General features: G+C 63.0%; 61 protein-coding genes (2 of these 61 only partly in view). 30 read left to right on the forward strand and 31 right to left on the reverse strand.

Features of this window, described 5'->3' with window-relative positions; all coding sequences use genetic code 11:
• Nucleotides 1-1646, forward strand: the 3' portion of a protein-coding gene (locus ACWA1U_RS03015) for a DEAD/DEAH box helicase family protein (RefSeq protein ID WP_463723871.1). 1813 nt of this gene lie to the left of the window's left edge; only the last 1646 of its 3459 coding nucleotides appear in the window; the start codon falls outside the window, past its left edge; the stop codon is at nt 1644-1646.
• A gap of 77 nt (nt 1647-1723) precedes the next feature.
• On the opposite strand, the gene ACWA1U_RS03020 is transcribed toward ACWA1U_RS03015, so the two are convergent.
• Nucleotides 1724-2248, reverse strand: a complete 525-nt coding sequence (locus ACWA1U_RS03020; RefSeq protein ID WP_463723872.1) for a CGNR zinc finger domain-containing protein — start codon at nt 2246-2248, stop codon at nt 1724-1726.
• Between the two features lie 26 nt (nt 2249-2274).
• Between ACWA1U_RS03020 and ACWA1U_RS03025 the strand changes: the two genes are divergently transcribed.
• The 9 genes from ACWA1U_RS03025 (at nt 2275) to ACWA1U_RS03065 (ending at nt 9162) form a co-directional block, all read left to right on the forward strand.
• Nucleotides 2275-2514, forward strand: coding sequence for a hypothetical protein (locus ACWA1U_RS03025; RefSeq protein WP_463723873.1), 240 nt, complete (start codon nt 2275-2277; stop codon nt 2512-2514).
• Nucleotides 2515-2560: 46 nt separating this feature from the next.
• The gene (locus tag ACWA1U_RS03030) at nt 2561-3619 is read left to right on the forward strand and encodes a LolA family protein (RefSeq protein WP_463723874.1); all 1059 of its coding nucleotides are present in this window, start codon (nt 2561-2563) and stop codon (nt 3617-3619) included.
• A complete protein-coding gene (locus tag ACWA1U_RS03035; RefSeq protein ID WP_463723875.1) occupies nt 3616-4578 on the forward strand; it encodes an ABC transporter ATP-binding protein in 963 nt (320 codons plus the stop codon). The genes ACWA1U_RS03030 and ACWA1U_RS03035 overlap by 4 nt, the downstream gene beginning before the upstream one ends.
• Nucleotides 4568-5434 carry an ABC transporter permease gene (locus ACWA1U_RS03040; protein ID WP_463723876.1) on the forward strand — a complete coding sequence of 289 codons (867 nt, stop codon included), beginning with the start codon at nt 4568-4570 and terminating at the stop codon, nt 5432-5434. The genes ACWA1U_RS03035 and ACWA1U_RS03040 overlap by 11 nt, the downstream gene beginning before the upstream one ends.
• A gap of 31 nt (nt 5435-5465) precedes the next feature.
• Nucleotides 5466-5672, forward strand: coding sequence for a hypothetical protein (locus ACWA1U_RS03045; RefSeq protein WP_463723877.1), 207 nt, complete (start codon nt 5466-5468; stop codon nt 5670-5672).
• A gap of 78 nt (nt 5673-5750) precedes the next feature.
• Entirely contained in the window at nt 5751-6539 is a 789-nt protein-coding gene (locus ACWA1U_RS03050; RefSeq protein WP_463723878.1) for a hypothetical protein, read from the forward strand.
• A gap of 229 nt (nt 6540-6768) precedes the next feature.
• Entirely contained in the window at nt 6769-7263 is a 495-nt protein-coding gene (locus ACWA1U_RS03055) for a nucleoside deaminase (protein ID WP_463723879.1), read from the forward strand.
• Nucleotides 7264-7273: 10 nt separating this feature from the next.
• Complete coding sequence (locus tag ACWA1U_RS03060) at nt 7274-8773, forward strand: NCS2 family permease (RefSeq protein ID WP_463723880.1); 1500 nt, start codon at nt 7274-7276, stop codon at nt 8771-8773.
• Nucleotides 8774-8874: 101 nt separating this feature from the next.
• Nucleotides 8875-9162, forward strand: coding sequence for a DUF1905 domain-containing protein (locus ACWA1U_RS03065; RefSeq protein ID WP_463723881.1), 288 nt, complete (start codon nt 8875-8877; stop codon nt 9160-9162).
• 4 nt (nt 9163-9166) lie between these two features.
• Here the strand turns inward: ACWA1U_RS03065 and ACWA1U_RS03070 are convergent, their stop codons facing one another.
• The 5 genes from ACWA1U_RS03070 to ACWA1U_RS03090 all read right to left on the reverse strand — a co-directional run bounded on the left by ACWA1U_RS03070 (nt 9167) and on the right by ACWA1U_RS03090 (nt 12297).
• Nucleotides 9167-9313, reverse strand: coding sequence for a hypothetical protein (locus ACWA1U_RS03070; RefSeq protein WP_463723882.1), 147 nt, complete (start codon nt 9311-9313; stop codon nt 9167-9169).
• A gap of 388 nt (nt 9314-9701) precedes the next feature.
• Nucleotides 9702-10019 carry a DMT family transporter gene (locus ACWA1U_RS03075; RefSeq protein ID WP_463723883.1) on the reverse strand — a complete coding sequence of 106 codons (318 nt, stop codon included), beginning with the start codon at nt 10017-10019 and terminating at the stop codon, nt 9702-9704.
• The gene (locus tag ACWA1U_RS03080; protein WP_463723884.1) at nt 10019-10372 is read right to left on the reverse strand and encodes a DMT family transporter; all 354 of its coding nucleotides are present in this window, start codon (nt 10370-10372) and stop codon (nt 10019-10021) included. The genes ACWA1U_RS03075 and ACWA1U_RS03080 overlap by 1 nt, the downstream gene beginning before the upstream one ends.
• A gap of 126 nt (nt 10373-10498) precedes the next feature.
• The gene (locus tag ACWA1U_RS03085) at nt 10499-11128 is read right to left on the reverse strand and encodes an isochorismatase family protein (protein WP_463723885.1); all 630 of its coding nucleotides are present in this window, start codon (nt 11126-11128) and stop codon (nt 10499-10501) included.
• A 74-nt stretch (nt 11129-11202) separates the two neighbouring features.
• On the reverse strand, nt 11203-12297 hold the full coding sequence (locus ACWA1U_RS03090) for an LLM class flavin-dependent oxidoreductase (RefSeq protein ID WP_463723886.1): 1095 nt from the start codon (nt 12295-12297) through the stop codon (nt 11203-11205).
• An 88-nt stretch (nt 12298-12385) separates the two neighbouring features.
• On the opposite strand from ACWA1U_RS03090, the gene ACWA1U_RS03095 reads away from it, so the two are divergent.
• Complete coding sequence (locus ACWA1U_RS03095) at nt 12386-12982, forward strand: CGNR zinc finger domain-containing protein (RefSeq protein WP_463723887.1); 597 nt, start codon at nt 12386-12388, stop codon at nt 12980-12982.
• 242 nt (nt 12983-13224) lie between these two features.
• Here the strand turns inward: ACWA1U_RS03095 and ACWA1U_RS03100 are convergent, their stop codons facing one another.
• On the reverse strand, nt 13225-13623 hold the full coding sequence (locus tag ACWA1U_RS03100; RefSeq protein ID WP_463724934.1) for a winged helix-turn-helix transcriptional regulator: 399 nt from the start codon (nt 13621-13623) through the stop codon (nt 13225-13227).
• Nucleotides 13624-13729: 106 nt separating this feature from the next.
• Here ACWA1U_RS03100 and ACWA1U_RS03105 point away from each other — a divergent pair, with 106 nt between their 5' ends.
• On the forward strand, nt 13730-14125 hold the full coding sequence (locus ACWA1U_RS03105; protein ID WP_463723888.1) for a nuclear transport factor 2 family protein: 396 nt from the start codon (nt 13730-13732) through the stop codon (nt 14123-14125).
• A gap of 146 nt (nt 14126-14271) precedes the next feature.
• Here the strand turns inward: ACWA1U_RS03105 and ACWA1U_RS03110 are convergent, their stop codons facing one another.
• The 6 genes from ACWA1U_RS03110 to ACWA1U_RS03135 all read right to left on the reverse strand — a co-directional run bounded on the left by ACWA1U_RS03110 (nt 14272) and on the right by ACWA1U_RS03135 (nt 22040).
• On the reverse strand, nt 14272-15753 hold the full coding sequence (locus tag ACWA1U_RS03110; protein WP_463723889.1) for an NAD-dependent succinate-semialdehyde dehydrogenase: 1482 nt from the start codon (nt 15751-15753) through the stop codon (nt 14272-14274).
• A 76-nt stretch (nt 15754-15829) separates the two neighbouring features.
• Nucleotides 15830-17515 carry a thiamine pyrophosphate-dependent enzyme gene (locus tag ACWA1U_RS03115; protein ID WP_463723890.1) on the reverse strand — a complete coding sequence of 562 codons (1686 nt, stop codon included), beginning with the start codon at nt 17513-17515 and terminating at the stop codon, nt 15830-15832.
• Nucleotides 17516-17551: 36 nt separating this feature from the next.
• On the reverse strand, nt 17552-18277 hold the full coding sequence (locus ACWA1U_RS03120; RefSeq protein WP_463723891.1) for a substrate-binding domain-containing protein: 726 nt from the start codon (nt 18275-18277) through the stop codon (nt 17552-17554).
• Nucleotides 18278-18372: 95 nt separating this feature from the next.
• Entirely contained in the window at nt 18373-20523 is a 2151-nt protein-coding gene (locus ACWA1U_RS03125) for a TRAP transporter permease (RefSeq protein ID WP_463723892.1), read from the reverse strand.
• Nucleotides 20520-21035: a hypothetical protein gene (locus ACWA1U_RS03130; protein WP_463723893.1), complete on the reverse strand. Its 516-nt coding sequence runs from the start codon at nt 21033-21035 to the stop codon at nt 20520-20522. Before ACWA1U_RS03130 ends, ACWA1U_RS03125 begins: the two co-directional genes overlap by 4 nt.
• 6 nt (nt 21036-21041) lie before the next feature.
• Nucleotides 21042-22040 carry a TAXI family TRAP transporter solute-binding subunit gene (locus ACWA1U_RS03135; RefSeq protein ID WP_463723894.1) on the reverse strand — a complete coding sequence of 333 codons (999 nt, stop codon included), beginning with the start codon at nt 22038-22040 and terminating at the stop codon, nt 21042-21044.
• Nucleotides 22041-22618: 578 nt separating this feature from the next.
• On the opposite strand from ACWA1U_RS03135, the gene ACWA1U_RS03140 reads away from it, so the two are divergent.
• From ACWA1U_RS03140 to ACWA1U_RS03155, 4 genes are all read left to right on the forward strand, one after another.
• On the forward strand, nt 22619-23509 hold the full coding sequence (locus ACWA1U_RS03140; protein ID WP_463723895.1) for a DUF1932 domain-containing protein: 891 nt from the start codon (nt 22619-22621) through the stop codon (nt 23507-23509).
• 41 nt (nt 23510-23550) lie between these two features.
• Nucleotides 23551-24336 (forward strand): SDR family oxidoreductase, encoded by a 786-nt coding sequence (locus ACWA1U_RS03145; RefSeq protein WP_463723896.1) that lies wholly within the window; start codon nt 23551-23553, stop codon nt 24334-24336.
• Nucleotides 24337-24407: 71 nt separating this feature from the next.
• Complete coding sequence (locus ACWA1U_RS03150) at nt 24408-25343, forward strand: dihydrodipicolinate synthase family protein (RefSeq protein WP_463723897.1); 936 nt, start codon at nt 24408-24410, stop codon at nt 25341-25343.
• A 201-nt stretch (nt 25344-25544) separates the two neighbouring features.
• On the forward strand, nt 25545-26207 hold the full coding sequence (locus ACWA1U_RS03155) for a GntR family transcriptional regulator (RefSeq protein ID WP_463723898.1): 663 nt from the start codon (nt 25545-25547) through the stop codon (nt 26205-26207).
• Between the two features lie 101 nt (nt 26208-26308).
• On the opposite strand, the gene xdhC is transcribed toward ACWA1U_RS03155, so the two are convergent.
• From xdhC to ACWA1U_RS03170, 3 genes are read right to left on the reverse strand one after another with little or no spacing between them, the layout of a single operon-like run.
• On the reverse strand, nt 26309-27106 hold the full coding sequence (xdhC, locus tag ACWA1U_RS03160; RefSeq protein WP_463723899.1) for a xanthine dehydrogenase accessory protein XdhC: 798 nt from the start codon (nt 27104-27106) through the stop codon (nt 26309-26311).
• Nucleotide 27107: 1 nt separating this feature from the next.
• Nucleotides 27108-29519 (reverse strand): xanthine dehydrogenase molybdopterin binding subunit, encoded by a 2412-nt coding sequence (gene xdhB / locus ACWA1U_RS03165; protein WP_463723900.1) that lies wholly within the window; start codon nt 29517-29519, stop codon nt 27108-27110.
• Nucleotides 29516-31036, reverse strand: coding sequence for a xanthine dehydrogenase small subunit (locus ACWA1U_RS03170; RefSeq protein ID WP_463723901.1), 1521 nt, complete (start codon nt 31034-31036; stop codon nt 29516-29518). Before ACWA1U_RS03170 ends, xdhB begins: the two co-directional genes overlap by 4 nt.
• Nucleotides 31037-31329: 293 nt before the next feature.
• On the opposite strand from ACWA1U_RS03170, the gene ACWA1U_RS03175 reads away from it, so the two are divergent.
• The 4 genes from ACWA1U_RS03175 (at nt 31330) to ACWA1U_RS03190 (ending at nt 33240) form a co-directional block, all read left to right on the forward strand.
• Nucleotides 31330-31632 (forward strand): DUF4193 domain-containing protein, encoded by a 303-nt coding sequence (locus tag ACWA1U_RS03175; RefSeq protein WP_463723902.1) that lies wholly within the window; start codon nt 31330-31332, stop codon nt 31630-31632.
• Nucleotides 31633-31748: 116 nt separating this feature from the next.
• Nucleotides 31749-32360 carry a class I SAM-dependent methyltransferase gene (locus tag ACWA1U_RS03180; RefSeq protein WP_463723903.1) on the forward strand — a complete coding sequence of 204 codons (612 nt, stop codon included), beginning with the start codon at nt 31749-31751 and terminating at the stop codon, nt 32358-32360.
• Between the two features lie 11 nt (nt 32361-32371).
• Nucleotides 32372-32785 (forward strand): VOC family protein, encoded by a 414-nt coding sequence (locus tag ACWA1U_RS03185; protein WP_463723904.1) that lies wholly within the window; start codon nt 32372-32374, stop codon nt 32783-32785.
• Entirely contained in the window at nt 32782-33240 is a 459-nt protein-coding gene (locus ACWA1U_RS03190; protein ID WP_463723905.1) for an N-acetyltransferase family protein, read from the forward strand. The genes ACWA1U_RS03185 and ACWA1U_RS03190 overlap by 4 nt, the downstream gene beginning before the upstream one ends.
• 52 nt (nt 33241-33292) lie before the next feature.
• Here the strand turns inward: ACWA1U_RS03190 and ACWA1U_RS03195 are convergent, their stop codons facing one another.
• From ACWA1U_RS03195 to ACWA1U_RS03215, 5 genes are all read right to left on the reverse strand, one after another.
• Nucleotides 33293-33811, reverse strand: coding sequence for a hypothetical protein (locus ACWA1U_RS03195; protein ID WP_463723906.1), 519 nt, complete (start codon nt 33809-33811; stop codon nt 33293-33295).
• A gap of 102 nt (nt 33812-33913) precedes the next feature.
• Nucleotides 33914-34162, reverse strand: coding sequence for a dihydrofolate reductase family protein (locus tag ACWA1U_RS03200; RefSeq protein ID WP_463723907.1), 249 nt, complete (start codon nt 34160-34162; stop codon nt 33914-33916).
• A 17-nt stretch (nt 34163-34179) separates the two neighbouring features.
• Nucleotides 34180-34491 (reverse strand): hypothetical protein, encoded by a 312-nt coding sequence (locus tag ACWA1U_RS03205; protein ID WP_463723908.1) that lies wholly within the window; start codon nt 34489-34491, stop codon nt 34180-34182.
• Nucleotides 34492-34578: 87 nt separating this feature from the next.
• Complete coding sequence (locus tag ACWA1U_RS03210; RefSeq protein ID WP_463723909.1) at nt 34579-35016, reverse strand: VOC family protein; 438 nt, start codon at nt 35014-35016, stop codon at nt 34579-34581.
• A 43-nt stretch (nt 35017-35059) separates the two neighbouring features.
• Nucleotides 35060-35443, reverse strand: coding sequence for a VOC family protein (locus ACWA1U_RS03215; RefSeq protein WP_463723910.1), 384 nt, complete (start codon nt 35441-35443; stop codon nt 35060-35062).
• A 129-nt stretch (nt 35444-35572) separates the two neighbouring features.
• Between ACWA1U_RS03215 and ACWA1U_RS03220 the strand changes: the two genes are divergently transcribed.
• The gene (locus ACWA1U_RS03220) at nt 35573-36196 is read left to right on the forward strand and encodes a maleylpyruvate isomerase family mycothiol-dependent enzyme (RefSeq protein WP_463723911.1); all 624 of its coding nucleotides are present in this window, start codon (nt 35573-35575) and stop codon (nt 36194-36196) included.
• 2 nt (nt 36197-36198) lie between these two features.
• Here ACWA1U_RS03220 and ACWA1U_RS03225 read toward each other — a convergent pair whose 3' ends face one another.
• Entirely contained in the window at nt 36199-36519 is a 321-nt protein-coding gene (locus ACWA1U_RS03225) for a TfoX/Sxy family protein (RefSeq protein WP_463723912.1), read from the reverse strand.
• A gap of 110 nt (nt 36520-36629) precedes the next feature.
• Between ACWA1U_RS03225 and ACWA1U_RS03230 the strand changes: the two genes are divergently transcribed.
• The gene (locus tag ACWA1U_RS03230) at nt 36630-37208 is read left to right on the forward strand and encodes a GNAT family N-acetyltransferase (RefSeq protein WP_463723913.1); all 579 of its coding nucleotides are present in this window, start codon (nt 36630-36632) and stop codon (nt 37206-37208) included.
• Here the strand turns inward: ACWA1U_RS03230 and ACWA1U_RS03235 are convergent.
• Both ACWA1U_RS03235 and ACWA1U_RS03240 read right to left on the reverse strand, forming a co-directional pair.
• Nucleotides 37186-37992, reverse strand: coding sequence for an alpha/beta fold hydrolase (locus tag ACWA1U_RS03235; protein ID WP_463723914.1), 807 nt, complete (start codon nt 37990-37992; stop codon nt 37186-37188). The two genes, ACWA1U_RS03230 and ACWA1U_RS03235, sit on opposite strands and share 23 nt — an antisense overlap.
• 54 nt (nt 37993-38046) lie before the next feature.
• The gene (locus tag ACWA1U_RS03240) at nt 38047-38547 is read right to left on the reverse strand and encodes a DinB family protein (protein ID WP_463723915.1); all 501 of its coding nucleotides are present in this window, start codon (nt 38545-38547) and stop codon (nt 38047-38049) included.
• A 106-nt stretch (nt 38548-38653) separates the two neighbouring features.
• Here ACWA1U_RS03240 and ACWA1U_RS03245 point away from each other — a divergent pair, with 106 nt between their 5' ends.
• Nucleotides 38654-39727 (forward strand): alkene reductase, encoded by a 1074-nt coding sequence (locus ACWA1U_RS03245; protein ID WP_463723916.1) that lies wholly within the window; start codon nt 38654-38656, stop codon nt 39725-39727.
• 81 nt (nt 39728-39808) lie between these two features.
• On the opposite strand, the gene ACWA1U_RS03250 is transcribed toward ACWA1U_RS03245, so the two are convergent.
• From ACWA1U_RS03250 to ACWA1U_RS03265, 4 genes are read right to left on the reverse strand one after another with little or no spacing between them, the layout of a single operon-like run.
• Nucleotides 39809-40621 (reverse strand): bifunctional allantoicase/(S)-ureidoglycine aminohydrolase, encoded by an 813-nt coding sequence (locus tag ACWA1U_RS03250; RefSeq protein WP_463723917.1) that lies wholly within the window; start codon nt 40619-40621, stop codon nt 39809-39811.
• A gap of 9 nt (nt 40622-40630) precedes the next feature.
• Nucleotides 40631-41890, reverse strand: a complete 1260-nt coding sequence (locus ACWA1U_RS03255) for a DUF6986 family protein (RefSeq protein WP_463723918.1) — start codon at nt 41888-41890, stop codon at nt 40631-40633.
• A 1-nt stretch (nt 41891) separates the two neighbouring features.
• Nucleotides 41892-43490 carry a malate synthase A gene (aceB, locus tag ACWA1U_RS03260; protein WP_463723919.1) on the reverse strand — a complete coding sequence of 533 codons (1599 nt, stop codon included), beginning with the start codon at nt 43488-43490 and terminating at the stop codon, nt 41892-41894.
• A 9-nt stretch (nt 43491-43499) separates the two neighbouring features.
• Nucleotides 43500-44918: an NAD-dependent malic enzyme gene (locus ACWA1U_RS03265; protein WP_463723920.1), complete on the reverse strand. Its 1419-nt coding sequence runs from the start codon at nt 44916-44918 to the stop codon at nt 43500-43502.
• A gap of 185 nt (nt 44919-45103) precedes the next feature.
• On the opposite strand from ACWA1U_RS03265, the gene ACWA1U_RS03270 reads away from it, so the two are divergent.
• From ACWA1U_RS03270 to ACWA1U_RS03290, 5 genes are all read left to right on the forward strand, one after another.
• Nucleotides 45104-45865, forward strand: coding sequence for an IclR family transcriptional regulator (locus tag ACWA1U_RS03270; RefSeq protein ID WP_463723921.1), 762 nt, complete (start codon nt 45104-45106; stop codon nt 45863-45865).
• An 86-nt stretch (nt 45866-45951) separates the two neighbouring features.
• Nucleotides 45952-46476, forward strand: coding sequence for a flavin reductase family protein (locus tag ACWA1U_RS03275; protein ID WP_463723922.1), 525 nt, complete (start codon nt 45952-45954; stop codon nt 46474-46476).
• Between the two features lie 258 nt (nt 46477-46734).
• Nucleotides 46735-48120: a Gfo/Idh/MocA family protein gene (locus ACWA1U_RS03280; protein WP_463723923.1), complete on the forward strand. Its 1386-nt coding sequence runs from the start codon at nt 46735-46737 to the stop codon at nt 48118-48120.
• Nucleotides 48121-48140: 20 nt separating this feature from the next.
• Nucleotides 48141-49007, forward strand: a complete 867-nt coding sequence (locus ACWA1U_RS03285) for an NPCBM/NEW2 domain-containing protein (protein ID WP_463723924.1) — start codon at nt 48141-48143, stop codon at nt 49005-49007.
• 105 nt (nt 49008-49112) lie between these two features.
• Nucleotides 49113-49694, forward strand: a complete 582-nt coding sequence (locus ACWA1U_RS03290) for a DinB family protein (RefSeq protein ID WP_463723925.1) — start codon at nt 49113-49115, stop codon at nt 49692-49694.
• Here ACWA1U_RS03290 and ACWA1U_RS03295 read toward each other — a convergent pair whose 3' ends face one another.
• Complete coding sequence (locus tag ACWA1U_RS03295) at nt 49695-50885, reverse strand: ROK family protein (protein ID WP_463723926.1); 1191 nt, start codon at nt 50883-50885, stop codon at nt 49695-49697.
• Nucleotides 50886-50917: 32 nt separating this feature from the next.
• Nucleotides 50918-51283, reverse strand: coding sequence for a VOC family protein (locus ACWA1U_RS03300; RefSeq protein ID WP_463723927.1), 366 nt, complete (start codon nt 51281-51283; stop codon nt 50918-50920).
• Nucleotides 51284-51458: 175 nt separating this feature from the next.
• Between ACWA1U_RS03300 and murJ the strand changes: the two genes are divergently transcribed.
• The gene (murJ, locus tag ACWA1U_RS03305) at nt 51459-52991 is read left to right on the forward strand and encodes a murein biosynthesis integral membrane protein MurJ (protein WP_463723928.1); all 1533 of its coding nucleotides are present in this window, start codon (nt 51459-51461) and stop codon (nt 52989-52991) included.
• Between the two features lie 82 nt (nt 52992-53073).
• Here murJ and ACWA1U_RS03310 read toward each other — a convergent pair whose 3' ends face one another.
• Nucleotides 53074-54186 carry an ATP-grasp domain-containing protein gene (locus ACWA1U_RS03310; protein WP_463723929.1) on the reverse strand — a complete coding sequence of 371 codons (1113 nt, stop codon included), beginning with the start codon at nt 54184-54186 and terminating at the stop codon, nt 53074-53076.
• Nucleotides 54187-54547: 361 nt separating this feature from the next.
• Between ACWA1U_RS03310 and ACWA1U_RS03315 the strand changes: the two genes are divergently transcribed.
• On the forward strand, nt 54548-54986 hold the beginning of the coding sequence (locus ACWA1U_RS03315) for a uracil-xanthine permease family protein (RefSeq protein ID WP_463723930.1). It continues 935 nt past the right edge of the window; 439 of the gene's 1374 nt are visible here — the first part of the coding sequence; it begins with the start codon at nt 54548-54550; its stop codon lies beyond the right edge, outside the window.

Here is a 54986-nt window from a genome sequence, read left to right on the forward strand (position 1 = left end):
AGGAATGGGACGACGACGGCGAGATACCTGACGAAGTGGACCGCGCCGTCGTCAATAAGTGGCTATTCAACGAAGACACGGTCGACAAGGCCCTGCAGGTTTTGATGGAGCGCGGCCACCGTGTCACCGGCGGTGACAGGCTGGGTAAGACCATCATCTTCGCCCGAAACAATTACCACGCCCGCTTCATAGAGAAGCGCTTCAACATCAACTACCCGGGCGAGAAAGGGCAATGCGCGCAGGTCATCACTTACGACGTGAACTACGCGTCCTCCCTCATCGAGTCATTCGGGAAGCCGGGCAGCAAGCCGGACATCGCCATCTCCGTCGACATGCTCGACACAGGCATAGACGTTCCCCAGGTGGTGAACCTGGTGTTCTTCAAAGTTGTCCGCTCGAAGACAAAGTTCTGGCAGATGGTCGGGCGCGGAACCCGCCTCTCCCCCGATTTGTTTGGTCCGGGCGAGCACAAGAAGGACTTCCTGATTTTCGACCTGTGCCGCAACGCCGAGTTCTTTAACGCCGGACTTGAGCTGTCGGAAAATCCGCTTGCCAAGCCATTGGCTCAGCGCACTTTCATCACGAGAGTCCAGCTTCTTCGAGCGTTGCAGGGAGGCGATAACGACGCCGGCTACCTTGCCGACCTGCGGGATGCCCTCCACTCGACAGTGCGGGACCTTCCGCGTGAAAACTTTCGGGTCAAGCCCCGCCTCGAGCATGTAGACCGCTTCGCCCGTCGCGAGCAGTGGGATTCGCTGGAACCCCACGATGCCGAGGTACTTGAATCTCAACTCAGCGACCTTGCAGTAATCTCTACGCCGTCCGATACCGAGGAAGCCAAACGATTCGATCAATTGTTACTCAGCGCGCAACTGGTCCTGCTAACGGAGCCGGGCAAGATCACGCCCCTGCAGCGCAAGATCATGGAAATAGCTTCGGCGCTGCAGGATCAGCCCACAATCCCTGCGATAGCTGCGCAGTTGCATCTCATCGAGGACATCCTCAACCCGTTGTACTGGGAAGGCGCCTCGGTCACTTGGCTGGAGGAAGTACGACGTAAACTCCGGCCGCTCGTTCATCTCATCGAGAAGAAGCGAAGGAAGGTCGTGTACACCAACTTCGAGGACGTCCTTGGTGAGGTCCTCGAAGTCGGTATGCCCGCCGTCGTGGGCCCCGTTGACATTGCCCGGTACAGCGAGAAGGTTCGCGCGTACCTGGCAGACAAGATGGATCACGCGACAATTCAGCGGCTGCGTCGGAACCGCCCCTTGACCGAGCTCGACCTGAAAGAGCTGGAGCGGCTCCTGCTCGAGAGTGGCGCCGGCTCCCGTGAGGATTTGAATCGGGTTTCCGCTGAGGGATTGGGGTACTTTGTTCGCTCACTGGTTGGACTGGAACCCGAAGCAGTCAAGGAAGCGATGGCCGAGTTCATCGCAGGCACCACCCTCACTGCCGCTCAACTCGACTTCGTCAACATGATCGTGCAGCACCTGACCAAGAACGGCGTGATGACCGTCGACCAGCTGTATAAGTCGCCCTTCAACAGCGTCGCGCCCACAGGCCCGGACGACTTGTTCGGCGAGGAAAGAGTAGACGTCCTCGAAGGGGTGCTGCGACACCTCGCGGAGACGACCCGCGCCAGCTGATCCGCCCCGTGAATGCTCCCATAATCGGCTTTTGACGCGATGATAAGGCCATTATCTGCCCACTCAGCGGTGGGCCTTCAGCTCCCCAGAGGCCGGGACCGATGCCGCCGGACAGAAGCCCGGTTGGCACAGCGAACCGAGCAGTAGCGTTGGCGGCCGTTGCGGGTCACATCAGCTACGACGAATCGGCAGGGTTCAGCCTCACACCGGCCAAGGCGATGCATCCCGCGCGTGACCAGATGCAGGGAAGTACCGACACTGATCACCGCCCGCAGCACCGAAGGCAACGCCTGCTCATCGTCGCGGTAATGCAGGTGCCAGCCCTCGCCGTCGTGATCGGTCAGCCGCGGGTACGCCGTTGCGCTGGCCATATGTGAATTCAGCAGCGCGGCACGCTCATCGGGACTCGGCGCGTCAACCACTGTCAGCCACTCGTCGATGACCATGCGGGTCCGTGGGAGATCCTCGGCATGAGTCGGAAAATCCATAGTCATCCCGAATTCGCGTGTGCGTTCAACGAGCGCCGCACGGCTCTCCGGCCAACTATTTGAGAGCGAAGCAGCCATCAGAACGGCGTATTCCCCGTAAGGGTTGAGATGCATAAGAACATTACATCATCGTTGGATGCATGGCTGCTAGCTCTACTTCAACGGACAACTTTAACCCTTCAACCGCTCTAGATCACGAGCACTCCTGGATGGTCAACTCACGGCACCTCACGTCGGAGGGAATCATCCTCTACGTACAGTGCTCGCAGTGCCAGGCGTGGCGCGTGGATCTGACGATCGACGATCATTTCGTCCCCTCCGGCGTGAGCACTGTCGTCCCGGGACTCCCGTCCAACTCTCAGGAACCGGGTGTAGCGTGATGCTGAGGCCTAGCGCACAAGCATTAGCAGGATGAGGCGATTCGCAATGACTCCCACAACGCGAAGCAACTGGCGGCACTGGACCCCGGCTATCGTTGCCGCTGGAGTAATCGGTGCCGGTGCACTGGTTCTGCCACTCACGGCAAACGCCGCCGTGGATCTTCCCGACAAAACGCCCGCAGAGGTTCTCGAATTGGTCCGGAACACGAGCGTTGATACCTTCTCCGGCACCGTCAAACAGACCTCCAACCTCGGCCTGCCGGACCTCGCAGGGTTGGCACCCACAGACAAAGCCAACGACGACGGTGAACCCTCCCCCGCGAGCGCCGCCGTCGAACTTCTCACGGGCTCCTATACAGCCAACATCTTCGTCAGCGGTCCCGACCAGGCACGCGTTCAGATCCTCGATCAGCTTGATGAGCGGAACATCATCCGCAACGGCAGCGAGCTCTGGTACTACAACTCAGACGAAAACGAAGCGTTCCACGCCACCGTCGCAGAACACTCTGTCGAGAAGCCCGGCTCTCCCGACGACGTCGCGGAAATGTTCCTCGACAGAATCGATCCCACCACGGAAGTCACAGTCGGAACGGACCGGATGATCGCCGGGCGCGAGGTATACGACCTCACCCTTACCCCTCGCACCGATGAAACCCTCGTCGGTTCCGTCAACATAGCGGTCGACGGCGAAACCGGGCTCCCGCTTGAAGTCACAGTCACGTCCGCCGCAACTAACGAACCGGCGTTCAGCACCGCCTACACCGACGTCAATTACGACGCACCGGATCCTGAGCTCTTCGTATTCATGCCGCCGGAAGGCGCCACGGTCACCGAGGTTGGCGGCGGCGACAAGGCCAGGCCCCATGCCGCAGATCAGAAGCCGGGGATCGAGCCAACAGTGGTCGGCGAAGGCTGGGACGCAGTCGCCGTCGTTCCCCCGGGAGGCCAGGAACTTCCCGAGATGCTCACGCAGCTCAGTACCCCAGTCGAGGGTGGCAGGCTCCTCGAAACTACCCTCGTGAACGTGCTCATCACTGATGACGGGCGCACCCTTGTGGGCCCGGTGACCACTGAACGCCTTCAGGCCGTTGCCTCCAACCAGTGAGCGTAGACGCTAATCTGGTCATCGAAACGGATGGACTAACCAAGCGGTTAGGCGGCCGGAATGTGGTTAACGGCGTTGACCTGGCTGTCCCGAAGGGTTCAGTGTTCGGATTTCTGGGGCCCAATGGATCCGGGAAAACCACCACCATCCGCATCCTCCTTGGCCTAGCCTCGGCCACATCCGGCGGGGTACGGGTGCTCGACGAGGCGATCCCAGAAGCACTTCCGGACGTCCTCCCCCGCGTTGGCGCGCTCGTGGAAGGACCGGGCTTTTACCCGTTCCTCTCCGGTACAGCCAACCTCCTCCGCTTCGACGCTGCCGACCGCTACGCCAACCCGAAAACGCGACGCGAGCGCGTGAAGCATGCACTGGACCGCGTAGGTCTTTCCCAAGCGGCGGACAAAAAGGTTGGCCGCTATTCCCTTGGCATGAAGCAACGCCTCGGCATCGCGAGCGCGCTCCTGACCCACCGCGACTTGATAGTTCTCGATGAACCAACGAACGGCCTTGACCCGCAGGGCACCCGCGAAGTGCGCCACCTCGTCCGGTCCCTGACCGAAGAGGGCACAACGGTCTTTGTCTCCAGCCATCTTCTCGCCGAGGTTGAACAGATCTGCTCGCATGTGGCAGTCCTCAGCGCCGGCACGCTCGTGGCGCAGGGCAGCCTCGATGAGCTCCGCAGCTCCGGCCAACCCCGCGTACGCATCCTCACACCCGACATCGACCTAACCCTTTCCGCGCTGCATCGCCTGGGTATGACCAACGACGACGACGACACCCGGGTGCCTGACGCCCACCCCGGCATTACCGCGCCACTCCCGGCGGACGTGCCGCCGGATCGGATCGTTCGTGAACTGGTCGAGGCCGGCGTCCGGGTCAACGGGTTCGGGGTTGAACAGGCCGGACTCGAGGACCTCTTCGTCGCCCTGACCGGAGAGGGGTTCGACGTTGTCCAGTGAGGCGGGAGTAAACGGGCCATTCGGCGGGACACAGCGTCGAAGCTCAGGTTGGTACTTCCTGCGTTCCGAACTCGCCGTGCTGTTCCGTCGCCGTCGCACCTGGGCCCTGTTGGCCGCACTTGCCGCCATACCGGTGCTCATCGCCGTCGCCGTACGCCTGTCCTCCGGACCAGAAAGCGGGCGTGGACCTGCCTTCCTGGACCAGGTAAGCCAGAACGGGCTGTTCGTGGCAGTGGTGGCAACCATCGTCGCCGTCCCGCTGTTTCTGCCGTTGACCATAGGGGTGGTCGCGGGCGACACCGTGGCGGGAGAGGCGAGCACCGGAACGCTTCGCTACCTGCTGATCTCCCCCGTGGCACGCGGGCGATTGCTTGTGGTCAAGTACGCGGGCGCCGTCGTCTTCTGCCTTGCGGCGACCTTCACCGTCGCCCTAACCGGCGTCATCATGGGCGCTCTGTTTTTCCCGATCGGCCCCGTCACCCTCCTGTCCGGGACAACCATCGGCGTAGGAGAGGCACTCCTGCGCCTGATGCTGGTGGCGCTCTACGTTGCGCTTTCGCTGGTGGGGCTCGCCGCCGTCGGGCTTTTCATTTCCACGCTGACGGATGTTCCCGTGGGAGCGATGGCGGCGACAGTAGTGGTTGCCGTCGTCAGCCAGGTGATGGGACAGCTTCCGCAACTTGAGTGGCTGCACCCTTGGCTCCTGAGTCAGTATTGGCTGGGTTTCGCTGACCTCCTTCGAGACCCTATCGTCTGGGATTCCTTTCTCGCCAACGGTGCCCTGCAAGCCGGTTACCTTGCTGTCTTCGGGACCTTGGCCTACGCACGGTTCTCGACGAAGGACGTGCTCGCGTAACCGACAGGCAACCTGGTGTGATAATGAGTCCATGACGGACAAGGCTGCCGAGAACAATCATCTTCACGACGATCCCCGTGAGGCGGTTATCGAGCCAGAACCGCACTCGGGTCACGCGAACAACATCCGCGAGGAACAGGGAACGCACGCAGCGGGTGCAGTCCCGGCGGCTTTCGCTGGAGCTCAGCGGGCTGGGGACAAGCCCGAGGACGCCACCGATAACCCCGACGCAATCTAGTACATCTGGGCGCCCTTCTCATGCTGCCCTCATGAAGCGCCGCTACGCTTTTTTGCGGACACAGCCTGAGAGGCACACATGCAGAGCGAACCCGTTCATATTCCCCCCTCGAGCTCAGCCACAGCCCCTGAATGGCGGCGAATCCGCTTCTGGCGCGTGGCTGCAATGCTCGCCATCCCGGTGTCGATACTGAGCCTGACCAGCGGCCTGCTCTTCGTCGCCCTTGAGAATTCCACGACCGAGACCTTCGATGACATCCACTTCTGGTTCTATTTCTTCGACGTAGGCCGGGAGATCAACGTACCCACCTGGTTCACTTCGGGGCTTTGGATCGTTGCCGGCCTGTTCGCCACGCTCTACTCGCGCCGCGCCGTGGACCACCGACGCTCCTGGGTGCTGTTCGCCGTCGTATGCTTCTTCTTCTCCATCGACGAAATGCTCGAACTGCACGAGCGCCTCGACACGATCGGCTACCAGCTCGCGGAATTCCTTCCGTTCAACCTCGGTCATGTCTGGGTCATCCCTGGCGCGATCATCGCCGTCGTGATCGTCCTTGCCCTTTCACGGCTGGTTTTTTCACTGCCATCCGGCGTCCGGAACGGGCTCTTTCTCGCGGGTGCCGTGTTCGTCATCGGCGGTATGGGATTCGAGACTCTCGCTGGCCTGTCTGCCGCCGCCATCGGGATCACCCCACAGTTCTTCGTCCTGACGCTCATCGAGGAAACCTGTGAAATGGCCGGCATCGCGCTGTGTGTCGCGGCGCTCGCCCACCTTGTGGAGTACAAGAAGAACGACGACGACGCCGTCACCTTCCGGCTCGCACGCCGGCTCCCCAAGGGAGCATCCACCGAACCCGACGCTTCATAACATTTCCGTAAAACGGAAAATTAATTCCACAAAACCTATGGTGCTCGTCACAGCACACTGCTACTCTCGAACCCTGAAGCCAAAGGCGGGCCCTCTCAGGGGGCTATCTACCAGGTGGACCTGCAAATCTATGCAAATCCGTTTAGCAGCAGTCTGGTCGTGAAACACCGCGCCGTAGGTGGCGCGCCTGGAACTCGCAGGATTGCTGCCCACTTTGGGAGTACCTTCCGTGACCACCACCACCAAAGAAGAGCAGTTCCTAGCGCAAGCCATCTCGTTGGCCACGCAGAATGTTCACAATTCCGGCGGGCCATTCGGCGCGCTCATCGTAACAGCAGACGGCCGTTCGTTCGACGGCGTCAATCGCGTCACCGCGAATAATGACCCGACGGCGCACGCGGAGGTCATGGCCATCCGCAACGCTTGCGCATCCATGGAGACTTTCGATCTCTCCGGTTCCACCCTTTACACCAGCTGCGAGCCCTGCCCGCTGTGCCTATCCGCGGCACTGTGGGCGCGCGTCGACACCGTCGTCTTCGCTGCTGACCGTCACGACGCCGCCAAAGCGGGCTTCGACGACGCCGTGTTCTACAATTTCTTCGCGACCCCGGTGGAGGAGCGGTCGATGGCCGTACGCCAGTACGCACTGCCGACCTCCTCCAACACCACAGCCTCCGCTCCCTTCGATGCGTGGAGCACTCTCGCCGCGCGCGTGGATTACTAAAGGAACCCCTATGTCTACCCTCACGCAGACCGGCGGCCAGCCCGAAGGGCCGGCATCACCGCCGCGTAGAGAACAGCCCAACCAAAGCCGGTTGGACAAGTATTTCAAAATTACCGAACGCGGTTCGACGAAGAGCCGGGAAGTTCGCGGCGGGCTCGTCACGTTCTTCACCATGGCGTACATCGTCATACTGAACCCCCTCATCCTCGGCGGGTTCAGCCCGGACGCCGCAGCGCTCGACGTCGAAGGCGGCTGGCTCCAGGCCACGCAGGTTGCCGCCGTCACCGGCCTGACAGCCGGCGTGATGACCATCCTCTTCGGCGTCGTCGCGAACCTTCCGTTCGGTATTGCCGCCGGGTTGGGGATCAACTCCTTCCTCGCGGTGTCCGTAGTCGGCGACGTGACCTGGCCCGAAGCGATGGGCCTCGTGGTCATCAACGGCCTGCTCATCGTGTTCCTCGCGGTAACCGGTGCCCGAACGGCAATCTTCAACGCGGTACCCAGGCAGCTCAAGGCGGCGATCACCGTCGGAATCGGATTATTCATTGCCTTCATCGGGTTCGTGGATTCTGGTTTTGTCACCCGAACCCCCGGTGGTCCCCCGGTCCAGATGGGCGACGGCGGTTCCATCACCACCGTGCCCACGCTCGTGTTCATTGTCGGCCTCATCATCATGGGCATTCTCATGGCACGCAGGGTGCAGGGCGGCCTGCTGATCGGAATCGTGGCCACCACCATCATTGCGATCGTCATCGAACTGTCGCTGCGGCTCGGCGCCGGCGGTCCGGACAACCCCACCGGTTGGCACCTCAACGCACCGGTGATTCCGAGCAACATTGTTTCGCTGCCAGACTTTGGTCTGGTGGGGGCATTCAACCTCTTCGGCGCGTTCGACCGCATCGGGGTGCTGGCCGCAACCATGCTGGTCTTCACACTGGTCTTCACCAACTTCTTCGACGCCATGGGCACCATGACCGGGTTGGCCAAGCAGGCCCGCCTGACCAACAAGCAGGGCAACTTCCCGCGCTTGAAGTCGGCTCTGGTCATCGAAGGTGTCGGAGCGGTTGCCGGTGGCGGGTCCTCGGCGTCGTCGAACACTGTGTTTATCGACTCAGCCGCCGGCATCGGCGAAGGTGCGCGAACCGGCCTCGCTTCGGTGGTGACGGGCACGCTCTTCCTGCTGGCCATGTTCTTCACTCCGCTCACCGCGGTGGTGCCGCTGGAGGTAGCGGCGGCTGCCCTCGTCGTCGTCGGTGCCATGATGGTGGCGCAGATCCGCGAGATCAACTTCAGCAACTTCTCCGTAGCTCTGCCGGCGTTCCTCACCATCGTGACGATGCCGCTGACCTACTCGATCGCCAACGGCATCGGGGCGGGATTCATCAGCTGGGTCATCATCCGGGCGTCCTCGGGTAAGGCCCGCAAGATCCACCCGCTGCTCTGGGTGGTTGCGGCCGGCTTCCTCGTGTACTTCGCGCGAGGACCGATCACCATGTGGATGGGCGGCTAACCGCTTTATCCCCGCATCGAGTCAGCAGAAATGGCCAGGTATCCGTTGATTTCCTAGTCGTTTCTGCTGACTCGTTTTGCGTGGAGGGTTAGGGTGGCCTCGTGAACCTCACCTTCGAAGGCGACATCTGGCACTGGCGCGGACCAGCACCTTTCCACTTCATCACCGTCCCGGACGACGCGCGGATGGAGATCAAGGCTGTGTCCAAGGTTGTCACTTACGGCTGGGGCATGATTCCGGCAGAGGTGACCATCGGCGCGACCACCTGGACCACGTCGCTATTCCCCAAGAACGGCGGGTACATTGTGCCGATCAAGGACTTTGTGCGGAAGGACGAGGGGATCGACGAAGGCGACACCGTCACAGTGACGCTGAACATCGACGCCTGAGTTGTCAGGTGCGGAGGATCACCAATTCGCGGGTGGCGCGGGTCATCGCGACGTAACGGTCCACGGCCCCCTCAATACCGTCGCCCAAAGAGTCCGGATCCACCAGCACCACCAAGTCGAGCTCAAGGCCCTTCGAGAGCTCGGGTGTCAACGGCTGGACGCGGTGTCTGTACTCAAACCCTGGTAAGTCGAGCTCGAGTTTGTGGCTGTGACTGATCGAAAAGCAGGGGATTCGCCGAGGGCCGGATCTCAGCCGCCGATTCGTTGACCCGAGGAAGTTCTACGTGATCAGGTTGCCTTGGGGGCGCTCGAGTACGTATGAGCGCAGCACGTTGGGCTGGTGCGGCAGCCGCGCCGTCGGTGTGAGAACAATTTCGAGCACGCTAGTCCATGCGACGTTAGAACCTAAAGTTGAGTTGAGGTCAAGATGTGCCCGTTGGAGGCGAAGGTCGCACGACGATCCTTCAGCGGACAATTTTATAGCGGCTGCGCGTACCCATTGCAGCAGTGATTTTCCTCAGGGACGGCTGTGGGTGTGCTTAGTGGGGTGCGCCGAGTTCGATGAGGAGGACGCCGCCGATGATGAGGGTGATGCCGAGGCTCATGAGCCAGGTGAGGGGGTCCTTGAACAGGAATCTTGAGATGACGGCGGTGAGTGCGACTCCTGCTGCTGCCCAGATGCCGTAGGCGATGCCGATGGGCATCCCCTGGGCAAGGGTGAATCCGAGCAGGCTGAAGGACACCAGATATCCGATTGCTACTGCCGTGTACCAGCGCTTGTTGTCGATGGCGAGGCGGAGGCTGATGGTGCCGGAGACCTCGAACAGGATGGCGCCGACGAGCAGGAGGTAGGCCATCAGGCGACCACCGGTTTCTTGTGGGCTGCCTGGGCGCCGAGTTCCACGCAGAGCACGCCGGCGATGATGACGATGATGCCGATGCCCATGAGGGTGGTGATCGGTTCCCCGAAGATCAGAAGAGAGCCAACGGCTGTGAGGGCTACGCCGCTGGCTCCCCAGATACCGTAGGCGACTCCGAGAGCCATGCCGGTGCGGAGGATCGCGGAGAGCAGGGCGAACCCACTGAGGTAGCCGACGACGACGACGACGTAGAGGGCGGGGTGCTCGAGGGCGCCTTTGAGTGCGAGTGAGGCTGTCACCTCGACCAGGACGGCGGGCATCAGGAGTAGCCAGGCTCTGGGGTTGGTCATGAGTGGGTTCCTTGCAGATCGTGCTTTTAGGATGGCCTGGGTTTCACCCGCTGATCGCCGTCGTCGGGACGTATCCGCCCAGTCCGCGGGCTGGCATGTCGGCGACGATTCGCCGACCTCGCATCTCTAGCGGGTACTGCGGCCTCGAGTGGCGGAGGTGACCAGGTCGCTCTTGGTCAGCGCCACGCTTGGGCGTAGTGCGGTGGCCCAGGTCGCGGTGTCGGTGACGGCGGCCCAGTTCGAGTGCAGTAACGCCATGAGGGTTTCGTGGACCTGGCGTGCGGGCGCTGTACCGGCCTCGTTGGTGAGGTCGATTGCCCCGGTCGCGTCGGAAAGGACCTCGACGCTGATACCGAGGGGCTCGGCGGCTGCAGCGGAGGCGATGACGCAGTTGTTGGTCATGTAGCCGACCAGCGTGACGGTGTCGATGTCCTGCTCGCGCAACCAGGCCTCGAGGCCGGTCTCCGCGAAGATGCTGGAGAACTGCTTGCTGATGCGCTTGGCTGCGGCGTCTTCGTAGGCGGCTACCGTGGGGTGGTTCTGCCAGGTCGATGATCCGGAGGCGAACACGGGGGCCTCTGCCGGGAGTTCGTGCTGAACGAGCACAACGGGCGTATCGGTCTGCTGGGCCGCGTCGATCGCCTGTTGGATGCTGACGATGGAGTCGTCGCGAGCCGGGAATTGGATGGGAAGCAGTCCGTCGAAGTATTCCTGTTGTGTGTCGATGACGATGAGGGCTCGGCGTGGTGCGTTCATGGGGTTCTCCTTCAGAGAGGGTTTGTTGTGAACTGGTGGAACGGGTGGAAGATCTGACAAACCTGGGTGGGGTTCTATTGCGCCATGGCCGGGAGCGAGGATCCGAGGCGGGGCATCGCGTAGTGATCGGCGATCAGGCTGATCCCCTGCAGGTCCAAGGAGGTGGAGTGGCCGCCGACGACGAGCATCACCTCATCGACGTCGGTGCGCGCCTGGAGGGCTTCGAGGCGGTCGGCGACTGTTGCAGGTGTGCCGTGGAAACTGCGGTCGGTATAGGCGTCGACGATGTGACGCTCCTGCATCGTGGGTTGATAGGCGTCGACCTCGTCGGCGGGCAGCAGCAGGTACCCCTCGCCCTTGAACATGCGCAGCATCGCCATGGCCGACGTTGCCGCCTGCCGCCTGGCTTCTACCGGGTCGTCGCTGATCGCCACGGGCACGCTGACAAGGCTGTGGGGCTCGGCGAGCACATCGGAGGGCCGGAAGCTCTCACGGTAGAGGCGCATGGCGGTATCGACGTCGGCGTCGCCGAACTGTAATGCGAACGCATATGGTCGACCGAGCTGCCCGGCCAGTTGAGCCGAGTACGGCGAGGAGCCGAGCATCCACACCTGCGGCGTGCTCGGCGGTGTGGTCACACGGTTCTCCTTCGCTTGCCAGGGGCCTGGTACCGCGTGGACCTGCCGGTAAGGGTGCCCGGAAGGGAAGTCATCGCCCAGGAATCCGAGCAGTTCCAGTACCTGCTGTGGGAAGCCGTCGTTGGCGTCTGCTCCCCGACGCAACGCAGCGGCTGTGGCCCCGTCTGTGCCTGGAGCTCGACCTAGCCCGAGATCGATCCTGCCCGGGGCCAGTGCCTCCAGCATCCCGAATTGCTCGGCGATCAGCAGCGGGGAATGGTTGGGCAGCATCACTCCGCCGGCCCCGAGACGGATGTGCATCGTTTCGGCGATGAGGCGGGCGATCATCAACGGCGGGGAGGACACGGAGGTTGCACCCATCCCGTGATGCTCAGACATCCAGAACCTGTGAAAGCCGCGTTGATCTGCGGTCCGCGCAAGTGAGATGGTGCTCTCGAGCCCCTCCTGGGCGCTCATCCCGACGCCGGTGCCGCCAGCGGCAAGTACGGACAGTGTGAGCGGCGCCGCGCCGGATGGTCGACTCAACCTCACAACAACTCCTCATGGAAAAAAGATCCTTTTGACATGATTCGAGCCTAGCACCTGTCTCACGGCAAAACGAAACTGATAACATGAGAACATGTTTGAGATACCGCTAGCTCCCGCACCGGGCGCCCAGGAGCATCCGAGCCTCGCCCTTGTCAACAGCGCAGGGGGCATCGCGGGTGGCAAAGGCTACGACGAGATGAGCACCCCAAAGGCCGCGGCGGCTTGGCTGATGGCACGTGATCTCGTAGGGCCGGAAGCTGTGCTGCACGAGCATTGCCAGGGCCGGCTCGTGGCGCTGCGCGCGGATCTGCGCACTCTCTTCACCGCTTACACCACCGGAGACGTCCCCGCGACGTCCGCCGTGCACGCTCTAAACTCCGCCCTGACCTGCGTCCCCGGCGCTCTGCTGTTGCGTTTCGACCCACACGCGGGATTTATCCGTCGCGCCGACCACCCCGTGACGCAGGTCGTAGAACACGCCATGGCCCTGATTGCCGATGATGCCGCCTCGCTGCTCAGTGGCGACCAAGCCCCGCAGCTCGCGTCCTGTGAAGCAGACTCCTGCCAGCGATTCTTCGTCCGCACCCACGCACGACGGCAATGGTGCTCAACCCGTTGCGGCGACAGAGTCCGCGCCGCGCGCGCCTACTCACGCAAACGCTCAATCCAAAGCCCGCAAACCGCGTGACGCACCCGACAGGCGGCAACGTCATCCCAAATCTCCGCTCGTGACTGTGTGGGATATGGATAGTCTTGCAGAATCAGGCGATCGGCCATCAAGCAGTGCGACAATCGCGCCATTTATCGCTGCGACTCACAGTCACAGGCTCACTTATGTCCGCGGCCCCAGCGGCATCATTGAGTACTCGGCGTCGATGGGTAGTGGCTTTGAGTAATATGAGCCTCGAACCTTGCGCCATACATCGTTGATCAAACCTTCGACGAGGAATCAGTGTGTAATCGGGATTTTGGCGCTTCGCAGGAGTCTGAGTGGCGTTCGTCGTAAGTGTCCCGGGCATCGAGAACTTCATCGATATGTTCAACCGCCCACCGTCCCAGTGCCGCGAGCGGTTCATGTAGCGTCCGGCCTAGATGGGTCAGCGCGTATTCCACTCTGGGCGGCATCTCGTCATAGGCGGTCCGCGAGATGATTCCGTCCCGCTCCAGGTCCCGCAGGGTATCGGTTAGAACCTTGCCACTGATGCCGTCCACGGCCGCGCGGATCAAGCCGAAACGGAGCGGGCCGTCTTCGAGAGCGATAACGACCATCGCTGTCCACTTGTTCGCGATCTTGGCCAACGACGTACGCGATGGGCACGTTGAAATCATCACATTCCAGCCCGGTTCAAACATCTTCTCGCTACCGCCTTCAGTTACGTTGAGGTAACAGGTTACCGATTGTAACTATGGAGTGTTACCCGATAAAGGAGAAATCATGAACAACACATCACCGGCCGCCGTCGCCGCCAGCTACTTCGAAGCTCTGGGACGAGGTGACTTCCCAGCAGCGATGGCACTGTTTAGTCCCACAGCTGTGTGGCACCAGCCGGGAGCGAACAGGTTCTCCGGCGAGCATGTCGGCGTGGAAGCAATCGGCGCCATGCTCGGTGGCATGATGGAGACCAGTGAAGGCACGTTCCAGTTGACCGTGGCAGGCCTCACCATGACCAACGGCGAGATCGCCGCAGTACCCGTCCGGTTCTCGGGCACCAACCGAAACGGATCGATGGACATGGCAGGCCTCGATTTACTCACGGTGCGCGACGGAAGGATCAGCGAAGTTTATCTCTTCTCCGAGGATGGCCCGGGCGAGGACTACTTCTGGGGTTAAGACTGAATCAGAAGACATTTTGAGTTAGGCCAGCAGCTGGGCTGGCAGAAAATCTCCCAGCTGCGGATTCATGTCTGGACCAGTGAGCGGGAGTCGCGCTTCGCCAACAGGGCCGCCGCCATATAGAGGTGCTGATCGTATGTTGGCTAGTTGGTGTAGGGGTCGGCGATGCCGATGTACTGGGTGTAGAGGTATTCCTCGATGCCTTCGCTTCCACCTTCCCTGCCCAGTCCTGATTGCTTAATGCCGCCGAAGGGCGCGGCCGCGTTGGAGATGACACCGGCGTTCAGGCCGAGCATGCCGGTTTCGAGCTGTTCACCCATGCGGATTCCCCGGTTCAGGTCGCGTGTGTAGACGTAGGCCACGAGCCCGTATTCGGTCTTATTCGCGAGCCGAACGGCATCGGCTTCATCGTTGAAAGTGATGATCGGAGCAACGGGCCCGAAGATCTCCTCGGAAAAGAGCCTGGCGCTTTCGGTGACGCCGGTGAGGAGGGTGGGCTGGTAGAAGTATCCGGGCCCCTCTTCGGGGGCGCCGCCGACCAGAGCGGTAGCACCAACGGAAACGGCGTCCGTGACGAGCTCATGGACTTTGTCCCTGCTTTTGGCATCGATCAGAGGACCGACTTTGGACGTTTCCTCGGTACCGCGGGCCGTCGTCATCGTCGCCATCCTGGCGGCGAACTTCTCCGCGAACTCATCAGCCACCGATTCGTGGACGATGAAACGGTTGGCGGCTGTGCAGGCCTCCCCCATGTTCCGCAGTTTCGCCAGCATGGCACCGTCGACGGCGGCTTCAAGATCGGCGTCATCGAACACCACGAAGGGTGCGTTTCCGCCCAGTTCCATGGAGGTGCGCAGCACGGTCTCGGAAGCATCAGCGAGCAGGCGGCGGCCCACCTCGGTGGAGCCGGTGAAGGACAGCTTCCGTAGCCGGGTGTCTTTGATCAAGGGCCCGGTGGTGGCGCCGGCGCTGGTGGTCGCGATGACGTTCAGGACCCCGGCGGGCAGGCCGGCCTCCATCATGACCGCTGCGAAGAGCTGGGACGTCAGGGGTGTGAGCGCGGCGGGTTTGAGGACCATGGTGCAGCCGGCTGCCACGGCGGGAGCGATCTTTCGGGTGGCCATGGCCAGCGGGAAGTTCCACGGAGTGATCAGCAGGCACGGTCCTACAGGTTTTTTCGTCACCAGGAGACGGGATTTGCCGTCAGGGGAGACCGAGTACCGGCCCGATACGCGCACCGCTTCCTCGGAGAACCAGCGCAGGAATTCAGCGGCGTAGGTCACCTCACCGCGGGCCTCGGCCAGTGGCTTGCCCATTTCCATTGTCATCAACAGTGCGAAGTTCTCGGCTCGTTCGGTCACCAGTTCGAAGGCACGGCGCAGGATTTCCCCGCGTTCACGGGCCGGGACCTTTGCCCACGATGCTTGGGTTGTGGCAGCGGCATCCAGGGCGGCGGCGCCGTCCTCAGGTGATGCATCGGCGATACTCATCAGGACTTTTCCCGTGGCGGGGTCTTCGATGTCGAAAGTCTTGCCTGACGCTGCAGGGCTCCATTGCCCGTTGATGAGCAGACCGGTCGGGACGGAGTCCAGCAGGTCGAGTTCTGTGATTGCGGGGATGGTCATATTTTCTTCCCTCCAGTGAGTGCGTCTGAGAATGAGCGGTGTTGAGCAGGGGTGTGGCGTTGGCTTGGGCGGAGCCTTAGTAGGCTCTGACCCGTTGTTCGACGACGAGGTGGATGAGGGCAAATACTTTGTCCTCATCGATCGCTTTCAGTGCCGCAGTGACGGCGGCGGGGATGTCGGCGTCCTGTTCGACTTTGATGCCGAATCCGCCGAAGGCCTGCGCCATGAGCGCGAAATCCGGGTTCTTGAGCTGGGTACCGGAAACCCGGTCGGGGTAGTGGCGTTCCTGGTGGGTGCGGATGGTGCCGTATTCCTGGTTGTCCATCACGATCACCAAGGGGGTGGCGCCGTACTGGGTAGCGGTCGCCAGTTCCTGCCCATTCATGAGGAACTCTCCGTCCCCTGCGATGGTGACGATGCGTCGGCCTGGGTGTGCGAGGGACGCTGCGATCGCGGAGGGGACTGAATAGCCCTTGGAGCCGTTGCGCGCGCTGATCATGGAGGCATAACGCCGTGTGGGGAAGTAGCGGTGAGCCCAATTGGTGTGTTCACCGGCGCCCAGAGTGATCATCGCATCCGCGGGCAGAGTGGGCACCAGGTTGGCCATCAGGGTGTCCATCCGTGCGGGGCCCTCGGCCGGAGTGGGGTCGGGAAGGGTAGCGAAGGATTCCTGTTCGGCACGCATCCGCGCAGTCCAGGTCCGCCATTCGTCTTTGACCGGGAGATGGAGTTTGACTAGGTCCCGAACGAACACGTCAGGTTTGGCGACGATCTGGTAGGAGACGGGGCCGGATCGACCGCGAAGGGACGAATCGATGGTGACCAGGAAGTTTTTCTTGTTCCAGTCCTGCCGGCACAGGAACCCGTCGGTGATGACATCACCGGGCACCGTGCCGACGAAGACGAGCAGATCGGTCTCCTCAAACAGGTCATAGGTGGGGCGGGGGCGGCCGTAGCCGATCGGGCCGACGTAGGACGGGGAATCAAAGGGCACTGTGCCCTGGGTGCGCCACTCAGCGGCCGCTGGAATGTGGTGTTCCTCCAGCCAGGCCGTGAACTGATCCGCGCCGTCCTGGGTCCAGTCATTTCCACCGGTCACGAACAGGGGCTTGCTGGAAGCGGCCAGAGCTGCGGCCAGGGCATCGGAGTCCGTGGTCGTCATTCCGCCGGTCGCCACCGGGATCCGCGGATGCAGTGTGGCATCGATCTGCTTGCGGATCACGTCCTCGGGCAGGCCAATGACCACCGGGCCGGGCCTGCCGCTCATCGCGGCGAAGAACGCTTCGGCGACGATCTCCGAGGCCCGCTCGGCATGATCCAGGACCATGACGCGTTTGGCGCCGGTATCGAACCAGGCCTTGATGTCGAATTCCTGGAATGCTTCGCGATCCCGGTGGGCGAACGGGATCAGCCCGACGAAGAGGACCATCGGGGTGGAGTCCTGCCAGGCAGTATGCAGGCCCACGTGGGCGTTGGCCGCTCCAGGGCCCCGGGTCACCATCGCAATGCCCGGCAGTTGGTTCATCTTGCCATCAGCTTCTGCCATGTAGGTGGCACCGCCCTCGTGCCGACAGACAATCGTCTCGATGTCGGAGCCGTGCAGGCCGTCCAGAACCTCGAGGAAACTCTCCCCCGGAACCACATGGGCCCGCTTGATCCCATGGGCAACCAGGGTGTCCACGATGACATGCCCTGCTGATTTCCCCGTATTAGTACGTTCCCGCTCGGTCTTTTCGGAATATTCAGGCATGGTCTGTGTCATGTGCTGGAAACCCTTTGTCGTTGATTCGGGTACGGATTAGTTCGTTGATGTGGTGTCCGCGGCTTCCATGCCCGCGCGACGGTAAACCTCTCGGGCCCGGGCGCCGGTCAGGAAGCGGATCAGTGCTCGGGTTTCAGGTCGTGCAGCGGCGGCCTTACCAAGAACGGCGGAGAACTCCGTAATCTGCTGGACTTCCTCAGGCAGGGGACCAACTATTCTGGCCCCGGGAACGCAACGGTGCTCGCTCATGAGTTGGACTGCAATATCCGCCCTGCCATCCATGACCGCCACAGCGGTGAACCCTTTGTCGACAATGGTGGCATTGGCGTTGACTTGCTCGGCGATGCCCAGATCCTCCAGCAATCCGGCGAAATACACGCCGCTCGCCCCCACCCGCGAATACGCCACGGAACGGGCCCCGGTCAGGGTTGCGACCAGCGCATCGACTGTTGAAATGTCAGGGTTGGTTAGGTCCGGTGCCACCGCAATGCCGATGCGGACCTTCGCGACGGCAGCACCGCTCGATAGATCTACTACCCCGGCTGGGCCTAAAGGAGCTAATTGGTGCGTTACTCCGATCATCACATCGGGGCGGGCGCCCGCAGCAATGCGCTCCAACAGCAGGTTGGTGGGTTCATACACTGTGTTAACGGTGATGCCTGCTTCCTGTGTGAAATTCTCATCAATGACCTCATCGAGGGCTTTCTTCACTGCAAGAGTGCTGAAAAGAGAAACAGGCCGCGGGGTCAATAGGTCGTTCATCCAGGGAATCCAATCGTGTAGGCATGAAACGAGAACTAGGAACCTCCGTCCTACCCGCGAGGTAGGTTCCCTACGGCGTTGAAGTGGGTGCCCGGTCAGCTGCCCTTGTCCGGATCCGTCCCCGATACACCGGTGGCGGGAGACACGGCCACTTCTGACTCGACGGGATGCCCCTTGCGGTGCATTTTCAGTCCGAGTAGGTGTACGAGGATGCCTACGGCGATGATGGCTGCGCCGAAGCCGATGGATGTGGGTTCCATGACGAGCATCGGGAGAGAGCCGACGCCGAGCAGGATGCGCTCGGGCCAGCGGGCCGGCCCGAAGAGCCACCCGCCAGTGGTCACGGCGAGGGCTCCGACGGCCAGGAGGGAGACGCTGAAGGCCAGGGCGATGGTCGGAATGCCGCCCTGGAGGAGCAGGCCGACGCCCGGGCCGGAAAGCACGAAAATGAACGGCACCAGGAACGCCGAGAGCGTGTACCGCCACGTGAGCCACATAGTCTTGATCGGCTTGCCGCCGGTAATAGCCGACGCTGCAAAGGGGGAGAGCGCGGTAGGCGGCGACACTTCGCTGAGCACCGAGTAGTAGAAGATGAACATCGCCGCGGCGAACGCGGGAACACCGACGTCCTGTAGCGCCGGCCCGATGATGACCCACGAGATGATGAAGCTCGCGGTCACTGGCACTGCAAGTCCCAGCAGGATCACCGAGACGGCCGAGAAGATCGCCGTCAACAGCAGGCTTCCGCCGGCGAAGTCGACGATGATATTGGCGAGTTTCAGACCGAGGCCAGTGAGGGTCATGACGCCAACGATCAGGCCGGCGGCCGCCATGACGGGGATGACCGAGAGGGCGCCGGTCGCGCCGGTGGCAAGGGCGTCGAAGATCCGGCGCGGTGTCATCCAGGAGGCGCGATCGAGGAAGCTGAGGACGAACGCCAGGATGGTGGCGTAGACGACGGCGCGGAACGGGGTCATGCCCATGGCCATGAACACCACGATGGCGGCAAGGGAACTGAAGTGGTAGCCGAAACGCAGCAGCAGCTTGCCCACGGGCTTGACGTCGAAGTCCACGGCCTTGGTCTTGAAGCGGCGTGCGTCCATCTCGATGGCCAAAATGATGCCGAAGTAGTAGAGCACCGTGGGAATGGTGGCCCAGATCAGCACCTGCAGGTAGGAGACACCCAGAAGCGCGGCGATGATGAAGGCTGCCGCTCCCAGGGTGGGAGGAGACATGATGGCGCCGATGCCGGCGGCAGCGAGGATGGCACCGCCGTGTTCCTTGGGATAGCCGGCCTTGCGCAGCAGCGGCCAGGAGATACCGCCGAGGGTCACCGTCGTCGCGACACCGGAGCCAGAGACCGTGCCGAGGAGGAATCCGGCGAGGGTGACCGTCCGGCCGGGCCCGGATTTCGACTGGCCGAAGGCCGAGAAGGAGAGGTCGATGAAGAACTTGGTGGCGCCCGAGGCGCCAAGGACCGCGCCATAGATGGTGAACAGGATGATGTAGGTCGCCGCCACGTCGGTGGGGACACCGAAGAGACCCTGCGTGCCCATGACGTTGTGGCCTACCAGTCGGACCCATCCGAAGGAGGAAGTGTTGAACGGTGCCGGCACGAATGAGCCGAAGGAGGCGTAGGCGAAGAAACCGACGACCACCAAGGGTACCAGGATTCCCACGGTCCGGCGCGAGGCTTCGAGGGTCACGAGGATGGCGATGACGCCCATGGCCAGGTCGAGGTAGGTGGGGGTGATGGCGCGCCGGAAGAAGCCGTCCCAGTCGGAGATGATGTAGAGGAACGGCATCAGCGCCACGACCGCCAGAGCCCAGTCAGCGATCCCCGGGTTGTCTCCCAAGTTCTTGGCCTTCGATGATTCCGATCTGCCCCAGCCCCGGTAGACCAGGAAGGTCAGTGACAAACCGATTCCCAGGAACAGCGGCAGGTAGAGCTGCGTAGCCATGGGGTTGAACACCCAGTAGAGCGCCAGGAGAGAAAACCCTGCACCGACGATCTTGATCAGCAGTGCGGGAAGCCCGCTGAGATGCCGGGCGGGCTTCTCAGCCTCGAACTCGGCAATCAACGCCTCTTCGTCGATGGCCTCCTCGCGCTCCAGCGGACTGACCGTGTCATCCTCCTTCGCTCTGGCAAGTTCTGCCTGCTCATAGGGGTCGTAGGCCTTGTGTGCTGGGGTAGGGACGGATGGATGCGCCGCCACGGCACCGTTGCCATCTGGTCGCTCGGTCATGATGTCTCCTTGAGGTTAAGCACAACAAACGGGTTATCGCTGTCGACTAATTTCCATAGTTCAACAGGGGGGATGCCAGGCACGTGCAGGGTGCGCTGCCCGAGATCCGTTGCAGCCAGCGAGAGATTCGTGAAAGCCGCGGGCCGTGCCGGGTCGGGCTCCACGACCCAGTTCCGGCGGTCGGTCGGCTCCGCAGCCGAGGGTGCACCAGGTACTGCGTAATATTCCTCCAGTACTGCAAGCTGATCCGCTGCTATCTGCACTAAGAGGTAGGACCCGTCGGACTGGACGAGGTAGCGTTCTTCCGCGAACGTTCCGTAGATTGAATTGCGGTAGCTGACGGCAAATGACTTCCCTGAGAGCGGGACGCTGGCCAGCTCGCCGCCGTCGTTGCTGATCACAATGGACTGCGACGGGGCAGATGCGTCCGATTCGGTCACGTAGCCGGAGGCAGCTGACAACGACAGACCAGTGATAATCAGAGAAACCACGGCGACGAGTGGCTGACGCATGAGGTGTTATTGCTCGTCGAAGTAAACTTGTGCGCCGGGGCAGGTTTCGATGAAGGGGACATCTCCGGCCGTGCTGGCGTCCATCTCCTCGGCTGACGGATGAACCTGGATGAGGGCCTCCTCGTTGTCGAAAATCGCCCGAGTGATGTCCTGCTGGAGCTGTTCGTCCATGGTGGTGCTGGCAACCAGAATATTCGGTGAAGCAATAGCGGGAACGGCTTCAGTCTGGCCCTCATAGATGTTCGCGGGGATGTCATCGGCGACGTAGTAGTCGCCGTACTCGGATGCCAGCGGCTCGGCGTACTCGCCGATGGGCACCAGCACCATGTCGCCGTCGCTGGCGAGGTCGATCAGCGCACCCGTGGGAAGGCCCCCGGACCAGAATCCCGCGTCGATGGTGCCGTCACGCAGTGCGGCAACGGTTTCAGCGGCACCAAGCTGGCGCCGCTCCACTCCGCTTTCGGGGTCGATACCCGCAGCCTCGAGGATGCGCAGCGCCCCGACCTCCGTAGCCCCACCCGGCGCCCCAACGGAGATCACCTTCCCGGCCATGTCCTCGACCGATTCAATGCCGGCACCATCAACGGTCACGACCTGCATGAAGTTGTTGTAGATGTTGCCCAGTGAGCAGATCTCCATGGGATTGCCTTCGAAGTCGCCCACGCCTTCCACGGCGTCCGAGACGACATCGCCCACAGCGAAAGCTAGCTGTGCTGAGCCGTTTTCGATGAGAAGCATGTTGTCCGCGGACGCGTTCGTTTCCTGGACGGTGGCGTCATAGCCTTCGATATTGTCGCGGATCACCGTGGCGAACCCGCCACCCAGCGGGTAATATACGCCGCCAGTGCCACCCGTTGCGATGGAAAGTGAGCCTCCACCACCGGCCTCCGCGCCACCGCCGCCGCCGGTGCTGGGCTCAGGGCTTCCGCAGGCGGAGAGGAATAGTGCGGGCGTAATCAGTGCAGCGGTGCACAGAAGCCTTCGGTTGAGTGGTGTGGTGACCATGGATTTCTCCCTTGAATTTATGTTCGGATATGGACGGTGTATCGGGGGCAAGGTAGTGAGGAGGTGGCGTCAGCCGAGATTAATGTGGCGTTGTAGCCCGCAGCCATTGGCAGTCCGGGCGCCCCAGCATTCTCGATCCGACTAGTTATCTGCTGGACATAGCGATCGGGCTCTGCCCCATCGCTGGGGACTCCTCTACTGGCGCACTTACTTGAGCCGCGTGGCCGCGAACAGCCAGGAAGGCGATGTTTGCCCGGCCGGTGGAAGCTGCAATGTACAGATTCATCTAGGAACGGCAGCAGACACCACGTGGGAGATGAATCCTCCAAGGATCCCGCTGCAAGAAAGTGGTCGTATCAGTCATGAGTGTGCGCTCCAAGCTTCGTCGATTGGGAAAGGCCTTGCGGGGCTCGAACTGCAGAACGAGGCGACTGCGCCTGCTACACCTATGATCCAGATCACTAGGTGTACAGATAAAGTACTATCTCGATCATCGCGAGTCAATAGTCAACCATTTCGCGGCAATCGTTGCCAAGATTGTGTTTTCATTGTACTTTTGAAACGGAAGGGAGCGAGTGATGAAGCTTGCGATTATTGGATGCGGGGAGGTCGGACGGCTCTACGCGGCCGCCGCCGCCCCCCACTTTGAACTGGTGCTGTGTGATGCCTACCCATCGGCGGCGGCGCAGGAGCTGGCAGACCGGCTGGGGGTGGAGCTGAGAAGCTCCACGGGGCCCTGGCTCGCCGATATGGACCGGGTATGGGCGTGTGTCACCGGCGACGTTGCCGTCTCGGTGGCCGAACAAGCCGCCGTCCACATGAGCCCGGGCGCGCTCTACACGGACCTGAGCACGGCAAATTCCGCCGACAAGCGAAAAGCAGCTGCGCTGTTGGAAGCTAGGTCAGCGGGATACGTCGACATTGCCATCATGGGCGCCGTGGCACTGACCGGCGTCGAAACAAACTTGCTCGCAGCCGGGGCGGAGGCAGCATCTGCCGTCACGGATTTCAGTCAGCTCGGAGCTTCAGTCAGAGCCCTGGAAAATGCCACTGCAGGTGATGCGATCGCGCTCAAGCTGCTGAGGACCGTCCTGACCAAGGGGCTTGAGGCCCTGGGTGTTGAGGCCCTGATCGCCGCCGAGAGCCAAGGCGTGCGCCAGGAACTTTACCGGGTGCTTGAGGACATCGACACAGCGGGATTCACGAACTTCCTCAACGCCGTCGTTCGGACCCATGTGCTCCATGCGGAGCGCCGCTTCCATGAAGTTGATCGCGCCATCGCGCAACTGGACGAAGCAAATTTGCCCTCATCGGTGCTTGCCGGTACTCGGGAACGCTACGAACAAACAGTTCAGTCGTTGAGTGACTCCCCGCCCCCACCGGGGGCAGCAGAAAACATCGATTCCGCGGTCACATGGCTGCTCGAATCGTCACAGGCTGCCAAGGCTATTGCCACACCGCAGCACTAAAGCGCCCCATCACGGGACGTGAAACAACCGAAGGAAAAACAATGGATCTGGGAATTCACAGCAGGGTCGCGCTGGTATTGGGTGCTGGAGGGGGACTGGGCGGAGCTATTGCCCGTTCCCTCGCAGCCGAAGGTGTCAAAGTAGCAGTTGCTGACATCGAATCTAAGTACGCAGACGTGACCACGGCGGCCATCAACGCCGCCGGCGGCACCGCCAAGACCTTCAGCTGGGACCTTGCCGACGTCAGTTCGATCGACCACCAGATCACGCAGATCGAAGCGGAGCTGGGCCCGGTCGATATTCTGGTAAACAACACCGGCGGCCCACCCCCCACGCTGGTGCACGGCCAGACCACCGAGACCTGGACAAGCTACTTCCAATCGATGGTCCTGCCCGTCATCGCCCTGACCGACCGGGTACTCCCGGGCATGAAGGAACGCGGCTGGGGACGCATCATCACCAGCACCAGCTCAGGAGTCATCGCCCCGATCGTAAACCTGGGACTGTCCAACTCCCTGCGCTCGACCCTGGTCGGCTGGTCCAAGACACTGGCACGTGAAGTTGGCTCCTTCGGGATTACCTCCAACATCGTCCTCCCAGGCCGCATCGCTACCGGGCGCATCACCTCACTGGACGAGGCGAAAGCCAAGCGAGAGAACCGTCCGGTTGAAGATGTCACGGCCGAAAGCACCGCGTCCATCCCGGTCGGGCGTTACGGCAACCCGGATGAGTACGGCCAGGTCGTCACGTTCCTTTCCGGAACGGGCGCCTCGTACATCACCGGTTCCGTAGTCCGGATCGACGGCGGACTCATCCCCAGCGTCTAATCTGGACCGTCCCCGGTCCCTGAACGTGGTGGCCAGCGCACGCGGCCACCACCCGAGAAGGAAAGCTCGCTATGAAACTCAACCGCACGGAAAATGGCGTCTACGCCATTGCCCCTACGCCTTTTCTGGATGACGGAAGCATCGATTTTCCGTCAATCGATCGGCTCGTCGATTTCTACCAGGATGCCGGCGTCAACGGAATCACCGTCCTTGGGGCGTTGGGGGAAGCCCCCAAACTCACCACCGAGGAAGCAGCCGCAGTAGCGGACCGCTTCCTCAAGCGGGCACCCTTCCCCGTCATCGTCGGTGTTTCCGCTCCCGGGTACGCTGCCATGGGTGCCCTTGCAGGAAAGGTTATGGGCAATGGAGCTGCCGGCGTCATGATCGCCCCGCAGCCCTCGCTGCGCACCGATGACCAAATCGTCAACTATTACCGGGGAGCTGCTGAAGCCATCGGTAAGGACACTCCTTTCGTCATTCAGGATTTTCCGCTGACCTTCTCGGTCGTTATGGCCACCGATGTCATTCGGCGTATCGCCTCCGACAACGAAAATGCCGTCATGCTCAAGCATGAGGACTGGCCTGGGCTGGAGAAGATCACCCAGGTTCGGGCACTTGAAGCGGACGGCAAGATCCCGCATCTGTCGATTCTTTGTGGGTTCGGCGGAGCCTTCCTGGACTTCGAAGTCGAACGTGGAGCCGACGGCGCCATGACGGGGTATTGCTTCCCGGAAATGCTTGTTGACGTCGTCCGCCTGTCGGCCGACGGCCACCGTGACGCTGCCCATGACCTCTTCGACGCCCACCTTCCGCTGATTCGATACGAGCAGCAGCCGGGGGCAGCGGGACTGTCAGTACGCAAGTACGTTCTAAAGCGGCGAGGCATCCTGACCTCCGATGCGCAGCGCCGCCCAGGCGGGAAGCTGTCGGAAACAGCCAAGTCAGAAGTCGAATACCTGCTCGACCGGTTGGCTAGGCACGACCCTCGGGCCAAGCTCGACAGCTGACCCTATGGATGCTCGCCCTTGGAGAATCAGAACCTGAAGCGCCGGTGCCGGGTTACACCTACCGGCGCTTTAGCGCGTCCGGCCCAGCTTGTGCCATGCAACCAGCGCCGGCTGCTACTAGAGTGAACGTAGATCTGATGTGGACCGTTCAACTTCTACGCGCCCCTGCGGCTCGATGACATCCCCTCTGGAGGGCGAAGAATGGCTCAGCCGAGCACCAGAGTGTACGACCTGATCCGAAGCAGGATCATGTCCGGCACCTACGCCCCCGGCCAGCACCTGGTCGAATCCGAAATCAGCCAGGAACTCGACGTGAGCCGCTCCCCGGTGCGGATGGCACTGAAGCGTCTGACACAGGAGAGCCTGGTGACAACTGAGTCGAACCGAGGCTCGTTCGTCGCACAGTGGACCCGAAACGACATCAACGAAGTGTTTGACCTGCGACAGATGCTCGAATCCCGGGCTGCATCCCTGGCCGCGCAATCGGCCACCCCGGAGGAAATCGCAAAGCTACAGGACCTCGTCAATGAGATGGCAGAACTCGCCGAGCGCCGTGCGGAGGGATACCGCGACGACCTGCATCACAACAACCAGGCCTTCCACTTGCTCATCGTGTCGGCCGCCCGCTCACCGCGGCTGTTTCAATTCGTCAGAATTCTCACCGACACATCCCTGACGCTGGGCACATACTTTCACTACTCCGACGAAGACATTGCACGCAGCGTCCAATTCCACCAGGACCTAGCTAATGCGATCACGAGCAGGAATAGTTCCGCGGCCGAGTCCTTGATGTCCGCTCACCTTTGCCTGGCACACATGGCCTTCGAAGCGAGCCGGTTTAGCGCTGAATCCGAGAGCGCCTAGGCCCGTACAGCCCGCCGTAGGGGGCCATACCACGAGCCCCCTACCGAGTTATAACTTGGATATGGAGGGGATGAATTTCCCCTCCATTCGCATGCGCAGCATCACGGGTTAGTGAGCTTCCGGAGCAGGTCCGCCGCCGCACTCACGGCGATAACCGCAGGCGCCTTCCCCACGACGTCGGGCAGTCCTATCGGGCACTGGATCGTTTCGATCAACTCCGGAGCGTAGCCTTCCGCCAACAGCTTCTGCCGGAACCTCGACCACTTCGCGGAGGAACCGATCAACCCCACCGAACCTAAATCGCCTCGCCGGAGCGCAGCATCGGTGAGCAGGAAATCCTCCGAGTGGTCGTGGCTCATGATGAACACGTGCGCGCCGGCGGGGAGCTCGCTGAGGAAAGAATCCGGCACCGGTGTGTGCACCGCCTGTACCTCAGCCACGCCGGACGTCACATCGGCGAGCCGCTCCGGAACCAGCTGCTCGCCCCGGCTGTCCACCAGAAACAGCTTCATCGGCAACCGCGACAGGACGCGCCCCAGTTCGAACCCCACGTGCCCTATCCCGAAGACCGCCACCGTGGGCAGCGACAGGAACGGCTCGAGCAGCACCTGCACTTTCCCTCCACAACATTGCCGCCCGTGCTGCGTGACCGCATGCTCACTGAGTGAGAACTCAGCGTTCTCCGTGGCAGCGACCCCGTCGGCCATCATCCCCCGAGCACGGTCGATGACGGTAGCCTCCAGGTTGCCGCCACCGACGCTCCCCCACGTCGCGCCGGTTCCGACAACCATCTTGGCGCCGGCCTCGCGTGGCGCATGCCCCCGAACCTCGGACACCGTCGCGAGTACGCACGGCAAACCTTCCGAGCGCAGGTGCTGCAGTGCCTCCAGCCAGTCCATGTCAGTGCACTTGGCTGGTGACCGGGGTGAGGCGGGCGCTGTCCTGCTGAGCGTCGTCGTCGTCCTTGGGAACGTCCGACGACGAGGGCGCCACAGCGCGCTCGATCGCCCAGAACACGGCTTCCGGCGTCGCGGGGCTGCCGAGCTCGACGGCGCGGCCGCCGGGACCGAAGGCCGCAACCGCCTCGCGCAGCGCTTCCCGGACGCTGAACGCGAGCATCAGCGGAGGCTCGCCCACGGCCTTGGACCCATAGACGACGCCGCTTTCCGTGGCCCGTTCGAACAGGTGGACGTTGAACTCCTCAGGCATCTCGGAGAAGCTCGGCAACTTATAGGTGCTGGCGGACTGGGTGGTGATGCGGCCGCGGTTTGGACCGTCGGACACGTCCCACCGCAGCTCCTCAAGAGTCAGCCACCCGGCACCCTGCACGTACCCGCCCTCGATCTGCCCGACATCGATCATGGGCGAAAGGCTGTCACCGACGTCGTGCACGATGTCGGCCCGAATCTGTCGGTACGCGCCCGTGAAACGGTCAACCTCAACCTCGGTCAGCGCAGCGCCGTAGCTGAAGTACTTGAACGGCTCGCCCTGCATGCGTGAGCTGTCCCAGTGCAGGCCCTCGGTCCGGTAGTACCCTGCAGCCCACAGCGAGACGCGTTGGAAGTAGGCGTCGCGGGCAACCTGCTCGAAGGTCAGTTCGGTGTCGTGGAACCCGATCCCGGTGACCTTGCCTGCGTCGAACCGGACGTCATCCGGGTGGATGTTGAGTTTCCGGGCGGCGACCTCGGCGAGGCGGGCGCTGATCTGCTCGCAGGCGTTCTTAATGGCTCCGCCGTTGAGGTCTGCGCCGGAACTAGCTGCCGTCGCTGAAGTGTTGGGCACCTTGTCGGTCCTTGTCGGGGCGAGCCGCACAAGCGACAGCGGGATCCCGAGGGCCGTCGCGGCGACCTGGCACATCTTCGTGTGGAGGCCCTGACCCATCTCGGTGCCGCCATGGTTGATCAGCACCGACCCGTCCTTGTAGACGTGGACCAACGCGCCGGCCTGGTTGAACGCAGTCAGGTTGAAGGAAATACCGAACTTCACCGGCGTCATCCCCAGGGCACGCTTCACATTCGAGTGCTTCACGTTGAACTCGGCGACCTCCTCGCGGCGCCTCGCGATATCTGACCGCTCCTCCAGCGTCTCCCAGATTGCCGCCAGGCGTTCGGCGTGCCGCACCGGCTGCCCGTACGGCGTACTCTGGCCCGGCTCGTAGAAATTACGACGGCGGAGCTCGCTGGGTTCCAGCCCCAGCAGCGGCGCGCAGCGACCGAGGAGGTCTTCGATCACGATCATCCCCTGCGGCCCACCGAATCCGCGGAACGCGGTCTGCGAGGTCTTGTTGGTCTTCGCGATGCGCCCGTGAACCTCAATGTTCGGGATGTAGTAGGCGTTGTCGATGTGGCACAGCGCCCGTGCAAGCACCGGCTGGGAGAGGTCCAGGCTCCACCCGCCGTCGCTCGTGAGGGTGGCTTTGAGCGCCTGGATGCGGCCGTCGTCGTCGAAGCCCACGTCCCAGCGCGCGTGGAACGGGTGGCGCTTGCCGGACATGGTGATGTCCTGGGTTCGGTTGAGCCGCAGGCGGACGGGGCGCCCGGTAAGGGTAGCGCCGAGCGCCGCAATAGCCGCGAAACCGTGCGGCTGCATCTCCTTGCCACCGAAACCGCCACCCATGCGCAGGCATTGGACGGTCACTTCATGGCTGTGAATGCCGAGCACGTGCGCCACGATTTCCTGCGTCTCTGAGGGGTGCTGGGTGCTGCATTGCACGAACACCTGGCCGCCCTCGTCGATGTGCGCGAAGGACGCATGCGTCTCAAGGTAGAAGTGCTCCTGGCCGCCGAATTCGAACTCGCCGCTGAACCGGTGCGCAGCATTCTCGAGCGCCTTGTCCGCCTCGCCGCGCGCGACGGTGGGCTGGTCGCCCTGGAAGCTTTCGGCGTCGATCGCTTCGGCGATGGTGACGATGGAGGGCAGTGGTTCGTACTCGACCTCGACGGCCTCGGCGCCAAGACGCGCCGCCTCCAGCGATTCCCCCAGCACCCAGCACAGCGCGTGGCCGTAGAACATGACTTCCGGCGGAAAGAGCGGTTCGTCGTGCTTGACTCCGGCGTCGTTGACGCCTGGAACGTCCGACGCCGTCAGTACCCTCACCACGCCGGGCACCTCGAGCGCGGGTTCGGTCCGCATGCTCAGGATGCGTGCGCGTGCGTGGGGCGCCTGGACCGGCCAGGCATGAAGCACGTTCTGGCTGCGGACAATGAGGTCATCGGTGTAGAGGGCTGTTCCGGTGACGTGCGCGGACGCGCTTTCGTGTGAGACGGAGACGCCGACCACCGGGTTCACGGGACGATCTGCAAGCGATTTCACTGGGCCACCTCCAGAGCTGGGGCGTTCTCGGCATGGAATTTCAACAGGGCCTGCCTCAGCATTGCCGAGCGGTAGAGGGAGCTTGCCCGCATGTCATCGATCGGTGTTCCTTCACCGGCCATCACGGCCGCAGCCGCGGTGATGGTGTCCGCGGTCCATGGTTTACCGCGGAGCGCTTCCTCCGTCTTGGTTGCCCGGATTGGCGTTGCGGCAACCCCGCCGAGGCCGATGCGGATGGAGCTTATGACGCCGTCACTCAGCTGCATCGCGATGGCTACGGAAACGCTGGAGATGTCGTCGAAGCGCCGCTTGGCGATTTTGTAGAAGGCGGTGGTTTCAGCAAGCGGCAGCGGGATCCTTAGCGCCTTGAGCAGCTCGTTGGGCTTCCGGACGCTCTGGCGGTAACCGGTGTAGTACTCAGAGAGCGGCACCTCGCGGTCACCCTCTGTGGAGGAGAGGACAAGGCTGGTGTCCAGCGCGAGGAACACGGGTGCTGAGTCACCAATCGGCGAGCCGGTGGAAAGGTTTCCGCCGAAGGTCGCTGCGTTGCGAATCAGGCGTGAAGCGAACTGTGGAAAGAGGTGGCTCAGCATCGGCACACGGCCGGCGAGCGCCCGCTCCACCTCGGAGAGGGTGAGTGCCGCACCGATTTCGATACGGTCTGGTTCCTGCCTGAGTGTGCGCAGCTCTTCCAATCTGTCGATTGCGACGACGGCGCCGGGCCGTGAGTGCCGGAGATTCACCTCGACACCGAGGTCGGTGGCACCCGCGACGAGCTTGGTGTCCGGGTTGTCCTGCAGACCCTGGAGTACTTCGGCGAGGGTCCCGGGGCGGTTGAACTGGCCGGTGGAGGCGTTGCCAGCGCTGGTGGTTCGTGCCGCTGGTGCCGGCCGGTTCTGGCGGTCAAGGAGCGGATCGGTGTCCGAGGGCTTGTCCAGCGCATACGCTGCGTCGCGGATGGGCCGGTAGCCGGTGCAGCGGCAGAGGTTTCCGCTGAGTGCATGCAGGTCAAAACCATTGGGTCCACACTCGTGGTCAGTGGCGTGTTCTTCGCCGACCGCAGCCGTGCCGGTCACTTCCTCGGAGACGTTGCTGTCCGCCGGGGTGCGTTCGGGACGGTAGTATTCAGCCGCCATCGAGCAGATGAAACCGGGTGTGCAGTAGCCGCACTGTGAGCCGCCGCGGTCTGCCATTTCGCGCTGCACCGGGTGGAGTTCCTCCGGCGTGCAGGCGTTGGAGACGTTACCGAGGCCCTCGGCGGTGATAATTTCCTGACCATCGAAAGCGAGTGCCGGTGGAAGGCAGGCGTTGACGGAGGTCCATCTGGTGCGGTTCGGGCCGTCCGGCCGGGCTACGAGGACGGCGCACGCGCCACATTCCCCTTCGGCGCAGCCTTCCTTCGAACCTGTGAGACCAACATCCCGCAGCCAATCGAGTAACCGAATGTGCGGATTGGTCCCACTGCAGTCAAGGGTCTCCCCGTTGACGGTTACCCCAATCCCCTTATTTCCTTCCATCGCCTTCACGCTCCCGTACGAAACCGGACCGACGAGCCAACCAGGCTGCCTGAAAACACGTCAGGTGCCTGTTACTTAGTTTCGGTGTGATCTAGCGTACACCCTATCTGTGGAAACTTCCTTCCACGATGCGGATACAAATTCTGGGCGTCTTATTGACTGTTCTCCCTTCCAATTCCGGTTGACACGAGCAATTATGCTGACCGGCAGCACGGGCGGGAACAACAGCGTACAATTGCGCGTTGCACGCTACCTAAGCAAGACACCGATCGCCAGAGAGAAGAACACCTAAAGTGGCAACCGATTACGACGAAGTCCGTTCCGATGTCAAGGAATCTCAGGATCGTTCCCTTGAGGCATTGCAGGCCGCCAACGCTCCTGATGCCCGGAGCGTTGTCACTGAGTTGGATGAGACCGATGCCTTCGACGGAGGGCTCACACCTGGAGGGGAAATTGTCTCCGAGGAGCTGACCGTTCAGGTGATTCCCCAGGGCGAGGACGAATTCACCTGCTATTCCTGTTTCCTGGTGCGGCACCGGTCCCAGAAAGCACGCGAAAGCAATGGGCACGCATACTGCGTTGAGTGTGAGGGCTAAGCCAGTGCAGTAGCACCTGCGACTCGCAGACTGAGGATGCCCTCAGTCTTCGAGAACCTAGGGTTTCCTTGCGCGCGAGTATGTGTGGTGAACGACGCCGTCACTAGTCTTGAGGGATGATCATCGCCGACGTACGCGACGCCTATGCGAAACGAGCCGGGGATTACGTTGCCGCTGTCGGTTACATCGAAGCGGCGCATCGCGATGACGTAGACCTTATTCGGACGTGGGCTCTTCCCTTGGACGGACCGGTGATCGACGCCGGGTGCGGCCCTGGGCATTGGACCAAGTTCCTCACCGAGCACGGCGTCGGGGCAGAAGGGGTCGACCTCGTGCCGGCCTTCATCTCGCACGCTGAGGAGCAATACCCGGGTGTTCAGTTCCGCGTTGGGTTACTCGGTGACCTCGAAGTACCCGCTGCCTCGCTGGGCGGGATCCTCTCCTGGTACTCCCTCATCCACATGCAGCCTCCTGATGTGGATTCCGCGCTTCAGGAGTTTGCGCGATGCATCAAACCAGGCGGAGGGCTGTTAGTCGGTTTCTTTGAGGGCCCTCAGGTTGAGAGCTTCCCGCACGCCGTTCATCCTGCGAACTTCTGGCCTATCGATGAGCTGACGCGGCGCGTGGAAACTGCAGGCTTCGAGATAATGAAAACCCATGCGCGGGCTGATGCGGGACACCGTCCGCACGGTGCGCTCATTGCCCGGCGCTCGGGCGAATCGCGATGAAACGAGGCCTCATGACAGTTGATCGCTACGAGGACATACCGGCGGAAACTCCTTTCAAGCTCGGGGTCCATCACATTCAGCTCGCTATACCCGCGGGTACCGAGGAGGAGTGCCGAAAGTTCTATGTTGGCTTTCTGGGACTGTCAGAAGTCCAGAAGCCTCCCGTGCTCGCCGCACGCGGTGGGTTGTGGGTGCGCGGGGACAACCTCGAAATTCATCTCGGGGTCGAACAGGATTTCCGGCCACAGAAGAAGGCTCATCCAGGCATTCTCGTGCAGGACCTGGACGGTCTGGCGGCCCGCGCCGAAGCCCACGGGCTCGCCCCGGATTGGGACAATAACTTCCCCGGAATGCGCCGCTTCTACCTGTTCGACAACAACGGAAACCGGCTCGAATTCCTCTCGCCGCATGAGCATGATGAATGAGCTCGGCAGACAGTTACCTGATTCGTGAAGGCACGCGCGACGACCTGCAAGCTCTTGTTGATCTCAAAATTCAATGGGCAGCGCTGACGTTCGCGCCTTCCGCTGAAGACCGCGATGGCTTTGCGGACGTGCTGGACGAGTGGATGCGCTCGATGGGCGATTCCGTTGCCTGCAAAGTCGCTGAGGTGAGCGGCGAACTCGTCGGGATGGCCTGGTTGGTCATCTTTGAACGCGTGCCGGACATTCGTAATCGAAGGCGCACCACGGGAGACATACAAAGCGTTTTCGTGCAGCCCGAATATCGGGGCAGTGGGATCGGGGCAGCGCTGATTGAAGCGCTCACCGACCTGTCCGACCGCTGCGGAGTCCTGCGAGTCACCGTCGGTGCAAACGAGCCTGCCCTGTCGCTCTATACCAAAGCAGGGTTCGCTACCTCCCCAGTTCTGCTTGAATGACATCGACGCTGATAGAGGTTCATCCAGCCTAGCTCCGGTGAATCCCCGCCCCTCAAAGATGTGTCATCAGAATCGCACGGCCCCTCTCAAGGACCGCCGTGATGACTTCGACTTCCTCAGCATCGAAAGCCGGACTGTAGTGCTCCCCAACCGGTGTGATGCTGTCCAGATTCAGTCCGAAGAACAGCTTGTCGTAGCACTTCTCCGCTTCTGGACCCGTGTCATCCAGCGACGCATCGACACTGCAAGCGATGTCCCCCAACAGATTCCAGGCACCATTCAACTGTGAACACGTCTCATCGCTGATCGGAAGTTCGAAGAGCTTCTCCAACCCGTCCAAGCGTTGCGGATTGCTCTTGGCGGGTTCAAAAGTCAGCCCGTACCTGCTAGCAGCGGCAGCAAGATCACCGGGACTAGAAGCCCAAACGATCCTCCCGTTGTCGACCAGTACCCCGTCAAGGTCACCCTCGACTCCACTGTCTATCTCTTCGTCGTTCAACTCATCCGTCTGCCAAATGAGCCCCAAATGGCACCCGTTGATGCTGATCCACTGCTCGAAGCTGACTCTCACCCTCGGATACTAGCGCCGGCGAGCACTCGCTCACCTACACAGCACCCGCGTCGGGCGCGGGCGCCGTCGTCGTACTCTGAGGAACGACGACGGCGGCCAAGCTCAGCGCACGACGTTGTAGATCGCCTTGACGACGCCGTTGGCGTAGGCCTCTGACTCGCGGAGCCGCAGCTGCTGCCGGTCCTTGTCGGCGGCGCTGAACAGGCTCTTTCCGGCGCCGAGCAATACCGGGAAGACGAGGAGGTTGTAGCGGTCGATGAGGCCGGCGTCGGACAGGCTGCGTGCCAGTTCGGGGGCTGCCGTGGATGAAGATCGCGCCGCCGTCGCCCTGCTTGAGAGCCGCGATGTCATCGACCGAGCGGAGGATCTCAATCGGTCCCCAGTTGTCGATTTTCGCTTCGTCGCCGAGTGTCGAGGCGACGACGTACTTGGGGAGGTCCTGGTACGCAGCGTGGTTCCTCGGACACCGACCAGACCGGGGCGAATGCCTCGTAACTCCGCCGGCCAAACATGAGCGCCGAGGTTTCCGCCAGTTCGTCGCCTTTGAGGGCGAAAGCTTCGGGGAGGAACTCGGTACTGAGCACCCACCCGCCGCTGCGGTGGCCCTCTTCGACCCCACCGGGCGAGTCCGCTACGCCGTCAAGGGACATGAATCCCGTCCATACCAATTCGCGCGCCATGTGATGCTCCGTTTCTGCTCGCGTTTCTGCGTTTGTCGATTAGACGGGGGGAGGGTCAGGAACTCATCGATCGGGCGAAAGCACCGATCAGGTCTTCGTCAGGTCCTCGGCGAACATCACGATGATTCCGCTGGGCCCGCGGAGGTAGGTGAGCTTGTAAGCGTCGCCGTACGTCGCGACTCCGCGCAACGGGTGGCAGCCGTGTTTCGCGGCGATCTGGAGGGCGTCCTCAATGTCATCAACTACGAACGAGACGCGGTGCATGCCGATCTCATTGGGAAGGGTTGGCTCCGTCTCGATCGCTTCGGGATGGATGTACTCAAAGAGCTCCAGGCGCCCACCGCCGTCGGGGGTCTGAAGCATCGCAATCTTGGCGTGGTTACCGTCAAGGCCGACGGCGGTGTCAGCCCACTCGCCGCTGACCGTGTCCTGGCCGAGCACCGTGAGTCCGAGGTCGGTGAAGAATGCGATTGCCGCTTCAATGTCACGGACCGCGATGCCGACGTTTTCGAATTTGATTGGCATGCGTGACACGCTATCAAGTCGCCCCTATGGGAGGCACCGGTTGCTACGCCACGCAGAACTCGTTCTGCTCAGGGTCCCGCATGACGACGTGGCTGAGCACGCCGTCGTCGTACTCTTCGCGAACGACGACGGCACCCTGGGAAACGAGCTCCGGCATCTTCGCGCGGATGAGGCGCTCGCGCTCCTCCATATCCCACGGCCCTTCGCCGGCCACCCGGATGTCGATGTGAAGCCGGTTCTTGGCTGACTTCCCCTCCGGCACACGAAGCCACCCGATCGCTGGCCCCTTTCCCTCGGGGTCGATGATGGATGCGCCGTCGGGGTGGTCGTAACCCGGTTCAGCGATGTACCCGAGCGCTTGCGCCCAAAACGAGGCGAGCAGCTGTGGATCATTAGCGTCGCAGCCGAGGGTCCAGTGAAGCGTCATGGCAGCAAATGTACTGCCCGTTGCGGACAACCAGTGTCCGGGTAGAGGACGAGTAACTTGTACCCAACCGATGAAGATCCCGTCTCCGCAGCGTCTCCACAGTGAACCCCAACCGAAAGGCGCACCACTATGACCGACGTCTGGCCCACCGTCCACGCCGAACGCGCAGCCCTCATCGCCGATCTCGAGAACCTCACTCCCGACCAGTGGGCCACGCCGTCGCTGTGCACTGGCTGGGACGTGCACGACGTCGTCGCCCACCTCATCGCCACCGCGAAAACCACGCGCTGGAATTTCGCCAAGCACCTGATCGCCGCCCGCTTCGACTTCGACAGGGCCAACATGCTTGAGGTCGCGGACGAACGAAGGGACAACCCGGCCGATACCCTCGCCGCGTTCCGCGCGGTCCAGTTCCGCACGTCCACTCCGCCCGCCCCGAAGGACACCCGCCTCGTCGAAGCGTTCGTGCACGGCGAGGACATTCGCCGCCCCCTCGGGATCATGCGCGCTTACCCAGCGGACGACGTCGTACCCGCTCTCCGTCTGCAGGCACGCACTGGCGCGTCGCTCGGCGGCGGAAAGGAACGCGTCGCCGGTCTCTCACTGAGGGCGACGGACGCGGACTTCGCCATCGGCACCGGGGCACTGGTCGAAGGCGAGGCAATCTCACTGCTGCTGGCGGTGTCCGGCCGGACCGTGGCGCCGTCGGGCCTGGACGGACCAGGAGCGCCCTTACTCGCTGCCCGCGCGTAACGCTAGATTTTTGATGAACTCCTGTTGTGTTCAAGCGCAGCGTCAAGCCAAAAGGCGAGGCCGTCGTCGGACGCTGTCGCCTCGGGCGACACGGAGATCCAGCTAGGGCCCATCACCCGTCCGGGCCCCATCTCGGCGAGGCGCACGCCGGAAATAGCGAGCAGTTCCTCGCTCCGCTGTGGATCCACGCGGACCATCAGGTCGCCGTCGTTCCGCACACTGACCACCATCTTCTCGTTCACCATGAACGAGATGCCGCCGAACATCTTCTTCTCGCGGACAGGTTCCGATGATGCGAGCGCATGTCGTACACGATCAGTCATATTCATGCCGTCCACAAAAGCCCCTTCCTCCGAGAACGAGCACGCTACCGCCTCAACGCGCCGCAGGGAATAGGCAGCACAAAATGACCGGAACCGAGTAACCTCATCGCGTGAGTATCGAGGTCAAGCCCGCGACTAACAACCGGTTCGACGACGTCGCCACCATGGTCGGCCCCAAGAACCCTGGCTCCTCGGTGTGCTGGTGTCTGAGCCATCGCATCGACGCGAAGACCAACCGGGAGCTCGTCGGTCCCGCTCGGGGCGAGTTCGTGCGCGAACTGTGCAGCCGCGAGGTTGCGCCGGGAGTCCTGGCATACGACGACGGCACCGTGGTTGGGTGGGCCGCCGTCGCTCCGCGGGCCCTCCTACCCTTTGCCCGGTCGCGGAAAATCCCCCACGTAGACGAACTTCCGGTCTGGTCGGCGTGGTGTATCCGGGTCCGGCCAGGGCACCGCGGAAAGGGCATCGCGCATGCGTTGCTGGAAGGGGTTGTGGAGTACGCGCGTGAACAGGGGGCACCGGCGATCGAGGGTTATCCAGTGGAGAATGGAGGCCGGAAGGTGGACCTCACGATGGCGTACGTGGGCACGCGTGCGATGTTCGAGCGGGCTGGCTTCACCAAGGCATCAGATACCAGCGCGATCTCGGGTGGTTTCCCGCGGGTGGTCATGCGCCTGGACCTGCGCTGAGGAACGCTCGCAGAACTTCATACCAGGCCTGCGGGGAATCAAGATGCGCATCGTGGCCGGCACCGTTCAGAGTGACCATCAGAGCATCGCTACCTGCATCGACGAAGCTCCTGCGTTCTTCTTCGGTGAACATGCCTTCACTGCCGTACACAACGGTCGTTCGGCAGATGACCCTTTCCCACTCGTGCCATCGCGGATCCGCCACCCCTCGCAACACGTCCACCATCACATCACCGTCAAATCGGGGGTAAAGTCCGTCCGCTCTTTCGTCCAAGTCTTCAATCCAGGCACGCTGCAATGCGCCGTCCCCCAAGAAGTGCCTAGCAGCATCGCGGTTGGCGAACGGTGCCGGCCACGACTCGAAATAGTGACTCAGCTCTTCCCGTTCCGCTTCTGTCCCACCACCGGCACCGGATTCAAGGAGGAGAAGTCGGCTTACAAGATCCGGCCTGGAGGCAGCGACCAGCATCGCGGTGTGCCCTCCCATGGATTGTCCGACCAGCATTACTGAGCGGGCGACCTCCTCGATGATTTGCACAACGTCCGAGACAAATGCCGCACGGGAGAGGTCACTCGGCCGCCTGGTACTCCGTCCGTGACCGCGAAGATCCACGAGGACAGACCGCCGTCCCTGAATTGAATCCGCAGAGGGGAAGAACTCAACCGCACTTCCCGCCAGCCCGTGCAGGAACACGACGGGTTCAGAGGTGCCGCCCGTGTCGAAGAAGCTGAGGTTGGTTCCGTCCGACGCCGTCAGTTGGCGTTGCCTAGGTCGACTCAGCATGGAGCCACGCTACCCCGATGCGCCGAGCTGACGCTTGGAACTTGGCGAATCAGACTAAATCCGCCGAGCAATCAGCTGCTCCCTGATGATGTCCGCATGGCCGCAGTGGCGGGCTGGTTCACGAATCATATGAAGGTAGATCCACCGGACGGGTAGAGGCCCTCGGCGGTTTCCGGAAACGACGTCGTCGATGCCCAAACCCGAGGCCGCGGCCCGCGACGCCTGGCACACCTCCAGGTACCTGGTCTGGACGGAGCTGATTGAGTCCTCAGGGTCAAGGTCAAATGATGCGTCGGGGCCGTCGGCACAACCGATTTCCGCACGCGTTCTTCCGGTAATCGCCTCGTCGAACCAGACCTGCTCGACGAAGATGGCGTGCTTCACCAGCCCCAGCAGGGTGGTTTTTGACGGAACCAGCCGCGCGCGTGCCTCTTCCTCCGTCACGCCGTCGAGGCATTCATGAAGTGCCTGTCGATGATCATCAACGAACTGCTCAAGCTGGGCCCGGAGGGGTACATCAAAGTCCCTGGAACCGTGGCGTGAATCTGCGCTCATGCCCCTGACCCTACCGGCACACCAGCTGTGATCCCGGTCCCACGCGGAATAGGCACCGACCCACGAAAGTTGCCCAAGTGAAACGCTTCCGCGAAAGGACCAAAGAATGCTGTTCTCCCCGTTGACTGTCGGCGAACTCGAACTGCCGAACCGCCTGATCATGGCCCCGCTCACCCGGTGCCGCTCGGGCGAGGACGGCGTACCCGGGCCGATCGTCGTCGAGCATTACCGCCAGCGCGCCAGCCTCGGACTGATCGTCAGCGAAGGCACCTACCCCAGCCACCCCGGGCAGGGTTTCCCGGGCCAGCCGGGCCTCGTCACCGAGGAGCAGTTGGCAGGCTGGTCGCAGGTCACCGAAGCGGTACACGCTGAGGGCGGCCGTATCTACGCGCAGGTCATGCACGCAGGCCGGGTCACGCACGAGGACACCAACGGCGGCCACACCGTCGTCGGCCCCAGCGCCATCGCAATCCAGGGCGAGACCCGCACCTACAAGGGCAAGAAGCCCTACCCCGTCCCGCACGCGCTAACCGAAGCCGAGCTCCCCGGCGTCGTGCAGGAATTCGTGCAGGGTTCGCTGAACGCGATCAAGGCAGGGTTCGACGGCGTTGAGCTTCACTCCGCCAACGGCTACCTTTTGCACGAGTTCCTCTCGCCCGCCTCGAACCAGCGTGAGGACAATTACGGCGGCTCGCCTGAGAACCGCGCGAGGTTCGTGATCGAGGTGGTCAACGCCGTCGTCGACGCCGTCGGTGCCGACCGCGTGGGCATCCGTGTCTCACCCGAGCACAACATCCAGGGCGCCACGGAGTTCGACCGGGAAGACCTCCGGCAGACCTACGCCGCACTGACGAAGGCCATCTCGCCACATAAGCTCGCGTACCTGAGCGTTCTGCATCAGGACCCGGCCGGGGACCTCGTCCAGGAATTGCGCTCGCTCTTCGACGGCCCGTTCCTGCTGAACACAGGCTTCAGCGAGATGACCAGCCGCGAAGAGGCGCTCACCCTGATGGATGACGGACTGGCGGACGCCGTCGTCGTCGGCCGCGCGGCCATTGCCAACCCGGACCTCGTGCGGCGCTGGCAGGACAACCTGCCCGTCAACGAGCCCAACCATGCGACGTTCTACAGCGAAGGCGCCGAGGGTTACACCGACTACCCGGCGTACCAGCCGGCCTAACCCCCGCCACCTTCACATCGAGTCAGCAGTAATGACTACTTTTTCGCGAAAGTTCAGTTATTTTTGCTGACTCGATGCAGATCAGGTGAGCTTGATCTGCCGGTTCACGTCCTTGTACAGCAGGTAGCGGAAGTTCGACGGGCCGCCCGCGTAGCAGGCCTGGGGGCAGAACGCGCGGAGGCTCATGTAATCGCCCTCCTGCACCTCGACCCAATCCTGGTTCAAGCGGTACACGGCCTTGCCCTCCAGCACGTAGAGCCCGTGCTCCATGACGTGCGTCTCTGCGAACGGAATCACCGCACCGGGTTCAAAGGTGACCACGTTGATGTGCATGTCGTACGCCATGTCATCGGTGGGCAGCATGCGGGTGGTACGCCACTTGTTCTCTGTACCGGGCATGGAACCGGGCTCGATGTCCTGCTCATTACCCACGCGGGCCTTCGGCGTGTGGCCAGCGAGGGGCTGGTAAGCCTTGCGGATCCACTGGAACTTGGCGGGAGCACCTTCGGAATTGGTGACTTCCCACGCGGCTCCCGGCGGGATGAACGCGAAGCCACCGGGGGTAAGGTCATGTAGCTCCCCCTCGAGCTTGATGGTCAGCGCACCCTCGAGCAGGAAGACGAAGGATTCGACGCCAGCCTCCGGCTCGGGGTTGGTCGAACCGCCGCCCTGCGAGACCTCCACCAGGTACTGCGCGAACGTCGTCGCGCCTCCCGCGACGGGCCGGTTGAGGATCCAGGTCCGGGTGCCCGTCCACTCAGGCAGTTCGCTCACCACAATGTCGCGCAGCACGCCGCGCGGGATCACGGTGTATGCCTCGGTGACGACCGCGCGGCCGGTCAACAGGTCCGTCTGCGGCGGCAGAACGGATTCGGGTGCGTAATAGTTGTTCAACGTCAGTCCTTAAGAAGTGTAATTATCGTGTTTCCGGGGATGCGCAAGCGCCTCCAGCTCGGAAAGTGAAACGCCGGCCAGTTCGCTGACCTCGGCGTGGGTGACGGCACCGCAGAGCACGCCCCGGTGAATAAACCGGGCCAGTGCCCGCGCGGTTGCAGGCTCATCCAGCACCGCGCTTTCTAGCTGGTGCACGTAGTTGCGCAGCCGGGTCGCGGCTGCTGGGAGGCCCTCGCGGTAGAAGGCGTACGTGGCGATGAACCTGCTTGGCAGCTGCGCCGCATGCAGGTCCCAGCCCTGGTAGTAGCCGCGTTCCAGCGAGCGCCTCACCAACCGGGCGTGCAGTTGCCACGCCGCAGAAACGTCCGACGGCGCTCCCACTGGCAGGATGTTCGTCGAACCGTCCGAAAGGCGCACGCCCGTTCCAGCTACCGCCACCTGCATTACCTGCTTGGCGTAGTCCGCGGCGGGGTGCTCCATGGACTGGTACGCGGCGGCGATCTGCAGCGAATCGCTGTAGTCGTACGTGCCGTAGTGGAACGCCGAGACGCGGCCCTCCGCACGGTGCAGCAGTTGGGCAACCGGCACTGAACCGTCTGCGGCGAGGATCAGCTGCGGCGTCTCCATCTGCACCTCGAACCGGAGCCTGCCCGGAACCAACCCGTGCACCGCCTCCAGCCGCTGGCACGCGAACACCGTCGCCTCGACCTGCGCCACGGTCGAGACCTTCGGGAGCGTGAGCACCAGCCCGTCCGGGAGCGGCCCCTCGGCGAGGAGTCCACTAATGAACAGATCCAGCGTCCGCAGGGCCCGGCGGCGCGTGGCCTCCTCGAAACACTTGAACCGGATGCCGATGAACGGCGGCGCGATTCCGTCCCGAACCGCACGGGCTACGGCGATAGCCGCACGCGTCGCGTCGGCGTCCTCCTCGTCGTCAGGCCGGTTCCCGTATCCGTCCTCGAAGTCGAGCCGTAGATCCTCGATCGGCTCGGAGGCGAGCTTCTCGCTCACCAGCGTGCCGACGTCGTCGTTCACGCCAAGCAAAGCGCACAGCGTGCCCATCCCACCGCCACGTTCGACGGAGGCAAGCGCCTCCCTCCCCCAGTCACCGGGGAGCGAGGGCTGGTACCGGTCCGCCGGGACGTACACGGTGTGTACGGGCTGACGGGCACCGGAATCGCCGGGGTAATTGTGCTGGAGCAGCGCGTCGGTGTCAGCCAGCCGGGAATCTATGGCCGCGTAATCATCGAAGCCGAGGGCGAACTTCACGTCAGTTCACCAACTCATACGCCGGGAGGGTGAGGAACTCGGTGTAGTCCTCGGAGATGCAGATGTCGGCGATGAGGCGGCTGGCGGGCTCGTAGAACTTTGTGAATGCGTCGTCGCCCACTTCCCCGCGCAGCTTCTCGGTTTCCTCGGCAAGGATACTGTTCACCAGGTCGGGGGTGACGGTATTCCCGCTGTCGGCGAGCACGGTCTTGTTGCGGATCTGCTGCCACACCTGCGAGCGTGAGATTTCCGCCGTCGCTGCGTCCTCCATGAGGTTGTGGATCGCCACCGCACCGTTCCCCGAAAGCCACACCGCAACGTACGCGACGGCGACATAGAGGTTGGCGCGCAGGCCCAACTCGGTGACATCGCCGTCGGCGGATTCGACGTCGAGCAACTGTGCGGCGGTGACTTCGACCTCCGGGCGCTGCCGATCGATCTGGTTGGGCTTTTCGCCCAGTACTGAGTCGAAGACCTCACGGCAGACGGGCACGAGGTCGGGGTGCGCAACCCAGGATCCGTCGAAGCCGTCACCGGCCTCGCGGGTTTTGTCGGCGCGGACCTTCTCGATGGCCTGCGCGGTGATGTCCGGCTCGCGGCGGTTGGGAATGAACGCGGCCATGCCGCCCATCGCGAAGGCACCACGGCGGTGGCAGGTCTTGACCAGCAGCTCGGTGTAGGCACGCATGAACGGGGCAGTCATCACCACGGTTGCGCGGTCAGGAAGGATGAAGGACTCGCCGCCGTCGCGGAAGTACTTGATGATGCTGAAAAGGTAATCCCAGCGGCCGGCATTGAGGCCCGAGGCGTGGTCGCGCAGCTCGTAGAGGATCTCATCCATCTCGAAAGCAGCCGGAATGGTCTCGATCAGCACAGTGGCGCGCACGGAACCCTGCGGAACCCCCAGGTAGTCCTGTGCGAAGACAAAGACGTCGTTCCAGAGGCGTGCTTCGAGGTGGCTCTCCAGCTTGGGCAGGTAGTAGTACGGGCCGCTTCCGTTGCTGAGCAGGTGCTGCGCGTTGTGGAAGAAGTGCAGCCCGAAGTCCACCAGGGCGCCGATAGCGAGCTCACCGTCAATCACGATGTGCTTCTCCGGCAGGTGCCACCCGCGGGGACGGGCGACGACGACGGCGAGCGGCGCGTCGGTGCGCAGCGCATACTCCTTGCCCTCGGACGACGTGAAGCTGAGTGACCCGCGGGCCGCACCGTAAAGATTGACCTGGGAGTCGATGACGTTGAACCAGGTGGGTGAGCTTGCATCCTCAAGGTCCGCGAGCCACACCTTGGCACCCGAGTTCAACGCGTTGATGGCCATCTTGGCGGGCGATGCGGGGCCGGTCATCTCAACGCGGCGGTCCTGCAGCTGGGGAGGAGCGGATGCAACGGTCCAGTCACCCTTGCGGATCTCCGCTGTCCCGGGCAGGAAGTCCAGCCGACCGGTGGTGGCCACTTCCTCCCTGCGGGCAGCACGGGCGGCCAGCCGTTCGTCACGGTTCCCGCGGAACTCCTGGTGCAGTTTCTCCAGGAAGGCCAGCGCCTCCGGGGTGAGGATGGCGTCGGCGCCCTCGATCGGCGTCGTATCAGTGATTTCGATGGACATGTCCTGCTCCTACTCTGCTGATTCTGAACCGGATTGGGCCTGTGCCGAAGACGCCGCGGCGGCTGCGACAGCCGCCGCTACGTCACCGGCGACATGCGGGTCGAACACGCTGGGGATGATGAAGCTGGCGTTGAGTTCATCATCGTCCACGCGGGCGGCAATTGCATCAGCTGCGGCGACGAGCATTTCAGGTGTGATGTCGGAGGCGCCGGCGTCGAGCAGTCCCCGGAAGAAGCCGGGGAAGGCCAGGACGTTGTTGATCTGGTTCGGGAAGTCGCTGCGGCCGGTGGCGACGACGGCGGCATGGCGGGCGGCGATTACAGGGTCGATCTCGGGGTCGGGGTTGGCCATCGCAAACACGATTGCCTTCTCGGCCATTGACGCGACCTGCTCCTCACCGAGGATGTTCGGGCCACTGACGCCGATGAATACGTCGGCGTCCACAAGGGCCTCGTGCAGCGAGCCTGCGAAGGCGTCCTGGTTGGTGTTCTCGGCGATGTAGCGGCGGTGGTCGTCGGTGTGGTTCTGCCCGCTGTGGATTGCGCCTTTGCGGTCACATGCAACGATATTCTTGGCGCCCTGCGCCTGCAGCAGCTGGATGATTGCCGAACCGGCCGCACCCACGCCGGAGATGACGATCCGAACGTTCTCGATCTGCTTGTCCACTACCCGCAGGGCGTTGTTGAGTGCGGCGAGTGTGACGATGGCGGTGCCATGCTGGTCATCGTGGAACACCGGAATATCGAGTTCTTCGCGGAGGCGGTTCTCGATCTCGAAGCAGCGCGGCGCGGCAATATCTTCGAGGTTCACGCCGCCGTAGACGGGTGCGAGCGCCTTGACGATCATGATGATTTCCTCGGTGTCCTGCGTATCGAGGCACACAGGCCAGGCGTCAACATTGGCGAACTGCTTGAACAGGGCCGCCTTGCCTTCCATGACCGGCAGCGCGGCAGCCGGCCCGATGTTGCCGAGGCCCAGCACCGCCGAACCGTCCGTGACCACGGCGATGGTGTTGCGCTTGACCGTGAGGCGACGGGCGTCGTCGGGATTCTCTGCAATGGCGAGGCAGACGCGCGCGACGCCGGGAGTGTAGGCACGGGAAAGATCGTCACGGTTGCGGAGGGCCACCTTGGGGACGATCTCCAGCTTTCCGCCGAGGTGCATGAGGAAGGTGCGGTCGCTCAGGTTGCGGACAGTCACGCCGTCGAGCGCGTTGAGCGCATCGCGCACCTGCTCGCCGTGGGCGGCGTCGGTGGTGTTGCAGCTGACGTCGACAACGATGCTGCTGTGGTGGGACTCAGTGACGTCCAGGGCGGTGATCGAAGCACCCGTGGCCCCTACGGCCGCGGCCAGTTCGGCGGTGGCGGTGAAGCTCGACGGCGCCTGGACGCGCAGGGTGATGGAGTAGCCGGGACTGGGACTCGCCATTGATGATCCTCACTGTTGGGCCGCTCTCGGCCATGCTCATATTTCCGTATTATGGATATTATTATCTGTTCTACGGAATTACAACTCTATATCGACACAGCGCGAAGGGTTTCCACCTGATGGAAATCGGGTATCTTTGGAGAAGTTATTCCGCTACGCGGATACATACCTACCTAGGGGATCCAATGGCCGAAAAGGCAGCAGCAGGCGGCGTCCAGTCCGTTGAACGCGTATTCGAGCTGTTGGAACTCATCACCGACGCCGGTGGTGAAGTGACGTTGAGTGAGCTCTCCTCCTCGACCGACCTCCCCTTGCCCACCATCCACCGTCTCCTCCGCACCCTGGTGATGAAGGGGTATGCGCGGCAACTGCCGAACCGGCGCTACGCCCTCGGGCCCCGGCTCATCCGCCTCGGCGAGGGAGCCAACAAGCAGCTTGGTGCCCTTGCCCGTCCGCAGTTGAAGATGCTGGTGGACCGGCTCGGTGAAACGTCCAACATGGCCGTCCTCGACTCTGACATGGTCGTCTACATAGCCCAGGTGCCATCGCCGCACTCCATGCGGATGTTCACCGAGGTGGGCCGGCGCGCACATACCCATGACACCGGCGTCGGGAAAGCCATCCTTGCGCAGCTGAACGACGACGTCGTCCGCAACATCGTGAGCCGCGCGGGCATGCCGACGCCCACCGAGAAGAGCATCAGCTCCGTAGACCAGTTGCTTGAGGAGCTGGAGCGGATCCGCGAGCGCGGCTACTCCATTGACGAGCAGGAACAGGAGCTCGGCGTGCGCTGCTTCGCCATGGCCGTGCCGGATGCACCCACGCCCACCGCCATTTCGGTGTCGGGCCCGGTGTCGCGCGTGGACAAGGGCTTCGCTGACAAGGCCGTGCCGCTGCTGCGCTCGGCAGCCCAGGCGATCTCCGACGACCTAAACCTCGCCAGCTAGTTTCCCCATTTGACCTCAACAATTGTTGAGGTTCTAGGCTTAATGGAATCCGTGCGCCAACGGACCTCCCCCACGAAAGCCCGGGCATGACCTCCTCTCCTGATCCGACCCTCACTGCTGCGAGCGCTGAACTGTTCAAAAGTGCTTTCCGGGACCACCCGGGCGGAGTGGCGATCGTGACGGCGGCCAGCCCTGCCGGGCCGGTAGGCCTGACGGCGTCGTCGGTTGCCTCGGTGTCCGCGAGCCCCGCCATCCTTGCATTTTCGGTGTCCACGGAGTCCCGCTCGGCGTCGCTGATTGCCGAAGCACCTACGGTTCTGGTCCATCTCCTGGGCGCCGACCAAGTGGCGCTTGCCCGGACATTCGCCACCAAGGGCTCAATGAGGTTCACGGACGAAATGGAGTGGGAGCTCCTGTCCACCGGTGAACCGCTGTTGCGGCACGCGCGCTGGGCGCTGCGCTGCGCCGTCGTCGAACGGCTTCCGCTGGGTGGGTCGATGCTCATCGCCGCGGAAGTGGTTGAGGTCCGCGCACAGAACGACGACGACGCCCCGCTGGTCTATCACGACCGCGCCTTCCACGCGCTCGGGAAGCACTCCCGCCTCGATTAGCACCGGCCACGGCTCTCTTGCGCGAACCCTTGGCCCACCAAGCTGTGGCGCTTGCCTGACGTAACTCTGTTCGTTTCTGTGCCTGTCGCGGCGCGTCGATGATCGTACTGTGCAATTTTTATGATTAATCATGATTATTTAATCGATTCTTCAATCGCATATTGACACGTTCGAGGTTTGCCTATTGGCTTGTGACCTACCTAACAGTGCCCTTAGCGATGCAGTTAGCGGGGCACAGACCTATGGAGGGAACCAAAGATGGTCGAAATACCCGATGCTTCACGACGAATGGTGCTCGGCGGAGTACTGGCGGGCGGCGTCATCGCCGCAACCGCACAATCCGCGCTGGCGAAGGGTCCGGGCAAGCGCCCGAAAGCCCAGAAGTTCATGGGCGACGTACCCTTCGAAGCACACGAAACAGTGCGTATCGGCCTGATCGGTCTCGGCAACCGGGGTGCGGGCATGCTGCTTGGTTGGGGCGATGTCCCCGGTGCTGCAGTCACCGCCGTATGCGACATCCGGGCGGACCGCGCCAAGCGCTCCGCTGATCGGCTGGTGGCCGACGGAAAGCCGCGTCCCCTCGAGTTCGGTGGTTCCGCCGATTCCTACAAGGAGCTACTGAAGCGCGAGGACATTGACCTCATCTACATCGCAACTCCGTGGGAATTCCACTACGAGCAGGGCAAGGCTGCCCTGGAGTCGGGCAAGCACGCTGCGATTGAGCTGCCCATCGCTACTGAGCTTGATGAGATGTGGGATCTGGTCGACACCTCCGAGCGCACTGGCAAGCACCTGATGCTTGCCGAGAACTGCAGCTACGGACGCAACGAACTCGCCATGCTGAAGATGGCCCACGAAGGCATGTTCGGTGAAATCACCAACGGCCACGGCGGCTACCTCCACGATCTCCGCTCGCTGCTGTTCGACGACAGCTACTACACCGACGCCTGGCGGCGTAAATGGCACACCCGCAGCACCGCCAGCTTCTACGCGATGCACGGCCTGGCACCGATTGCCGCGGCAATGGACATCAACCGCGGTGACCGGTTCACAACCCTGCAGGCAACTGCGACAGCCCCGAAGGGACTCGCCGACTATCGTGCGCGCTATGTCCCGAAAGACCACCCTTCTTGGCAGGAGGAGTACATCAACGGCGACCTCGTAACGTGCCTCATCAACACCGAGCGCGGCCGCGTTCTCCGCGCCGAGCATGATGTCAGTTCCCCCCGCCCCTACTCGCGGATCAACTCCATCGCCGGTAGCCGGGGCATCTTCGAGGACTACAACGCACGCGTCTACCTCGAGCCGGACCACAGCGGGCACGCCTGGGCCAACTGGACCCCGTACCGCGATGAGTTCGATCACTGGATCTGGAAGAAGGTGGGCCCGGAGGCAGCGAATGCTGGACACGGCGGCATCGATTACCTCCTGCAGTGGCGCACAGTCCAGACCATGCGTGCGGGCCTGGTCCCCGATATCGACGTCTACGACTCCGCCGCCTGGTGCTCCCCGGTTCCGCTGAGCGTCATGTCGCTGGCCAATGGCGGCGCACCGGTTGAGGTGCCTGACTTCACCCGCGGCGAGTGGGCCAAGCTCCGGCTCGGCCTTGATTCCCGCGAATCCGACATGCCACCAGTGGCCTAAGCAGAAAGGACATACCTCACATGCAGAAAATCTCCCGCACCCTCCTCGCCCTCCTCTGCGCCTTCGTTTTGGCCCTGATCCCCTTCACGGCCAACGCCCAGTCCACCGCCCAGGCGGAGGCGGGCGCCGTCGAAATCTCTATCTCCGAGGTGAACCTGGACGGCCCGTCCATTGAGCCGGTCACTGTGACCGTGACCAACAACGGCGATGAGCCCGTGAAGAAGGGCACCGTTTCCTTCTCGGGCCCGCTCAATTGGACGGTTTACCCTGACACCCAGCAGGTCAAGATGATCCGTCCAGGGCAGTCCGCGAACGTCAGCTTCGACATCCGTGTCCCTGAACAGCGCGAGGAGTTCCTCGAGCGTGTGTTCACCGCGACCGCAACCTACGACGGCGGCGACGGCGCAGGAAGCGCAACCGGCGAGCGCACGCAGCAGTCCGGAACCCCACCGACAGTACCCACCGGCACCGTGTTCGCGAGCGATATCGAATGGCTCGAAGGCACCAACGGCTACGGAGCCATCGCCCTCGACAAATCGAACAGCGGAAGCGCAATCAAGCTGAACGGACAAACGTTCACCAAGGGCCTCGGAGTCCATGCCAACAGCAGCATCCGTTACTACACGGGTGGAAAGTGCACCTCATTCACCGCGAAGGTAGGCGTTGATGATTACCAGGCAACACTGGGCTCGATCAGCTTCTCGGTTCTCACTGACGGCGAGGAGCTCGTGAAGACTCCGGTCATGGGAGCCACCACCGAAACAGCCTCCATCAACGTTGACATCTCCGGGGCCACCTATGTGGACCTGATCGTCGACAACGGCGGCGACGGCATCAACTACGACCATGGCGACTGGGCTGACGCGAAGTTCGTCTGCGCAGGCTAAGCACGTTTATACAGTGCCCCTGCCGACCTCACGGTTAGCAGGGGCACTGGTACGTCCACACCCAGCAACCGCAGAACTGTCAGGCCTGCCGGATAGAGTGCCACCATGGATGATAAAGAGGTTCTGCACCGGTACCTGCGCCTTCGCCGCGCCGATCTACTGGCCAAGGTCGAGGGCCTGAGCGAGTACGACGCCCGCCGCCCCCTCACCCCCACCGGAACCAACCTGCTGGGTCTGGTGAAGCACGTAGCCAGCGTGGAGCTGGACTACTTCGGCGAGGTTTTCGGCCGGTCGAGTGGACGAGTCCTCCCCTGGTTCACCGACGACGCCGAACCGGAGGCTGACATGTGGGTCACCGAGGAGGAGACCCGGGAGTCGACTATCGAGCTGCACCATTTCGCTGCGGCCCACGCTGACGCCACCATTGAAGCGCTGCCGCTTGACGCTGTCGGGGAGGTTCCGTGGTGGCCCGAAGAGCGGCGTCGGGTCACTCTTCAGCAGATTCTGGTGCACATGTGCGTGGAAACAGCACAGCACCTCGGGCATGCGGACATTCTGCGGGAGTTGGTTGACGGGGCTACCGGCCGTGGTCCGGAAGATCCCAACATGCCCCAGCGCAGCGCGGGAGAGTGGTCCGAACATTGGGAGCGCATCGAGACGGCCGCACGCCGGGCTACGAGCGGGTAGCTAGTCCGACTGCGGTTTGAAGGACCACTGGACACCGAACGCCCTGTTGAGGGCGTACTGCGCCACTCCGTAGGAGTCGCGTTCAGGATGCGCGTAAACGACGTTCAGCGTCCGCGCGGCCATCGCTGGATCGGCCTGCAGCTCTCTCCGGACGACGGCCAGGAATTCCGCACCCAGATACGGAGCATCCCCACCGAGCACCACCTGCGGAATGTCGAGCGCAGCACAGACCAACCGGAGTGCCCGGGCAAGTGTTGTTGCTCCGGTTTCAAGCCGTTCAACCGCCACAGGATCTGCTGCCAGTGCCGCTACCTCATCGCCGGAGAGTTCCTCGGAGTAGCCCGGACCGAGCATGGTAAGCAGCGACACCACCGACTCCAGGCAGCCAGCCACACCGCACAGGCAGGTGGCGTCAGTGGCTTCATAATCAACCCGGACGTGGCCAATTTCGCCAGCCCTTCCCGAGAGCCCGCTGAGGAGTAGGCCGCGGGAAATGATCGCCGCCCCCAGGCCCGCACCCATGTGCACAAAGTAGAGGTTGGCGGCAGCACTCGGATAGTACGCGCCCTCAACCATGGCCTCGGCGTCGGCGTCGTTCACTACGTAGGCCGGGACGCCGGTACCCTCCTTGACCAGCGCGGACAGGGGTATGTTGTGCCAGTCCAGCTGGACGCTTTCCAGCAGGACTCCCTCGTCCTGTGCTCCAGGCACCTGCACGCCGATGGCACCGACGTTCCGGTCTGCCTTTGACACCAAGGTAGAGGCGAACCGGACGACGTCCTTCGGGGAGACATTGCGGTCGAACTCCTCAGCCACCCGGAATTCGACCTCACCATCAAGAGTGAAGAGCGCAGCCCTCAGCAGGCGGGGCCGCACAATCAGGGTCAGGATCCTGTGCAGGGAGCGGTCGATCTTCAGCGTGGTCGCCGGCTTGCCGCCGGTACTCGCCGCTTGAAGACCCTCGACCACCAGCCCGTCTTCGATCAGCTCCTTCAGGATGGTGGAGATGGTGGACGGATTGAGCCCGGTGTCACGTGCAATGTTGGCCCGGGTAGCCTTGCCGTCGCGGTCCAGCACCTGCTGAAACGCCATTACCCGGTGGGCTTTCCTGATCTCCCGTTGGACGGCGTAACTGCGTTCAAGGAGTTCGGCACCGACGGGCTGAACAAGCTTTCTTGAGCTACCGGACATACTCGGAGATTAGCACCGCCCGCCGCAGGTTCTCAGTCCAGGAAGAGACAGAAGGGGTGGCCCGCCGGGTCCAGGTAAACCCGCACGCCCTCCTGCGGTTGGAACCCGGCAAGCTCAGCGCCCAGGCCAAGCGCGTGCGCGCCGGCAGCGTCGAGGTTGTCGACGTGAATGTCCAGGTGCATCATCATCGGGTGGTCCCGCTCACCCGCGGGCCAGACCGGCCGCACGTAGTTTGGTTCGGTCTGGAAGGAAAGTGCGGCGCCGCCGTCGGGCGCTTTGAGCATCACCCAATCGTCCTCCGCGAATTTCGCTTCCCAGCCCAGCAGCTTGCGGTAGAAGTCGGCGAGGGCTCGGGCGTCGGGCGAATCGAGCACTGTTGCGGAGAGTTGGAACTTCATGGCGCCTTTCGATGGCCTGATGATGGCCTGGTGACGTGCCCTAATAGTTGATGCCGACTACTCTTGCGTGTGCCCTCCGCTGCGGGCAAGAGGGGCCTGTATTCTGTCAGCGCCGACCGGCGAGCTCCACCTCGCAAAGCGCAGCCGCCGAATCGGCAGGATAGGGTGGGATGTCGTGGCCAGACCCGGAGGAAAGTCGATCTCCAGGGCTGCTGTGCTCGTCACCGGCCTCACCGCCGTCTCGACACTTTTCGGCTTCCTGCGCGACGTCGTCATAGCCGCCATCTTCGGTGCGGGTGCCCAGCTCGATGCCTACCTCGTGGCGCAGGGCCTCATGAACATTGTGCTCGGCCTGGTGGCCTATGCAATGGCCAGGTCTGCAACGCCGGTGGTTGCACGGGAGGCTGCCGCGGAAGAAGACGGCTGCCGCGGCCACACCGGGTTCGATGTTGCGTTCACTGTCACCATGGTGGTGCTCGGGGTCGGGTCCATCGTGATGGGAATCTTCGCGGCACCGGTTACCTCGTTGATCGCACCAGGGTTCGACGCCGGTGATGCAGCTACCGTCACAATGCTCACCCGGATCATCCTGATCGCCACGGTGCTGGTGGCGGGCACCGATCTGCTGGCCGCCCTGGCCCAATCCCACGGCCGCTTCGCGTGGGCCTCACTGCAGGGCGTTCCGTTCAACATCATCATGATCGCGGCGGCTGGGCTCTTCGGCCCGCAGTACGGGGTGAGTGCCCTCGCCGTCGGATTCGTGATCGGCTCCGGCGCCCGCCTGCTCCTGCAACTGCCGCCGCTGCGAAGCCTGGGAACGAAAGTCACCCCCCGCCTTCAGTTAAAGGACCCCGGGTTCCGGGAAATTGCGATCCTCGTGCCGCCGATGCTGGTCGGCAGCGCCATCGGCAACATCAATACGCTCGTGGACCGCGCCGTCGGCTCCACCCTGGAGGAAGGCGCCATCACTGCGCTTTCCTACGGCTGGCGACTGGTGAACCTTCCGGAGCAGCTGCTCATCGCGTCCTTGCTCGTGCCGCTCTACCCCGCGATCAGCGCTTCCGTGAAGGACTTGCCCGAACTCAAGCGCCTGGTCAACCGCGGACTCTCGGTTACTGTCACCATCCTTGTTCCGCTGTGCGTGGTGCTCGCCGTTGCGGCAGTCCCGCTCGTCGAAGTGGCGTTCGGGCGCGGGGCATTCTCACGAGAGGACATCGAGGACACCGCAACCGCGGTCGCCTGGTACGCGCCCGCCCTGCTTGCGCTCGGGTGCCGGCAGGTGGTGGTCAGCACTGCGTACGCATTAGGCGATTCGAAGGCACCGGTGGTGGTGGCCGTGGTCGCGATGATCATCAATGTGGTGGGCGACATCCTCCTGGCGCCCATCATGGGTATCGCTGGTATCGCGCTGGCCACGAGCGCATCCCTGGTGGTTGCCGCCGTCGCCAACGCGTGGCTGTTGCAGGGCCGGCACGACGGCGTGAACCTGCGTGCCGCCGTCGTCCTCCTGGCGCGGGCGGCGCTGCTGGGGGCGGTAGCGGCCGCCGTCGGGATCCTGCTGGTGAACGTACTGGCAGCGCCGGCGCTGCTGACGGCCGTCGTCGTCGCGCTGGCGGTGTGCGGGACCTATGCCCTGGGACTGATCGCGCTGCGGGCACCCGAGCGGACCGTTCCGCTTGACATGATCCGGGCGGCGCGGCGCCGGTAACCCCCGGTTGAGTGGTCAGATAATCACCGACAGGACGACCCAAAGGGTGATTATCTGCGCACCCAGCGGGCCCCGTGGGCGGTCAGCCTTTGCGGGCGAACTTTGATGCCATCAGGTGCAGCGTCGGGCCCGGGTCCAGTGGATCCCACACGCTGTGGTGGGCACGGGTGGCCCAGCGCAGGGTGTCGACGACGTCTGTCACCAGGCCGCCGCGGCGTTCGACCCGCGCACGCCGCAGGTCACCCGCGGTCCACACATACCGGAAACCGGCAGGAGCGTCGCTGAGCGTTGGCACGGATTCGCCGAGCGTGAGCCTGCCCCAGGCGTCGGCCAGTCCCGGGCGCGCCGCGTTGCTGAGCGCTATCGAACCGAAGAAGCGGCCGTTGAAGTCGATGAGATAGGGCACGCCGTCGTCACCGGTCAGGAACTGGAGTTCCACCAAGCCCCACCACCCGATGTCGGTAAGCAGCCTGTCCACCGCAGCGGCAAGCACCGGGTCGATGGCGACGGTCCGGGCACGCGCCGAAGCCCCGTTCGGCGTGGGCCAGAGGCGCGGTGTCTCCTGCTGGACCCGGCCCTCCAGACGGCCGTCGCGGAAGATGCCGATCAGTGCCCCAAGCTGGCCGTGGATCGGTTCCTGCAGCAGCGGTTCCGCACCCAGCTGCTCCATATGGTTGATGCGCTCCTTCGCGGCAGTGATGCTCTCGAAGAGGCGTGCCTCGATGCGGTGCGGCCGGAGCTGGCCAGGCGTCCAGTGCGCACGGGATTTGACCACCAAGGGCCCGTCCCAGTCAGAGATGGCACCCGGAGTGGCAACAACAGTCCGCGGGGAGGCAAGCCCAACACGTGCTGCGCTTTCGGCGAGGGCCACCTTGTCGAGGGCACGGCTCACGGCCTCGGCCGGCGGGTGTGCAACCCGGGTGGGGATGCGGTCACGGTAGGTGGAAAGCGCGGCCATCCAGTCATCGCCGCCGCCGAAAACGACGTCGTATCCTCCCGTGTTGACCGCAGCACTCACGCCGTCGACGAAGGCGCTTCCGTCACCCCGCGGACGCGGCACGGTGTGGCGCGCAGATGCAGCACGCGAAGCGCACAGCATCCCATTACCTTCCGGTGTTCCCACGCCGACAGTCCAGCCGTCCTGCCGCAGCGATCGCGCGGCAGCGAGCGCTCCTCGGTCTCGGGATGTACTCACTATTAACGCGCGCCTTGACTCCCCCAGTTCCTCAATGATCCTGGTTTGAGCTTTCACATGGTCTTCCTGTGGATGGGCGAACGGTCTCGACCAACCATAGGAAATACAAATGAGAAACAGATGATATTGCCCGGCGTCGGCGGGTCGGCGGCACTGTGCGCGGGCTGCGCGACCTTCATCCGTTGACACGAAAAGTGATGTAGGGCATAGTTACCAAAACGATTTGGGATAGCCACAAGCAACTCCCATCCCCCTCTTCCTCGGGTGGCGGCACAGCGTTTCACGCTGCAGGACGCTGCCTCCCGATTCCGGCACAAAGCCGTGCCTTCGAGAACGAACAATCCCTGAGAGAAGTCACCTCATGAAAAGCACCAATGTCCATCCGGTGGACGAGGTTCCACCACTTCGCCGCCTTATACCCCTTGGCCTGCAACATGTCATGGTCATGGTGGCGACGCCCCTGTCCGCCGTCTTCCTTGTCAGCCAGACACTCGGTCTGTCCGACGCCCTAACCACAAATCTGCTGAGCGCAACGTTCATACTTTCCGGCCTGGGCACCCTGCTTCAGTCTTTTGGTCCCTGGAAGCTGGGGGCAAAGTTGCCCTTCGTCATGCTTCCCGGCGGAGCGCCAATCATCATGTTCCTGATGATTGCGCAGGAGCATGGCCTGCAGATGGCCTCCGGCGCAGTGATCCTGACGGGCGTCTTCTACTTCCTCGTTCTGCCCCTCTTCGCCCGGCTTCTCAGGTTTTTCCCGACCGTCGTCGTGGGAACGATGATCGTGGTCATCGGAATCAACC

This window comes from Arthrobacter sp. TRD_SC_6, from assembly GCF_055361185.1.

Coding starts and splice junctions, on each gene's coding strand:
- ACWA1U_RS03020 (WP_463723872.1), bottom strand. CDS start 2,248: ATGCATCTCAACCCTTACGGGGAATACGCCGTTCTGATGGCTGCTTCG.
- ACWA1U_RS03025 (WP_463723873.1), top strand. CDS start 2,275: ATGGCTGCTAGCTCTACTTCAACGGACAACTTTAACCCTTCAACCGCT.
- ACWA1U_RS03030 (WP_463723874.1), top strand. CDS start 2,561: ATGACTCCCACAACGCGAAGCAACTGGCGGCACTGGACCCCGGCTATC.
- ACWA1U_RS03045 (WP_463723877.1), top strand. CDS start 5,466: ATGACGGACAAGGCTGCCGAGAACAATCATCTTCACGACGATCCCCGT.
- ACWA1U_RS03050 (WP_463723878.1), top strand. CDS start 5,751: ATGCAGAGCGAACCCGTTCATATTCCCCCCTCGAGCTCAGCCACAGCC.
- ACWA1U_RS03060 (WP_463723880.1), top strand. CDS start 7,274: ATGTCTACCCTCACGCAGACCGGCGGCCAGCCCGAAGGGCCGGCATCA.
- ACWA1U_RS03075 (WP_463723883.1), bottom strand. CDS start 10,019: ATGGCCTACCTCCTGCTCGTCGGCGCCATCCTGTTCGAGGTCTCCGGC.
- ACWA1U_RS03080 (WP_463723884.1), bottom strand. CDS start 10,372: ATGACCAACCCCAGAGCCTGGCTACTCCTGATGCCCGCCGTCCTGGTC.
- ACWA1U_RS03085 (WP_463723885.1), bottom strand. CDS start 11,128: ATGAACGCACCACGCCGAGCCCTCATCGTCATCGACACACAACAGGAA.
- ACWA1U_RS03095 (WP_463723887.1), top strand. CDS start 12,386: ATGTTTGAGATACCGCTAGCTCCCGCACCGGGCGCCCAGGAGCATCCG.
- ACWA1U_RS03100 (WP_463724934.1), bottom strand. CDS start 13,623: ATGATTTCAACGTGCCCATCGCGTACGTCGTTGGCCAAGATCGCGAAC.
- ACWA1U_RS03105 (WP_463723888.1), top strand. CDS start 13,730: ATGAACAACACATCACCGGCCGCCGTCGCCGCCAGCTACTTCGAAGCT.
- ACWA1U_RS03110 (WP_463723889.1), bottom strand. CDS start 15,753: ATGACCATCCCCGCAATCACAGAACTCGACCTGCTGGACTCCGTCCCG.
- ACWA1U_RS03115 (WP_463723890.1), bottom strand. CDS start 17,515: ATGACACAGACCATGCCTGAATATTCCGAAAAGACCGAGCGGGAACGT.
- ACWA1U_RS03120 (WP_463723891.1), bottom strand. CDS start 18,277: ATGAACGACCTATTGACCCCGCGGCCTGTTTCTCTTTTCAGCACTCTT.
- ACWA1U_RS03125 (WP_463723892.1), bottom strand. CDS start 20,523: ATGACCGAGCGACCAGATGGCAACGGTGCCGTGGCGGCGCATCCATCC.
- ACWA1U_RS03130 (WP_463723893.1), bottom strand. CDS start 21,035: ATGCGTCAGCCACTCGTCGCCGTGGTTTCTCTGATTATCACTGGTCTG.
- ACWA1U_RS03135 (WP_463723894.1), bottom strand. CDS start 22,040: ATGGTCACCACACCACTCAACCGAAGGCTTCTGTGCACCGCTGCACTG.
- ACWA1U_RS03140 (WP_463723895.1), top strand. CDS start 22,619: ATGAAGCTTGCGATTATTGGATGCGGGGAGGTCGGACGGCTCTACGCG.
- ACWA1U_RS03145 (WP_463723896.1), top strand. CDS start 23,551: ATGGATCTGGGAATTCACAGCAGGGTCGCGCTGGTATTGGGTGCTGGA.
- ACWA1U_RS03150 (WP_463723897.1), top strand. CDS start 24,408: ATGAAACTCAACCGCACGGAAAATGGCGTCTACGCCATTGCCCCTACG.
- ACWA1U_RS03155 (WP_463723898.1), top strand. CDS start 25,545: ATGGCTCAGCCGAGCACCAGAGTGTACGACCTGATCCGAAGCAGGATC.
- xdhC (WP_463723899.1), bottom strand. CDS start 27,106: ATGGACTGGCTGGAGGCACTGCAGCACCTGCGCTCGGAAGGTTTGCCG.
- ACWA1U_RS03170 (WP_463723901.1), bottom strand. CDS start 31,036: ATGGAAGGAAATAAGGGGATTGGGGTAACCGTCAACGGGGAGACCCTT.
- ACWA1U_RS03180 (WP_463723903.1), top strand. CDS start 31,749: ATGATCATCGCCGACGTACGCGACGCCTATGCGAAACGAGCCGGGGAT.
- ACWA1U_RS03185 (WP_463723904.1), top strand. CDS start 32,372: ATGACAGTTGATCGCTACGAGGACATACCGGCGGAAACTCCTTTCAAG.
- ACWA1U_RS03190 (WP_463723905.1), top strand. CDS start 32,782: ATGAGCTCGGCAGACAGTTACCTGATTCGTGAAGGCACGCGCGACGAC.
- ACWA1U_RS03200 (WP_463723907.1), bottom strand. CDS start 34,162: ATGACATCGCGGCTCTCAAGCAGGGCGACGGCGGCGCGATCTTCATCC.
- ACWA1U_RS03205 (WP_463723908.1), bottom strand. CDS start 34,491: ATGGCGCGCGAATTGGTATGGACGGGATTCATGTCCCTTGACGGCGTA.
- ACWA1U_RS03210 (WP_463723909.1), bottom strand. CDS start 35,016: ATGCCAATCAAATTCGAAAACGTCGGCATCGCGGTCCGTGACATTGAA.
- ACWA1U_RS03215 (WP_463723910.1), bottom strand. CDS start 35,443: ATGACGCTTCACTGGACCCTCGGCTGCGACGCTAATGATCCACAGCTG.
- ACWA1U_RS03220 (WP_463723911.1), top strand. CDS start 35,573: ATGACCGACGTCTGGCCCACCGTCCACGCCGAACGCGCAGCCCTCATC.
- ACWA1U_RS03225 (WP_463723912.1), bottom strand. CDS start 36,519: ATGACTGATCGTGTACGACATGCGCTCGCATCATCGGAACCTGTCCGC.
- ACWA1U_RS03235 (WP_463723914.1), bottom strand. CDS start 37,992: ATGCTGAGTCGACCTAGGCAACGCCAACTGACGGCGTCGGACGGAACC.
- ACWA1U_RS03240 (WP_463723915.1), bottom strand. CDS start 38,547: ATGAGCGCAGATTCACGCCACGGTTCCAGGGACTTTGATGTACCCCTC.
- ACWA1U_RS03245 (WP_463723916.1), top strand. CDS start 38,654: ATGCTGTTCTCCCCGTTGACTGTCGGCGAACTCGAACTGCCGAACCGC.
- aceB (WP_463723919.1), bottom strand. CDS start 43,490: ATGTCCATCGAAATCACTGATACGACGCCGATCGAGGGCGCCGACGCC.
- ACWA1U_RS03265 (WP_463723920.1), bottom strand. CDS start 44,918: ATGGCGAGTCCCAGTCCCGGCTACTCCATCACCCTGCGCGTCCAGGCG.
- ACWA1U_RS03270 (WP_463723921.1), top strand. CDS start 45,104: ATGGCCGAAAAGGCAGCAGCAGGCGGCGTCCAGTCCGTTGAACGCGTA.
- ACWA1U_RS03275 (WP_463723922.1), top strand. CDS start 45,952: ATGACCTCCTCTCCTGATCCGACCCTCACTGCTGCGAGCGCTGAACTG.
- ACWA1U_RS03280 (WP_463723923.1), top strand. CDS start 46,735: ATGGTCGAAATACCCGATGCTTCACGACGAATGGTGCTCGGCGGAGTA.
- ACWA1U_RS03285 (WP_463723924.1), top strand. CDS start 48,141: ATGCAGAAAATCTCCCGCACCCTCCTCGCCCTCCTCTGCGCCTTCGTT.
- ACWA1U_RS03290 (WP_463723925.1), top strand. CDS start 49,113: ATGGATGATAAAGAGGTTCTGCACCGGTACCTGCGCCTTCGCCGCGCC.
- ACWA1U_RS03295 (WP_463723926.1), bottom strand. CDS start 50,885: ATGTCCGGTAGCTCAAGAAAGCTTGTTCAGCCCGTCGGTGCCGAACTC.
- ACWA1U_RS03300 (WP_463723927.1), bottom strand. CDS start 51,283: ATGAAGTTCCAACTCTCCGCAACAGTGCTCGATTCGCCCGACGCCCGA.